This is a genomic window from Burkholderia sp. D-99, assembly GCF_011605345.1.
Lineage (GTDB): Bacteria > Pseudomonadota > Gammaproteobacteria > Burkholderiales > Burkholderiaceae > Burkholderia.
This window is the reverse complement of sequence record NZ_JAAOXM010000013.1, coordinates 57,672-111,778: the sequence shown is the minus strand read 5'-3', so window position 1 is coordinate 111,778 and position 54,107 is coordinate 57,672. Positions and strand designations below refer to the sequence as shown.

Below are 54,107 nucleotides of genomic sequence, written 5' to 3'. Positions count from 1 at the left end.
TGTCGGGCGTGTTCTTCCCGACCACGCAGCTGCCGCCGATCGCGCAGTACGCAGCGCAGGCGCTGCCGCTCGCGAATGCCGTCGAGTTGATCCGGCCCGCGATGCTCGGTCGGCCGGCGACCGACGTCGCGCTGCATGTCGCGGTACTCGCCGGCTACGCGGTCGGCGGATTCCTGCTGTCCGCGTGGCTGTTCCGGCGGCGGATGATGCGCTGACGGCCGGCGCATCGGGCGCCGGCTTCATGCGGCGACGTTACTCGTCGTCGTCGCTCCACGGGATCTCGACGTCGGTCAGGAACGCGACGGTCGCGAGCGGGCCCCCTTCCTGGCGGCCGAGCTTGCCGTCCGCGCGATGCCATTCGACGCGGAACTGCGTGCCCGGATCGTCGGCAACCAGGTAGACCGAGCGCAGTTCGTCCGCATCGGCTTCGTCCACCGGGCCGTCGAACGACACCAGCATCTTCTGCGGCCACAGGCCGTTGACCGGATCGTAAATGCGCTCACCTTGCGGAATGTCGATGCTGGCCTCGACGCCGATCGTCGCGGAGGCCTCGATGATCATCGTGCCCAGTGCGTTCAGCACGGCAGTCGCCCGCGCGGAATTGGCCTGGCGGATCGCGAGATCGCCGCGCGTCAGCGCCTTTTCGAGTCGAGGATGGATCTTCGGTTGGGTCATGCGTTTTCCTGTTTGCTTCTTGTAAATGGCGCCGCACGCGTGAAACGGCGGCGCCGGATGAATATGACGATTGCGCCCGGCCGGCGCACCGCTTGCGCGCGTCAGAACCCGAGCGCGACCGCGAGCAGGCCGCTCGCGATCCCGAACACGACGACGAGGATCGCGACGATCGCCAGCATGTACGGCTTGAACGAACGCGCGAGCATCGCGAGCGACGGCACGCTGATCGGCGGCAGCGTCATCAGCAGCGCGGCGGCCGGGCCGACGCCCATGCCGAGCGACAGCATCGCCTGGATGATCGGCACCTCGCCGGCCGTCGGGATCACGAACAGCATGCCCGCGACCGCGAAGGCGACGATCCAGCCGAGATGATTGCCGATGTCCGGGCCGATATGCGGGAACAGCCATGCGCGCGCGGCGCCGAGCAGCAGCACGAGCACGATGTATTCGGGCACGAGCCGCACGGCCATGCGCGCGAGCAGCTTCACCCAGCGGACGAACGGATTGCCGGCCGCGGCCTGCTCGGCCGCCAGCGCGGCGAGCTGCGCATCGTCGATGCTGCGGTCTTCAGGTCGTGCAATGCGGTTCAGCAGATAGCCGATGCCGAACACCATCGCGATGCCGAGCACGAGGCGCAACGCACTCCAGTGCCAGCCGAGCACGAAGCCCATGAACACCAGCGCGGCCGGATTCAGCACCGTGTTGCCGAGCCAGAACGCGACCGCGCCGCCCGGCGATGCATGGCGCGCACGCAGACCCGCGACGACCGGTGCCGCGCAGCACGTGCACATCATCCCGGGCAGCGACAGCAGGCCGCCCGCGGCGACGCTGCCGAAGCCGGTGCGGCCGAGCACGCGCGCGACCCAGTGCGCGGGCAGCAGCGCCTGCACGGCCGAACCGAGCAGCAGGCCGAGCACCATCGCCTGCCAGATCGCCTTGCCGTACGCCCATGCATAGTCGAGCGCGGCCTTCAGCGACGGCTCGGGGGCGGTCGCCGACGTGCCCATCAGGATCGACTGGCCGATCGAATGGTGCTCGGCGGCAACGAACGCCTTGTTGTAGTACGGGAACCATTTCACATAGAACAGTCCCGCGACCGCGATCAGCAGGAAGGTCATCCAGCCGAGGGCCGGACTGGGTTGGGTGCGTGTGGTCGTCATCGTGTGGTCGTCGATTGGTTTTTGTCGGTTGCGGATGTCGCGCCTGCGGCAAGCGCGGCCGATGCGGGCAACCCGGTTTGCGCGAGTTCGGCCAGCAGCGTGCGCGCCTGTTCGCGCACGTCGGCCGCGTTGGGTCGGAACGTGAACGTCAACGCCCGGTTCGGCTTGTTGTACGCCGCGCGGTAGGTCCGTGCGTAGGCGGGATCGTAATGCTTGTCGATCAGCTCGGTGAACAGCTCGGCCCGCGCGTTGCCATCGATCAGCGCCTTCCAGTGCGTCACCTGGTCGCGGCTATGCAGGCCGATCAGCCGATGGAGCTGCGCCTTGAACGCGTCCGGTTCGTCGAACAGGTGCGCGTAATCCTCGAGGAGGAACGCGATCCGCTCGTCGTGCGCCGCGTCGACATGCACCCACGGCCCGGCGTGAAACGCTTCGATCAGCGCGATCGGCAACTGCACGAGCCCGATCCTGCGGCTTTCCGACTCGACGAACACCGGCCATTCGGGGTCGAAACGTCCAAGCATTTCGACGAGCCCCGAATCGAACCCCTTCTGCGCCGGCTGCGGCTTGCCCGGCAGCGCGCCGAGCAGCGAGCCGCGATGGCACGCGAGCGCCTCGAGATCGAGCGTCTGCGCGCCCACGTCGTGCAGCGCGTTCAGCAGGCGCGTCTTGCCGCAGCCCGTATGGCCGACGAGCGCGATGTAGCGAAAGCGCGTCGGCAGCGAGTCGAGCGTCGCGCACACCGACTGGCGGTACGCCTTGTAGCCGCCGTCGAGTTGGCGCGCCTTCCAGCCGATCAGGTTGAACCAGGTCGTCATCGAGCCCGAACGCTTGCCGCCGCGCCAGCAGTAGATCAGCGGCCGCCAGTTGCGCGGCCGGTCGGCGAACGTCGTGTCGAGATGGCGTGCGATGTTGCGCGCGACGATCGCCGCGCCGACGCGCGTCGCCTCGTACGGCGACACCTGGCGGTACATCGTGCCGACGAGCACGCGCTCCTCGTTGCTGAGCACGGGCGCGTTCAGCGCGCCGGGAATATGGTCCTCGGCGAACTCGAGCGGCGTGCGCACGTCGATGATCTCGTCGAACTCGCCGGCGCGATCGAGGGTGACAATCAGGTTCTTCAATTTGGCGTCGAACAGGGGCAATGCGGCTCGATGAGTCGCATGGGCGCGGAAGGCGGATTGGCGATTATCTCACGGGCCGGCGCCTCGGGCCGCGCGCGGCGGCCGGCGGTGGCGATGCGGCCTGCATCGCGTCGATCAGATGGTCGCGAAACGCGCGAACCGACGCGGGCAGATCGCGCCCCGCCATCGTCTGCACCTGGATGCTGCGCTCGCGAAGCTGCGGGTTCGTCACGGGCACGACGACGAAGCCGTCCGCGTCGCAGCGGTCGCGCACCGACAGCAGCCCCGTGAACATCACCGCGCCCGTGCGGCGCGCGTAGCCGTACATCGCCGCCGTGTTGTTGCTCGTCAGTTCGGGCTCGAGCAGCAGCCCGTCGAGTGCGCACGCGATGTCGATCAACTGGCGCACCGTCGTGCCGGCCTCAGGCAGCACGTGCGGGTGACGCGCGACATCGGCGAGCGATACCGCTTCACGCGTCGCGAGCGGATGGTCGCGCCGCATCAGCGCGAAGATCGGCGCGCGCTCGGTATGCTCGACGCGCACGCCCTTCTCCGGCGCGAGGCTGAAGCTCAATGCGATGTCCACATCGCCGTCACGCACGCGCCGCGTCGCTTCCGCCGGCGACACGACCCACACGGAGAAATCGACACCCGGATGGCGCGCCTTGAAGCGCGCGAGCGTGCCGGGCAGGAAATCGATCGCGAACCCTTCCGAGCATGCGATCTTCAACAGGCTGCCGTGCAGCGCGTCGAGCCCGCCGATGTCCTTCATCACGTGCTCGGCTTCCAGCAGGCTGCGCTGCGCGAACGCCAGCAGCCGCTCGCCGGCCTCCGACAGCGCCATCCCGCGCGGCCGGCGCTCGAACAGCGGTGCGCCGAGCTCGCTCTCGAGTTTCGCGATCTGGCGGCTGATCGCCGATACGGCCACGTGCAGCCGCGCGGATGCATCGCTGATCGAGCCGGTGCGCGCCACTTCGACGAAATACCGCAACGCCAGGCCATGCAGGAATGCCGCCATCGTTCTGTCTCCACCCGGCTGCCGGCCGCGCTGCTTTGCCTTTTCGGCAAAGAAAGGTTCGAAATTCGATCATTGTGACAAAAAAAACGGCTTTCTAGAATCGATCGCACTTCACGTTGCATGCGCGATCCGCGCGCGTAGCGACCCCGTCAGAGGAGACACGACTTGAGCCGTACCGCCGCCATCCAGCACGCGCTGAACCAGTTCGAATCCGGTGCGTTCTTCACGACCCTGAGCCGCCGCGTCGGCCTGCGCACCGAAAGCCAGGACAGCGGCAACGAAGCCGCGCTGCGCGCGTACCTGACCGACGAGATCGCCCCCGAGGCTGCCCGCCTCGGCTTCACGTCGCGGATCGTCGACAACCCCGTCGACGGCGGCGGACCATTCCTGCTCGCGTCGCGCCATGAAGACGATGCACTGCCGACCGTACTGATCTACGGCCACGGCGACGTCGTGCGCGGCTACGACGCGCAGTGGCGCGCGCCGCTGTCGCCGTGGACGCTGACGGCCGACGGCGACCGCTGGTACGGCCGCGGCAGCGCCGACAACAAGGGCCAGCACACGATCAACCTGGCCGCGCTCGCCAGCGTGCTCGACGCACGCGGCGGCCGGCTCGGCTTCAACGCGAAGCTGCTGATCGAGATGGGTGAAGAAACGGGATCGCCGGGCCTCGACGCGCTGTGCCGCCAGGAACGCGATGCGCTCGCGGCCGACGTGCTGATCGCGTCCGACGGCCCGCGCATCGCCGCCGCGCGCCCCACGGTATTCCTCGGCTCGCGCGGCTCGGTCAACTTCAAGCTGAGCCTGCGCGCCCGCGACGGCGCGCATCACTCCGGCAACTGGGGCGGGCTGCTGCGCAATCCGGCGATCGTGCTCGCGCATGCGCTCGCGAGCCTCGTCGACGCGCGCGGCGCAATTCGCGTCGAAGGGCTGCGCCCGCCGCCGATCCCGGCCGCCGTGCGCGACGCACTTGCGGATCTGTCCGTCGGCGGCGGCCCCGGCGACCCGGCCCTCGACACCGACTGGGGCGAGCCCGGCCTCACCGCGCCCGAGCGCGTGTTCGGCTGGAACACGTTCGAGATCCTCGCGTTCAAGGCCGGCAATCCCGAGCACCCCGTCAATGCGATCCCGCCCGTCGCGTACGCACACTGCCAGTTGCGCTTCGTCGTCGGCACCGACTGGGAAGCGCTGCATGCACATCTGCGCACGCACCTCGATGCGCACGGCTTCCCCGACATCGAGATCGACGTCGAACGCGGCGCTCCGGCGACGCGCGTGCCGCCGGACGATCCGTGGGTCAGCTGGGCTGTCGCGTCGCTGGCGCGCACCACCGGCAAGAAGCCGGCGATCCTGCCGAATCTCGGCGGCACGCTGCCGAACGAAGTGTTCGCCGACACGCTCGGGCTGCCGACGCTGTGGGTGCCGCACTCGTACCCGGCATGCTCGCAGCACGCGCCCGACGAGCACCTGCTCGCGAGCGTCGTCAGCGAGGGGCTGCAGATGATGGCCGGCCTCTTCTGGGATCTCGGCGACGACGCGCCGACCGTCCGCCGCGCGGCACCCGCCGCGGCCGGCGCCGCCCTGTAACGCGCTTCGCCCCTTTCACGGGACCTGCACATACGATGAACACGACCACCCTGACCTCGCAGGACGCCGCACGCCCCAGCGCCGCGAAGATCCGGCGCCTCATCTTCGCGGCGTCGATCGGCAACGCGCTCGAATGGTTCGACCTGATCGTCTACGGCTTCTTCGCGGTGACGATCGCCAAGCTGTTCTTCCCCGCCACGAGCGAAGCGACGTCGCTGATGCTCACGCTCGGCACGTTCGGGCTGTCCTACCTGATCCGGCCGATCGGCGGCTTCGTCCTCGGCGCATACGCGGATCGCGCGGGCCGCAAGGCGTCGCTGCTGCTGTCGATCGCGATGATGATGGCCGGCACGCTGCTGATCGCGCTGATGCCGACCTACGCATCGATCGGCATTCTCGCGCCGCTCGGGATCATGCTGTCGCGGCTGATGCAGGGCTTTTCCGCCGGCGGCGAATTCGCGAGCTCGACCGCGTTCCTCGTCGAACACGCGCCGCAGCGACGCGGCTTCATGTCGAGCTGGCAGTTCGCGAGCCAGGGCCTCGCGACGCTGCTCGCATCGGGCTTCGGCGCGCTGCTGACGGCCACGCTGACCACCGCGCAACTCGAAAGCTGGGGGTGGCGCGTGCCGTTCCTGTTCGGGCTCGCGATCGGCCCGGTCGGGCTGTACATCCGCCGCTACGTCGACGAAGGCGTCGAGTTCAAGACGCAGGCGCGCTCCGAGGCGCCCGTGCGCGAGCTGTTCGCGGAACAAAAGATGCGGGTACTGTTGTCGATCGGCGCGCTCGTGATCTCGACCGCGATCAACTACATGATCCTGTACATGCCGACTTACGCGATCAAGCAGCTCGGGCTGCCTGCGTCGACGGGCTTCGCCGCGACGCTGGCGACCGGCTTCGTGCTGACGCTCGTCACGCCGGTCGTCGGCCATCTGTCCGACAGCACCGGGCGGATCCGCATGATGGCGGTCGCGGCACTGCTGATGCTCGTCACCGTGTGGCCGACGTTCGCGTGGCTCACGCGTCACGCGTCGTTCGCGACGATGCTCGTCGCACTGGTCTGGATCGGCATGCTGAAGGCGATGTACTGCGGCGCGCTGCCGGCGCTGATGGCCGAACTGTTCCCGTCGCAGACGCGCGCAACGGGGCTCGCGGTCAGCTACAACACGGGCGTCACGCTGTTCGGCGGCTTTGCGCCGTTCGTGATCACCTGGCTGATCAGCACGACCGGCAACCGACTGTCACCGGCGCTCTATCTGATGGGCTGTGCGGTGCTGAGCCTCGCCGCGCTGTTCGTCGCGCGCACGCGGCTCAAGATGCGATAACGGAAGAAACGACGGCGCAGCGATGCGCCGCCGGTGCGGCCCGTCACGGCATCGCTGCCGCGCGGGCCGCGCGCCATTTACGGCGCGGGGTTCGGCTGCAGCTCGTGCAACGCGTCGATTTCGGCGAGGATTTCGTCGGACAGCTTCACGTCGATGCTGCCGATGTTCTCCTTCAACTGCTCGAGCGACGTCGCACCGACCAGGTTGCTGCGCACGAACGGCCGGCTGTTGACGAACGCCAGCGCGAGCTGCGCGGGCGACAACCCGTGACGCCGCGCGAGCGCGACATAGCGCGACGTCGCCTCGACGGCCTGCGGCTTGCTGTAGCGCTGGAAGCGCTCGAACAGCGTGATGCGCGCGCCGGCCGGACGCGCACCGTTCTCGTACTTGCCGGACAGCCAGCCGAACGCGAGCGGCGAATACGCGAGCAGGCCAACGCCGTCACGATGCGTGAATTCGGACAGCCCGTTCTCGAACGTGCGGTTCAGCAGGCTGTACGGATTCTGGATGCTCGCGATGCGCGGCAGCCCGAGCTTCTCGGCCGCGCGCAGGAACTGTGCGACGCCCCACGGCGTTTCGTTCGACACGCCGATCGCGCGCACCTTGCCGGCCTTCACGAATTCCGCGAGCACGCCGAGGGTTTCCTCGATCGGCACCGTATAGGTGTCGTCGACCCACGGATAGGCCGGACGGCCGAACGTCGTCGTGCTGCGGTCGGGCCAGTGCAGCTGATAGAGGTCGACGTAGTCGGTCTGCAAGCGCTTGAGGCTGCCGTCGAGCGCTTCGGTCAGGTTCTTGCGGTCAAACTGGTTGCCTTCGCCGCGAATATGACGCGGATTGTGCGGCTGCCGCGCCGGCCCCGCGATTTTCGTCGCGAGCACGATGCGCTCGCGCTGCGCGCGATGCTGCGCGAGCCAGGTGCCGATGTACTGCTCGGTGCGCCCTTGCGTATCGGGCTTCGGCGGCACCGGATACATCTCCGCGGCATCGATCAGCGTCACGCCTTGCCCGATCGCGTAGTCGATCTGCTCGTGCGCATCGCGCTCCGAATTCTGCTCGCCCCACGTCATCGTGCCGAGGCCGATCAGGCTGACCTCGATGCCCGAATCGCCAAGTGTGCGGTATTCCATGCTGTTCCTGTCGCGTCGGTGGAAAGCAGGAACGTATCACATTGAAGCGGCCACTTCAGTCAGGCGCCACATCCGCTTACAGGCGGCCTTCGGTACCGGCGTGAAGGCGCATGCGCGGGACCGACCGATAGTGCTGCCGCCCCGCCTTCATTGCGGCCGCTGGATGAAACAGGTCGCCGATGCATGCGCGACGATCTTGTCGTCCGGGGTCTTCAGCGTGCCCTCGGCAACGCCCAGCGAACGCGACAGGTGAATCACACGTCCTTCCGCGACCAGGTCGACGTCGCGCGGCACGGGTCGCAGCATCTTCACATGCAGATCGACCGTGCCATAGCCAACGCCCGCATCAAGCATCGAATGCACCGCACACCCCGTGACCGAATCGAGCACCGTCGCCGCGAACCCGCCGTGCACGCCGCCGAGCGGATTCAGGTGCCGGCCGTCCGCCCGCGCCGAAAATTTCACATAACCGAGCTCGACGTCGAGCGGTCGCATCGGGATCGTCTCGGAAATCGACGCGAGCGGCGCATCGCCCGATACCGCAGCGCGCAGCAAATCGAGACCAGACAGGGAAAGCGGGTTCATCGGGTTGTCTCCGGGTTGAAAGCGCGTTGCCGCGCTAGTAAGTTCCAAATTGGAACTTATTATTGACAACGACGACGGCCGTTGTCAACGTGGCCGGGCCCGATGCAATCGAAGGCGGGTTCTATAATCGAGCCCGCTATTTCGCTGAACCGCCGCAAGAGACTCGACGATGAAATGGGATGATATCGGCACGCTGAACTGTTCGGTCGCGCGTACGCTCGCCGTGCTCGGCGACCGCTGGACCATGCTGATCCTCCGCAACGCGTTCCTCGGCTGCCGCCGCTTCGACGCGTTCCAGACCCAGCTCGGCCTCACGCGCCATGTGCTAGCCGAGCGGCTCGCGCGGCTCGTCGACGAAGGCGTGCTGGCCAAACGCGCGTATCAGGAGCGCCCGCCGCGGTTCGAATATCGGCTGACAGACAAGGGCGTCGACCTCTACCCGATCCTGCTCGCGCTGATGGCATGGGGAGACCGCTGGAAAGACGACGGCCAGGGGCCACCGGTGCAGTTGCGTCACCGTACCTGCGGCCATCTGATGCATGCGGTCACCGTATGCTCGGCGTGCGGCGAGCCACTCGACGCGCGCGACGTGCAGCCGGAGCGTGGCCCCGGATGGATCGCAACCGGGGCAGCCGGCACACCTGCGGCCGAGGATTGACGCTTCGCGCATACCCGAACGCGTGACGCATACGGATCGTTCGTTGCGCTCGCGCTGTTGTCGCGGGCCTCATCGGGCCCGCCCGGCGGCACTCGCGCACGGCTTGCACGCCGATATCCCGCCACCACCGCACGCGCATTCGCGCGCTGCCATCGCCCCCATCCGCTGATCAACCCGATCGCGCACACGGATCCCGCACAACGCAACTTTGCGTCACCGCCTCTGCCATCGCCAGTTATCGCGATGCGTCATCACGTTGCATCCGCACGTGACCGGGCCGCCACGTCTGCGTTACACTCACGGCCCGCTGTCTCGAAATTATTCGCTGTCCAAGATGTTGTCGCGCAATCGCCTCGCCGCCGCCTGTCTCGCTGCTTCCCTGCTCGCCACACCGTTCGCCGCCTTCGGCAAGACGCAAAGTGAATCGCTGCTTCAGCAAGCGATCGACCTGGTGTCGCGATGGCTGCCGGCCCCTACTCACGAAGCGCCCGCAACACAGGTCGTCGAATCGGCGTTTTCGCCCGATGGCGGTGCCGAAGCGCTCGTGCTGAAAGCGATCGGCGCCGCGCGCAGCTCGATCCGCGTCGCCGCCTATTCGTTCACGTCGCCGCCCGTCACACGCGCACTGCTCGCCGCCAAGCGACGCGGCGTGAATGTCGCGGTGGTCGTCGACGACAAGGGCAATCGCGCCAAGAGCAGCAAGCAGGCGTTGAACCTGCTCGTCAACGCAGGCATCCCGACGCGCACGATCGACGCGTATGCGATCCATCACGACAAGTACCTCGTGATCGATGCCGAGCACGTCGAAACGGGCTCGTTCAACTACAGCGCGTCAGCGGCCAGCCGCAATTCCGAGAACGTCGTCGTGGTGTGGAACAACCCGCAACTCGCGTCGCGCTATCTCACGCACTGGCAAAGCCGCTTCGACCAGGGCACGCCGTACCGCTCCAGCTACTGACGCACGCCGCGCTCCCCCGTGTTCGATTCGCCGTGTTGCAGATGATCAGCGAGCATGGCGCGAAGTTCAATTCGGCCGAATGGCCAGCGCGCCGCCTTGCTCAATGGATTTCAGCTATCCGCCCGGCCCCGGCACCACCGGCACCAACCCGTGCAGTCGGCGCGCAGCGAGTCGCATGCCCCTCCACGCCGCTTGCCGATGACGTCGACATGCCGCTGGCGCCGCCAGGCAGCGCGTTGCCCACACATACAACGCCAAATGCCAGCGTGTTCTGAACCATCGGGTAAAGAAGATACAGCGCAAACGCGAGATAGCCCGCGTACAGAATTCGAACCATGGTGCAATGAAAGGCGATGAACGATTGGACTCGCCCTGTTTACGGCACTGCGCCGGGCACCTTGAGGCATCGCGCATCGGATTGCGCATCGGGACGAAACGCGGGCCCATGGCACCCGCTTCTCACCGCATCTGCATCGATCCGGGGCGAGCCGAATCCGCCCCTGACCCGATTGCCGGCGTGGCGATGCGCCGAACAATGCGCGATACTGTCCGACATACGATTCCGTGACCGGCCTCGCAGCCGGGACAAAAGGCAAGGCCCATGCAAATCGCACCGAAACCGGCCGACGAGGCGGCCCGGCTCGATACGCTTCATTCGCTCTCGATCCTCGACACGCCGCCCGAAGAGCGCTTCGATCGCCTGACGCGTCTTGCACGCAGGCTGTTCGACGTACCGATCGCACTCGTCAGCCTCGTCGACGACGATCGCCAGTGGTTCAAGAGCCATGCCGGGCTCGACGTCACGCAAACGTCGCGCGACGTGTCGTTCTGCTCCCATGCGTTGCTCGCGGGCAATACGATGGTGATCCAGGATGCGCTGAACGATAATCGCTTCCACGACAATCCGCTCGTTACCGGCGCGCCCGGCATCCGCTTCTACGCCGGCCGGCCGCTCGCGGCGCCGAACGGCGCGCCCATCGGTACGCTGTGCCTGATCGACACGCGGCCGCGCTCGCTCGAACCCGACGAACTCGCGCTGCTCGGCGATCTTGCCCACATGACCGAGCGCGAGATCGCCGCGCTGCATTTCGCGACCACCGACGAACTCACCCAGTTGACGAACCGGCGCGGCTTCGAGATCCTGGCCCGCCACGTGCTGAGCCTGTGCGATCGCCTGGGTCGTCACGCGGTACTGCTGTTCTTCGACCTGAACGATTTCAAGTCGATCAACGACCGCTTCGGCCATGCCGAAGGCGACCGCGCGCTCAAGGCGTTTGCCGATACGCTGACGGGCGCGCTGCGCGGCAGCGACGTGATCGCACGGCTTGGCGGCGACGAGTTCGTCGTGCTGCTGAGCGCCACCGATCCGGGCGACGTTGCCGAGCCGGTCGAACGCGTGACGCAGGCGCTCGCGCTGCGCAACGCGGCCGACGCGCACGGCTATGAGATCCGGTTCAGCGTCGGGCACGTCGACTACGACCCCGCGCACCATCACGACGTGGCCGGCCTGCTCGCATCGGCCGATCAACGGATGTACGAGGACAAGCAGCGCGGCAAGACGGCCGGCGCGTGAGCGCAGGCGCATGCCGCCGCCCTGCCGATCAACCGCGATTGCGCGGCTGCGTCAGCTACCGCACGGCGGCGCGCTGGCCATTGCCGCCGCGATCTGCTCGGGCGTCAGGTCGCGCTGGTGCGTCGCGAGCGACCAGCGATGCCCGAACGGATCCTCGACCTGTCCGTAGCGATCGCCCCAGAACATGTCTGCGGCCGGAATCGTCACCGTCGCACCCGCTGCGACCGCCTTCGCGATCGCCGCATCGGTGTCCGGCACGTACAGGTGCAGGCAAACCGGCGTGCCTTTCAGGGCCTTCGGCCCGAGCGTGCCGTGATCGGGCATTTCATCCACCAGCATCAGTGTCGAATCGCCAATCACGAGGCACGCGTGCGCGAGCCGGCCGTCGGGCATCGCCAGGCGAAACTGTTCGCTCGCATTGAACGCGCGCTTGTAGAAGTCGATGGCTGCTGTTGCGCCGGCGCAGATCAGGTGCGGCGTCAGTGTGCGCATCCCTTCCGGGATCGGTTTGACGGACGTGGACATGGGTGTCGCTCCTTCGGTCGGTTGTCGTATCGCAATCGGGACGGACGCACGATGCGCACGCCTCCGATGCTACGACGGACGACCCCGGCGGAAATCGACACGCCCCCCTACATTTTTTTCTCGAGTATCGGGATGCGCGGGTTCGCCGCATCGGGCGTCATCGGCCCGTCCGGTCGGCCTCGTTGCCCGGCATGCCGAACTGCCGGCGGCATGCCTCCAGCAATCCGGCCACCGCATCGAGCGGAAGATCGGCAAACCGGGAGATCGGCAGCATCACGCCACCCGGCACCCTGGTGCGCGACGAATGCGCAGAGAACTGGTAGCCGATGTATCGATTACCGGCCACGCTGATGATCCGGAATTCGGTGACGTCACGCCATGGCGTGACGGGCTGTTCGCGTACGCCCCCGATCAACCTGAAACCCGTCTCGTCGACACGCAGCGCCATCCTGCGTCGCGACGACACGTAGAAGGCGGCACCCGCCAGCGCCAGCAACCCGGCCAGCGCCGCCACCGGCCAGAGCGCCGGGGCGGCCGCATAACCGCACAGGCTCGCCGCGGCCAGCACCATGCACGCGATCGCCCTTCTTTTCAGGCTCCGGCTGTCGACCGCCAGCGTCACCGGCAACTGTCCGGCGATCGTTCCCGCGACGGGATCGACGTGCCAGCCGGAATCGGTGGTTTCGCGTTCGTCGTTCATCGCGATCGCTCACATCGAAAGCAGCCGGGCCATCGAGGTTCGAGACCCTGTCGACGCGCCGAGACGGCCGGCTTGTCGACGGGAAATGATCGTGATCGTGGCAGGTACGCATCGACGCACGGCAACACACTTGCGCCCGCGCGGAACATACCGCGCTCTGTCGGCATCGATCATGTTCAGTTGCACACCTTGACGGTGCCGTTGGTCGTGCATTGACCGGTGGCCCAGTGACTCTGCCCTGCCAGACGAGGCGCCAGGCCGATGCCACGGATCGGCGCGGCCGGCGACGATGCCGGAACGGCTGCGGCGGCCGACGCGGTGTCGGGCGACGGCAGCGGAGGCGGCTCGGATGCGGTCTGGCAAGCCGACAGCGCCAGACAAAGCGCGGATGCCAACGGGGCGATGAGCGATCTGGACATGGTCTCGTACGCGTTTGCGATATTCGCTTCCGGTAACGGCTCGCCGAAGATCGCGTGGCCCGTCAAACCGCTCGGCACGACCGGCAATGCGGCATGACGGTCGTCCAATACTACTCCTCGCGATCGACGTCGTGCGAGTGGCCGTTCGGCCAGGTGTCGCCATCCATGCGGCGGCACCTGCTGGCACCGGCGCATGCCGCGTTGGTCAGATTTGCGGCAGATCGCGCAACGTGCGCGACTCGCTCGTTGCATCGATGTCGAGCTCGATGCCTTCCGACGCATCGCGATACAGCACGCGTTTCAGCCTGGGCCCGATCGCGGTGTCGTCCGATGCCGAAAAAATGGCGCGGACATCGCTGCCGGACGCGAGCGCGCGCGCCACGTCCGCCACCGGCGCCTCGCTCGGCGTCGCTGCCCACGACCGGTCGGACGGATTCACGGCCGCCCAGCGCACATGCGTCACGCGCGCGCTGAGGGGATCGATTCGCACACCATTCACCGCAAACGTCGACATCGGTATCTCCTTCGAATTTTTTTGCGACCCGCCGTACCGATGCGTGATCACGGGCGGCCCCAGATCTCGCAGACGTTTCCCGCCGGGTCAGCAACGGAAATCGCGACCGTGCCGTCGCCGTAGTCCCACTCGTTCAGGATGCTGACGCGACACGACTCGAGCCGCGCGACGGCTTCCGACACATGCGCCACTTCGATCGCCAGTGCGATGCCATGGCCGGTCGGTCGAAACTCCGGATACGGAAACTTGCCACCGCTGCCTGTATGAACGGTGAGTGTCGCCCCGTCCACGACAAAACGGTGCCACGGATTCCCCGCAGCCGACACGCCTTCGGCGTGAACCGGCAGCGCAAGCGCCCGACGGTAGAAATCCACCACCGCCCGAAAGCGATCGTCTTCGACCGGCACCAGGATGCCCAGACTCGCGATCATGTGCGCTTCTCCAGCCAACGCGATTTTCGATGATACATTGGGACGCTTTGCAACCGTCAACAGACAATCGTGTACGGGAGAAACACATGACCGACGCCTGGGGAACCTTCCCTGCCAGAATGGGCGACCATCAGGCTTTCATCAGCTTCAACCACGAATTTGCGGAAATCGCCGAAGGCGATCCGCGCACGTCGCTGCTCAGCGTGCGGGTCCCCTTCGCGCAGCCGACGCCGGAAGGCCTGCCGAGCGGCGACGAATTCGCCGACCTCGCGAAGATCGAGGATCTGCTGGACGCCGCGATCACCGCGAAAGGCGGTGTGCAGGTTGGCCGCATCACCGTCGATGGCCATCGGGATTTCCTTTTCTACGTGCCGCTCGACGAAGCGGCGACGGCGGAGATCGTCGACGCGCTGGCCGATCAGACGACCTACGCGCTGCAGTACGCGCACCAGGACGATCCGGACAAGGAAGCGTACTGGCAGACGCTCTACCCGACCGACGACGACTGGCAGATCATGCGCGACATGCGCGTGCTGGATGAATTGCGGAAGCAAGGCGACGCCAGCGACGTCAGCCGGCGCGTGATGCACTGGGCGTACTTCCCCGACCAGAGCGATGCGCATCAGTTCGCGGACTGGGCCGAAGCGAAAGGCTATCCGGTCGAATCGGTCGCCCCCACCGAGGACGGCAAGTCGGCCGTGCGGTTTTCGCACGAAGGCACCATGGCACTGGCCGACATCACGCGCCATACAGTCGCGATCAATCGCGAGGTACGTTCGTTCGGAGGGGAATACGGCGGGTGGGAAACCAGCGTCGAACAGGCGGGCTGAGCGGGTTGACCCACCCGCTGTGCACTACGTGATGCAACGCATCCGGCGCAAAAAACATCCCGGCGGCATTGATGCCCGCCGCCGGGACCAAGGCATCACCGGCCGAAACCGGCGATGGGCCTGAGGGTTCGCTCAGGCACGAGGAAAGCGATTCGTGCGGATCAGGCGAACGGATGTCGGAGCGCGCAACCGGTGCGATTACGCCGCCCGCCGAACGCCTGTCCGGTTCCGCCGACGCAGCCTTCCGGCGTCGGTCGGGCAAAAAGCCCCCGCTCCTGCGCGAGCGAGCGGGGAAACGGTTGACCGGGCCGGGGAAGAACGGTCAACCGGCCAGATTGTGAGCGCGGGCCGCGCAACGATCTGTGCGGCAACTCACCCTTTGGTGACAATGCCGCGGCAACCGGTACGCTCGCGGGCCGCGCGGATCGCATCACGGCTGGAGCGCGATACCCGCGATCATCACAACGGCGATGGGCGTCAGCACTACCGCCCCGACCATCATCACGCCATCGGCCGCGAGCGTGACGGGTGTCGCGAGCACGCGCACGGCCTTGCCCGCCGTCGTGATGCGGTCGGTGACGTCGATCTTGTACGAATGCGCAAACGACGACCACGTCTTGCCCTGCGCAAAACCATCGGCCCGATAGCGCGAACCGGCCAGCGCGCCCTTCATCTCCAGATCACTGCTTCCGCGCTTCGTGAAGCCGTCCTCCAGCGCGCGGTTCCAGTCGTCGTCGGTCATGTCGGCGCGACGGAGCTGGAGCCGGAACTTGCCCGAGATCTTGCTGCCCTCCGCGACGAACCCATCAAGCGACGCGTTGATCGATTTGCGGTATGGCGACGCCAGCACGGCACCAAGATGCTCGGGCATATCAAAGATGTAGTGATATTTCTCGCCGAGCACGACGAATTTCTTGCCATCCTCGCTGACAAGGAATCGGTCGACCGTCTCTTCGTATTTGCCGTCTTCGAACAGCATTGCAGTGCAGCCTGTCAGGCCGGCAGCGACAATGATCGCGCCCGCCGTCAGCAGCGTTCTTCTTTTCATGTCTGGAATTTTGTTTTGTTTTAATTCAAGCGGAAATTTTCAGGCCCGGGCCGAGTTTCCGGTAAGTCGCGGGTGTTGTCAAAGCAGGTTTATTCTATTTTTCCGAACGACACGATTCTCACTTCATTTTTCTGCACCGACTTCTTCGAAACATCGTTTCGCAAACACGAGAACTCGCGTCATGACAACCGGGTTTCGTCATCGTGACGGTCAGCTGAAAAGCCATTCCGCAACCATCTCGATCCAGTCGAGATCGCTGGCGATGTCGATGACGGTTTCGCCCACGATTTCGGCAGTCGATGTAGTCGGTGCGGTCGATGCGCCTGCCGCCACCGCCCCGGCAACAACCACATTCGCCTTCGCCATCTCGGCCGACGCACCAAATCTCGGATCGGCCAGCCGCTCCAGCCAGTCGACGATATTGGCACGCGCATCCTCTTCATCGGCGAAATCATTTCGCTCGAGATAGCGGTCGAACACGATCCACGCAAGCGTCTTGCTTCGCGAATCCGATTCGAGATGCCAATCGACAACGCTTGTCCGACCGGACTCCCTGATTTCGAGCGTCGCGGTGAAACAGTAATCGAGATACTCGATCTCAAGTTTCGACGACATGGTTTTCTCCGGTCAACCTGCCTTCCCTGTGCTTGTGATGATCCGCGCGTGCCGGGTTTCGCGACACAGTGTGAATCCTGGATGAAATTCGTGCGGCACGCCATTCCCGCCGGCAGTATCGCGATATTCTCGTGACCTGTCGATATCGATCGGCGACACATGACCGCACTCGATTTGCCCACCATTCCGTTCTGCGCTTTCGCTCGCGGTTCAGGTTCTGCTGCGATTCGATCAGCTTTCCTGTTCCGGGTATTGCCCTGCTTCGCCGTGGCAATCGCACTGCTAAACTCCTGCCAAGACGACCGCTTGCAACACCAGAGGAAATAATGGCACTCGCCCGCGCACAACAAAATGGCGTAGAAGTCTGGATTGTCCAGCTTCCCGGGCACACACCCTATGCGCATACGCACCTCAAGCGGGTATTCTCGTCCGACGATACGCGACACCGGGTCGTGACGATCGACCTGGCGAAACTGCTGGCATGTGCCGACCGGGACACGACGGATTACGTCTTGCCGTCTGTTCTGTACTGGGCCCCGGGAAAAGCCGCGGGCATTCGCGAATTCCTCGATCCCGAACAGGACAGGATTCCGGACATGCCGTACATCACGTTTCGCGAGACGAGAACACGAACGCTGCTCGGCATCCCCGGCCTGTCGAAGGTCGGCGTCGCGTCGTTCCGAAACGGCCAGCATCGCGCGCGCTATCTTGCTTATGCAGGCGCAACGACCCTGCCCGTCGAGGTGCACGAGACGGAAGTCGATTTGCTCGTGCGGTACTGCGGCGAGTAACGGTGAAGTACGTTCGACTTTCGCGCGGAGATGGCCGCACATCGTGCGGCCGTCGCCCCGAACGTCGTCAAACGGCTAGGCCCGTATCGCATAGATCCGGTCGGTGACGTCCGTCGGGCCGATGCGGCTCGTTTCGATACCCGCCAGCTGCCAGCCGTTGTGCTCGTAGAAACCGATCGCGCGTTCGTTGCCCTCCAGCACCTTCAGGTGGACCTTGTCCACACCGAGCGTTCGCGCCCATGCGCGGACGGCTTCGATCATGCGCTTGCCCGTGCCGCTTCCGTGATGCGATGGATGGACATGCAGGCAGTCGAGCAGCACGCCAAGCGCCGGATCGACGGGGCGCTCGGCACTGACGAAGCCCACGGGTTCACCGTCCGCCTCGGCGACCAGCACCAGGCCCCGCTCGTTTTCATTGCGACCGAGATATTGCCGCCACCGGGTCGCGTGTTCCGTCGGCACCTCGTCGGACAGGTAGGCCGCCGGCAAGATGTGGCTGTATGCGGTTTGCCAGCTCAGCGTGTGCAGGCGAGCGATGTGGTTTGCGTCTTGTGCTGTCGCGACACGCAGCGTGGCGCGGATTTCCGGCATCGGTGGTCACTCCTTCCGCAGGTTCTCTTGATCGGGATGTCTGACCGCAAAATATACCGCGTGTGGCGGCATGCAAAGCTCAACGTCGCCACGTGCGAACGATACTGTGTCGGCCAGACCCCGGACGACGGGAGCAGGTCCCTGGAGAAATCAAACGATGCGACGTCTCTTCGGAACGATCGGATTTGCGATCGCGGGCGTCGCCAGCGTGATCGCGTGGGCCATGATCGACAGTCGCCTGTGCGTCGCGTTCGATCGGTCATGCGTGCCGCCGGCCGGTTCCTGCGGTGGCGGCGTAGATGCTTGCGCAGCAACGACGCACGCCATCGTCGACCTGTTCGCGTACATGTTCGGTCCACCTGCCCTGTTTGCGATGCTCGGTGCCTATCTGTTTTCACGGCGTCGCCCCGCGCACGTCATCGTCGCGCACCTTGCATGCGCCGTCGCCGCACACTGGCTCGTGACGTTCGCAGGCGTTCGCGTCCTTCACGTCTGACGCGATCGCGTCACCACCTGCCTGCCGGACGCCGTGCCGGATTCGCGCACCGCTGCAACTCGTTGCCGGAGCAACGGGATGCAGGCAAAAAAAATCCCGACGCCGTCATGGGTTGTCGGGATCGAACGGCCCTGCAAAGCATGAGGGCACGAGGAAGTCGATACATTACACCAACGTAAGACTGTTGCGCTCTGTCGGTTCCTGCCAAGTCCCTGTCTTATTCCGCCATTCAGGCAGCAACGGGCCGCCATAAACGAAAAAAGCCTGCTCACGCGGAACGCGAGCAGGCAAGAACACGGATCAGCATTCGAGGCACGAGGGCTGTCCAGAGAAGATAACGGCACGGGAAGCGAGAACCTTAGTCGGGAGAGGAAACTGAGCACCATCACGTCGACTGGATACGGCCATACAATCTCGCGTCGACGTGGGTTTGACGAAAACCGGCTACACGGTGACGATGTCGTGTCGCTCCCAACGCTGGCTTTCCGTCAGTCGTTCGCAGTTCGACTGCGGCTCGCAAGTAGCGAAGCGCCAGTCCGGTTGATCGGCCATATATGGCAAACTTCGGCTCCGAATCGATGCAGCTCGCACTCTTTACTGCAGGGAAATCATGTACGTCTTGATCTATATCGCAGCGGTCGCTGTCGCCAACCTGATGGTCGCTCATTTCGGACCGGCTGCTACACCGATCATCGCGTTCCTGCTGATCGGACTCGATCTCGCGATTCGAGACCGGCTCCACCTGGACTGGCGCGGCCGCGCACTTTGGTCACGGATGTTTGCGTTGATCGCAGCCGCCGGCGTCGTCAGTTACGCGCTCAATCCCGCCGCCAAGGAAATCGCCCTCGCGTCTCTGGTGGCGTTCGGTTCGGCAGCCGTGGCGAGCGCAGTCGTGTTTCAACTCGCACGTCGCTTTCCGATACTGGCACGCGCAAACGGCGCGAACGTCGCGGGTGCGGCTGTCGACTCCATCATCTTTCCGCTGATTGCGTTCGGGGCAGTGTTTCCGACGATCGCCGCATTGCAGTTCGTCGCCAAGGTGGCCGGCGGCGCTTTGTGGTCGTGGGTGGTTTTTCGGAACACGCGAACGGTTCAGGCGGGAATCGCGAGCAACGCGGTCGATCGGTGAGGACGGGTTTGCTTTTTCGCCGCATTCACTACGTCCATATACGCAACTTTCCGGACACCAAAAGGCAAACAGCCCAATCCGTGGCACAGCGAACAGGGCAAGCGCGGCGCACGGCCTGATACGTCAAGCAGGAAGATCAGCGGATGCGGCCACAGGCCGAAGCCATCGAACGGTCGCGATGCTGCCTGGATCGAACTGCACCCGTCGGGCGGAGAAGATGGTCGTAGCGCCGTACTCGACCGCCATGCACCTGCCGACCAGATGTAGGTGACGACGGTTTACGCAGCATCTTGCGTCAGATTCAGTACCTGAGACACCTGCTCAAGAAAGGGAAACAGCGCGATGATTTTGCGAGGAGGACGCGGTATCAGAACCTATCGCAGACGATGCCTGGCCCAGCGTCTCACAAGCAGTGCCACAAATGCTTCCAGCACATAGACAATCACCACGACGTTGCAAGCGATGAGGGCATAATCACCGAAATCCACCGGGTGCAGGTGATAACCGATTCGGTGGTTATCGATGATTTTATCCACCGAGGCAATGGCCGACGGCAAGCTGACGACGCTCCCGCAGATCAAGAGAACGATGACTCCCGCAACGTGTTTGATGCGTGCCTTTTGAGGCAAAACGCACGTTGCGAGAAGCAAGCCGATGCTCCCTGCGTTGGAGAAAAGGAAAGACCACGCTGTAGGCCAATCCACGGCCAAATCCAGCAAAGAGAAGACAAACAAAAACCACGACAAGATCAGCAGGGGCATCGCCGGTGCAACTCCAGCGAGCAGATAAAACGACACCCTCACTACCCTGAAAGTCGTCATAACCATCACCTTGGGCCCCGTATCTTTTTACCGCTCCATTGCCTGTGCCACGGGCCTACTCTTTCACCGCATGGATTGCCCGAAAAGCCTCGGATTCAAAACCTGTGGGGCCCGTCAATTTACCGTAGAACGCTGCTCCGCCAATAGAGCGAGCGAAACGCGATCGAAAAATTGAGCGCCCGCTCCTCTCGCCGCATTGGCGCGGCAGCGTTTATTCACTCGGATTTCCAAGACCGAAATTTTCGACGGCCCGAGGTACGGCACGCGCCTGGAAGCTGAGCGCGTGTTCCGATGCAGTTTCCGGATACCCGTTCGAAGCCGCTCGAAATACGCGATCGCTGTCCGTACAACATGCAGCACGTCTACGCGATCGCGATCCCGTTGGCCGGAATGCCCCCGCCGCTGTGCGCGGTACGGCTCAAGCGCAACATCGAGATGTTCCTGACTACGTGCGTGAAATGGACGGATGGCGAGCAGAACGCTCTGGAGATGGCGAGGCTCGAATCGACGCTATTGCGCCAGATTCTCTCGCGCAAAGCAAAACAGACGCCTAAGCGCCTGTTTTGTTAATGCATTCGGTGGGGTGGCTGATGGGACTCGAACCCACGACGACAGGAATCACAATCCTGGACTCTACCAACTGAGCTACAGCCACCACTGTTACTGCTTTTTGTTCTTCGCTGCTTTTGTGTTTCAGCAGCGAAGAACAAGATTATACGAACACTTTTGAATCTTGCAAAGCTTTTTTTGCAAAAACTTCTTCGGCCTCGTTCAGATGCGCGCGCGCCTCGTCGAACACGGCCAGATCGCCGCGTGCGAGCTTCTTGTTGTCGGACAGCACGCGACGCCAGCCGCGTGCGCCGGGCATGCCACGATATAGTCCAAGCGCGTGCCGCACGATCGCGCCGAGGTAGGTCCCGCGCTTCAGTTCGGCCGCGCAGTATTCGATCAGCTTCGCCTCGGCCTCTTCGCGCGTCGGCGTCGCCGCGGTCGATCCATAGAAACGCGCATCGACCTCCGCAAGCACGTACGGGTTGTGATACGCCTCGCGGCCGAGCATCACGCCGTCGACATGCTCGAGATGCTGCGCAACCTCGTCGAGCGTCGTGATGCCGCCGTTGATGACGATCTCGAGCGACGGAAAATCGCGCTTCAACTGATACGCGTAGTCGTACTTGAGCGGCGGGATCTCGCGATTCTCTTTCGGCGACAATCCTTTCAGGATCGCATTGCGTGCATGCACGACGAACGTCTCGCAGCCAGCCTCGGCCACCGTGCCGACGAAGTCGCGCACGAATGCGTAGTCCTCGACAGCGTCGACACCGATCCGGTGCTTGACCGTGACCGGCACCGACACCGCATCGCGCATCGCCTTCACGCAGTCGGCGACAAGCTGCGGCTCGTTCATCAGGCACGCGCCGAACGCGCCGCGCTGCACGCGCTCTGACGGGCATCCGCAATTCAGGTTGATTTCGTCGTAGCCCCACTGCTCGCCGAGCTTCGCCGCGCGCGCGAGATCGTCGCGCTCGCTACCGCCCAACTGCAGCGCGACCGGCGATTCGTTCGGCGTGAACGCAAGATGCCGCTGGGCATCGCCGAACAGCAGCGCGCCCGTCGTGATCATCTCCGTATACAGCCACGTATCGCGCGTCAGCGTCCGGTGGAACGAACGGCAATGACGGTCGGTCCAGTCGAGCATGGGCGCGACGGATACGCGGCGGGGAGGAAGCGAGGACGGTACGGACATGGATTTCGGGCAACAGGCCAGGCGGCGCGGAAACAACCCGGCATTTTACCGCAACACCGGGCAAGCCTGCCCGCGCCATGCACGCTACCCCTCACCCAACTCGGCATCGACCGCCCGCCGCGCCTCGTCGAGCACGCGCTCGATCACGCGGCGTTCGATCAGCAGCATCCCGTCGACCTTGACGAGCCGCCAGTCGATCCGCACGGCATCGCCCTGCAGCACGCGGTAATGCGCATGCTCGCCGTCCCAGACCTGCTCGGTCTTCACCTCGATCTCGAAGCCGCGGTACGGCTCGCTGAAATCGCCGAGGTCGCTGCCTCTCGGTTCCATCGCACGCTCCGTGGCGACGCGGCGCCAGGCCGCCCGCGCGGCCGGCGCCGTGCGCTCAATCGTATTCGTCGGATAAAAAGGATTTGCCATCGGCAGTCAGGTCGACCCGGTCGGCCGCCGCCTGATAGATCAGCCCCTCGTTCAGCAACGCGTAGACGACGTCGTCGAACACAGCGGGAACCGGCCGGCTTTCACCGAACTGGTCGATCCACTTCAGCGCCTCGATGGCTTCGGGGGAAAGGATGGGGGTCATGCGTTGGCCTCCGGCATCGGTGTCGCTCCATCCTAGCACTTCGTCCGGACGCCGAATACCAAGGCAAACGCGCTGCGCAAATGCCGGGCGGCGCCAACGGGCAGGTTGCCCGTGGCGCCGCCCGGCGCGGGACACGCGCGCTCAGAGGCGTGCGATCGATACTTCGGTCGATTTCACGAGCGCGACGACTTCCGCGCCGACCTTCAGTTCGAGTTCGTCGACCGAACGGGTCGTGATCACCGACGTGACGATGCCGAACGGCGTCTCGACGTCGACCTCGGAGACCACGGATCCGCGAATGATCTCCTTCACCTTGCCCTTGAACTGGTTACGTACGTTGATTGCAGTGATGCTCATCAGGTTGATCGCTCCGAAGAAAAAGATCTCAGAACGGGCGGCCGCTGCCGCCCGGATTTAAACGGCCCAGCGGATCTGCCCGACCGGTCGAACGTTGTCTGCCTCATGCACCGCGCCCTGGTCGGCTGCCCCTGGGCCGCCGGCGAGCACGCGTTTCAGCACACGATCCTCCAGCGCCGCAAACGCAGCCGATGCGCGGGCGCGCGGCCGGTCGAGCGGCACCGGCTGATCCAGCGCCACACGCCCCTGCTCGATGAGCAGGATGCGGTCGCCGAGCGCAACGGCCTCCTGCACGTCGTGCGTGACGAGGAGCGCAGTGAACCGGTGTTCGCGCCACAACCGCTCGATCAGCGCATGCATCTCGATGCGGGTCAGCGCGTCAAGCGCGCCGAGCGGCTCGTCGAGCAACAGCAGTTGCGGCCGGTGAACGAGCGCGCGCGCCAGTGCCACACGCTGCCGCTGGCCGCCCGACAGTTGCGCCGGCCAGTCGTTCGCACGCTCCAGCAGGCCGACTTCATCGAGCACCGCGCGCGCATCGTCGCGCGCGCCGCGTCCGAGGCCCAGCATCACGTTCTGCAGCACGGTCTTCCATGGCAGCAGGCGCGCATCCTGGTACATGATCCGCGTGTCGAGCACGCCGCCGCCATCGCCGCGCGTCACGAGCGCGCCGCTGCTCGGCTGCTCGAGCCCGGCGACGAGACGCAGCAGGGTCGACTTGCCGCAGCCGCTGCGGCCGACAATCGCGACGAAACTGCCACGTGCGATGCCGAGCTCGACGTTGTCGAGCACCGTGCGTGCGCCGAAGCGCTTGCTGACGCCCGACAGCGTCACCGCGTCGTCGGGTGCCGGGCCGCCTGCCCGCCGCCGCGCGAGCGGAACGACGGATGCACTGCCGTCACGTTCGAGGATCGCCGCATCCCGCGCGTCGCCGTCAGCGATGCGCGCCTGTGCAAGTTCGGCCTCGAGGTCTGCGCCGGCGAGCAGGCCGTAGGCGGCCGCCGAAGTCGTCGCATTCATGCCTTTGCTCCTGATTGATAGGCGGGGTGCCAGCGCAGCGTCACGCGCTCGAGCCATTTCGCCAGCACGTCGGCCAGTTTGCCGAGCACCGCGTACAGCAGGATGCCGACCACCACCACGTCGGTCTGCAGGAATTCACGTGCGTTCATCGTCATGTAGCCGATACCCGACTGCGCGGAGATCGTTTCCGCGACAATCAACATCACCCACATCAGCCCGAGCGCAAAGCGCACGCCGACGAGAATCGACGGCAACGCTCCGGGCAGGATCACGTCGCGGTACAGCGCAAAGCCGCGCACGCCGTAGCTCTTCGCCATCTCGATGAGGTTGGCATCGACCGAGCGGATCCCGTGATACGTGTTGATGTAGACCGGAAAGAACACCCCGAGCGCAACGAGGAACAGCTTCGCCTTCTCGTCGATGCCGAACCACAGGATCACGAGCGGAATCATCGCGAGCGCGGGGATGTTGCGGATCATCTGGATCGTCGAATCGAGCGCGATCTCGGCCGCCTTCGACAAGCCGGTCGCGAGCCCCAACGCCAGGCCGACACCGCCGCCGATCGCGAAACCGAACAGCGCGCGCCATGTGCTGACTTTCACGTTCGCCCACATTTCACCCGAGGTCACGAGCGACCAGGCCGCTCGCACGACCGCGACGGGCTCGGGCAGCACGCGGGTCGACAGCCAGCCGATGCGCGCGCCGACTTCCCATGCCGCCAGCAGCGCGAGCGGCACGAGCCACGGCGCGACGCCGCGCCATGCGCGGGCGGCCACGGCCGCGCCCATCGTCGACGTTTTCGTTGTCATCGCAGGCCTCCTGTCACTCAGCTCTGCGCTGCTTTCGGCAGATAGCTGTTGCCGACGATCTCGCCGAACGGGCCGGACAGCGGGCCGGTCGCCTTCGCCGCGCCGTCGCCCTTGATCAGCGGGAACACGAGTTCCGCGAAACGGTACGACTCCTCCAGGTGCGGATAGCCGGACAGGATGAAGGTTTCGATGCCGAGATCCGCGTATTCGCGCATGCGCTCCGCGACCTGCTCCGGATTGCCGACGAGCGCGGTACCTGCGCCGCCGCGCACGAGGCCGACGCCGGCCCACAGGTTCGGATACACCTCGAGCGCCTCGCGGCCGCCGCGCTTGCCGCCGTGCAGCGCCGCCATCCGGCGCTGGCCTTCCGAATCCATGTTCGCGAACGCCTTCTGCGCGCGTGCGATGGTTTCGTCGTCGAGGCGGCTGATCAGGCGCTCTGCGTCGCGCCATGCTTCGTCCTCGGTCTCGCGCACGATCACGTGCAGACGAATACCGAACTTGATCTTGCGGCCGCGGGCTTCCGCGCGGGCACGAATATCGGCGATCTTCTTCGCGACAGCCTCGGGCGGCTCGCCCCAGGTCAGGTAGGTGTCGATGTGATCGGCCGCGATCGTATGCGCAGCCGGCGACGAACCGCCGAACCACAGCGGCGGATGCGGACGCTGCACGGGCGGATACAGCGCCTTGCCGCCCTTCGACTGCAGGTGCTTGCCGATGTAGTCGAACCCGCCGTTGTCGTGCGACGCGGACAGCAGCCCGCGCCAGATGTTCAGGAAGTCGTCGGTGATTTCGTAGCGCGTGTCGTGATCCGCGAACAGGCCGTCACCTTCGAGTTCGGCGGCATCGCCGCCCGTCACGACGTTGATCAGCAGGCGGCCGCCCGACAGGCGGTCGAACGTCGCGGCCATCCGCGCCGACAGGCCCGGCGACGCGATGCCGGGACGGATCGCGACCAGGAACTTCAGGCGCTGCGTCGCCGGGATCAGGCTCGACGCAACGACCCACGCATCCTCGCAGGAACGGCCGGTCGGCAGCAGCACGCCCTCGTAGCCGAGCGTGTCGGCCGCCACCGCGATCTGCTTGAAGTAATCGTAATCCGCGGCGCGCGCACCTTCGGCCGTGCCGAGATAGCGGCTGTCGCCATGCGTGGGGATAAACCAGAACACATTCATCTGCTGCTCCTGCTTGACTGTCCTTGCCGGAATTTGAAAAAACACCGCCCTGCTCGCGTCGCGGATCAGCGGCGCATGCATGGTGTGCGTTCGAATCGGGATGGTTCGCCGGTCAGGCCGTGCAGCGGGCGAGGACGCGATTGCACGGCTGTTTCTGGGAAATCAGTCTAGGGATCGGTGCAGGGCTTTGGAACGATTTTTTTGAGCTTAGGTTTTCCGCTTTCGTGATTAGCACGACGCTGGAGCGAATATCGCAGCGAGCGGGCCCTATAATGACGCACTTATCCGAATAACTCCGCGCGGACGGCCCCGGCCGTGCGCGCCTGCGGTGCACTCATCGATGCAGAAAGTCATCCTGCCATTCCTGTCCGGCTTCCTGGCCGCCCTGTTCTTCCGCGAAGCCACGCTCGCACTCCTACATACGGCCGACCTGATCGCCGCTACCGGCTTCTCCACGCAGCCGTTCGCGCCGCTCGGCATTCCTGAATTTGTCGCGAATGCGCTGATCAGCGCGTGCTGCGCGATCCCGATGGCGTGGCTGCTGCGTGTCTCGCCGGAACGCGAGGCATCGTGGATCGGCGCGCTGGTGTTCGGCGGCATCGTGCTGACGGCCGCCCGCGTGTTCGCGATCGATCCGCTGCGCGGCATCTGGCCGTCGGGCAACATGATGCCGGTGCTCGCGGCCGGCTTCGCGGCGAACGCGGTATGGGGCTTCGGCGCGCTCGTGTTCATGCGTGCGTTCATGTCGGACGACGCAGGCGACGAGTAACGCGGGCGCAAGCGCTACGCACTTCGACCGCGGGCCGGGTCATCCATGATAAAAAGGCCGCCTGCATGTGCAGGCGGCCTTTTCGTTTCCAGCTCGCGCGTCGGTCAGACTGACATCAGTCCTGCAGATTCCGCAGCGGATGCGTGTCAGGCGTCCACGGGCTGTCGAACATCGCGAGCACGTCTGCGCGATCGATATCGGCGGACGACTTGAAGCGCCAGGCCGGCTGGTGGTCCTTGTCGACGATCAGCGCGCGCACGCCTTCGATCACGTCGCCGCGCGCGAACGTCGAGCGCGTGAGATCGAGATCGCGCCGCAGGCAATCGGCCATCGTTGCGCCGCGTGCACGTTCGACGACTTCCAGCGACACGGCCATCGACAGCGGCGACAACTGTTCGCGCATCGCATGGGCCGCCTTCTCGACCCATCCGTCGACGGCCGCGCAATCCTGCTCGGCGTCGAGCGACGCGAGGATCGCGCCGATGTCCGGTTGCGCGAAATGCCGGTCGATCCCCGCGCGCGCGTCGGCCAGCGCCGACGTGTCGGGTGTCGGCACGACCTTGTGTGCGGCGGCCGCCTCGGCCACGCTCGCGACGGCCTGCGCACCGCTGTCGATGCGCGCGTGGCGCAGCGTGTCGAGCAGCACCGGCAGCGCGGCATCGGGCAGATAGACGTCGGCGAGCTGCGCGTACAGTGCGCCGGCCGCGTCGAGCGTCGCGCCGGTCACGGCGAGATAGCGGCCGAGCGCGCCGGGCGTGCGCGCGAGAAACCAGCTCATCCCGACGTCCGGGAACAGGCCGATACGCGTTTCCGGCATCGCCATCTTCGTCGAGTCGGTCACGACACGCAGGCCGCCCGTATGTCGCGCCGCCTGCGAAATACCCATGCCGCCGCCCATCACGACGCCGTGCATCAGCGCGATGTAAGGCTTCGGATACGTGAAGATCGTGTGGTTCAGCGTGTATTCGTCGATGAAGAACGTGTCGACCGCATCGCGGTCGCCGCGCTGCCACGCATCGTGGAAAAAGCGCACGTCGCCGCCCGCGCAGAACGCGCGCGGATGCGGGCTGTGCACGACGACCGCGACGACCTCGGGATCGTCGCGCCACGCGTCGAGCGCCTGCTGCATCAGCCGGATCATGCCGACCGACAGCGCGTTCAGCGCCTTCGGCCGGTTCAGTTCAAGAAAGCCGATGCGGTTCGCGACGTACGCGCGTACGTCGGGCTGGGCGGATTCGGTGGAAACGGCAGCGGAAGTGGAATCGGTCATGAGGGCCATCCGGCAAACGGCAGTCGCACGCTCAGTGCGCCTGCATCTTCGAAAACAGGTTCAGTACCACGACGCCGGCGATGATCAGGCCGAGGCCGATCACGGCCGGCAGGTCCGGCACCTGGCGATAGAGCAGCATGGCGACGAGCGTGATCAGCACGATGCCGGCGCCCGACCAGACTGCATAGATGATGCCGACGGGCATCGTGCGCAACGTGAGCGACAGGCAGTAGAACGCGATGCCGTAGCCGGCGACGACGAGCGCCGACGGCCAGAAACGCGTGAAGCCATCCGCCGCGCGCAACGCGGACGTGCCGACCACTTCCGCGACGATCGCGATCGCGAGCCATGCGTACCCGGGAAGCTGCATCGCTCAGCTCCTTGCGAGGGCCAGCACGGCGTAGTCCTGGCCGAGTTCGGCACAGAGCGCCTCGACGACGAATTCGTGGTCCGCGCGCTGCGGCAGCCCGGACGCGGTGATCGAGCCGATCACGCCGACGCCGGCGACGGTCAGCGGAAACGCGCCGCCGTGCGGCGAATACTCGCCGATCGGCAGCCCGTGCTTGTCCGCCAGCGTCGCGCCGGCCTGCTGCATGCGCAGGCCGATTGCATACGAGCTACGGCGGAAATGCGCGACGACGTTACGCTTGCGGCGCACCCAGTCGGCGTTGTCGGGCGTCGCGCCCGCGAGCGCCGCGTAGAACAGCGGCTGACCGAACGTGACGATGTCGATCGCGATCGCATGGCCGCGCGATGTCGCGAGGGCATGCATCCGGTTGCCGAGCGCCCACGCGCGGGCCGGGTCGAAATGGGGAAACACGAGCGCCTGTTCCTGCGCGCCGATCGATTGCAGATCGTGAGCGATGTCCATGAATCCGTCGATGCAATAAGGTGAGTCGCAACGGCGCCGATGCGATCGCGCGCGGTGCCGCTACCGAAGAGACGAAACAAACCGTTCGATTCTAGCGCACGTGCCCACCGTACCGTCCCTACAAGACGCGACACGCGATTGTCAGAAAGTGCTTGCACGCGTTCGGGTAACTCCTTATAATTCATTTCTTCGACGGACGCGGGGTGGAGCAGTCTGGCAGCTCGTCGGGCTCATAACCCGAAGGTCGTAGGTTCAAATCCTACCCCCGCAACCAACGTCCAGATTCAAGCAAAAAGCCCGGCCCAGTGCCGGGCTTTTTGTTTTTCCGTCGCATTTCCCGCCCCTCTTCGCGCGACACGCGGCCTGCACGCGCAGGCGTTCAAGAATGCCGCGCCCCGGTGATACACTCGCATTCACCTCGTCCCTCCCACTCGACATGAAATTCTGCTCCGTCTGCGGTCACGAAGTCATCGCACGCATTCCTCCGGGCGACAACCGCGAGCGCTTCGTCTGCGATCACTGCGGCACGATCCACTACCAGAATCCGCGCAACGTCGTCGGCACGGTCCCGGTCTGGGGCGATCAGATCCTGCTGTGCCGCCGCGCGATCGAGCCGCGCTACGGGTTCTGGACGCTGCCCGCAGGCTTCATGGAAATGGGCGAGACGACGGCCGAGGCCGCCGCACGCGAAACGCTCGAGGAAGCCGGTGCGCGCGTCGAGGTGCAGAACCTGTTCACGCTCCTCAACGTGCCGCACGTGCACCAGGTTCACCTGTTCTACCTCGCGCGGCTCACCGATCCGGGTTTCGAGGCCGGCGAGGAAAGCCTCGAAGTGAAGCTGTTCGACGAAGCCGACATCCCGTGGGACGAGATCGCGTTCCCGACCGTCAGCCAGACCCTCCGATTCTTCTTCGCCGATCGCGCCGCGGGCGACTACGGCGTGCACACCGGCGATATCTTCCGCTCGCTGCGCAACGGCTGAGCCCCCGCCCCATGGTCCCCTGGCTCGGCCCGGACGATCCGTTTCCGCCCATCGAACGCGCGCTCGGCCCCGCGACCGGCGCGCCGGGGCTGCTCGCCGCAAGCGCCGACCTGCTGCCGTCGCGCCTCATCGACGCGTACCTGCTCGGCATCTTCCCGTGGTATTCGGATGGCCAGCCCGTGCTGTGGTGGAGCCCCGACCCGCGCATGATCCTCGTGCCGGCCGAGTTCAAGGTATCGCCCTCGCTGCGCAAGACGCTGAAGCGCGTGCTGCGCGAGCCCGAATGGGAAGTGCGCGTCGACCACGATTTTCCGGGCGTGATGCGCGCCTGCGCGCAGGCGCCGCGCCGCGGTCAGCGCGGCACGTGGATCACGGCCGAGATCATCGACGCGTACACGTCGCTCTACCGCTCCGGCAATGCACACAGCATCGAGACGTGGCACGACGGGCGACGCGTCGGCGGCCTGTACGGCGTGTCGTTCGGGCGAATGTTTTTCGGCGAATCGATGTATGCGGACGCGACCGACGCATCGAAAATCGCGCTGGCTACGCTCGTCGCGCACCTTCGCGAGCAGGGGCTGGAGATGATAGACTGCCAGCAGAATACGTCGCATCTAGCGTCGCTCGGCGGCCGCGAGATCGCACGCAAGGCCTTTGTCGCTCACGTGCGCAGCGCGGTAGCCGAACCGCCGATTCCGTGGCAGTTCGACAAGCGCGTGCTCGCCGCGCTGACGGGCCGCGCCGAAACGGCGCCCCCCTCCGGGATCGAGCGCTAGCGCGGCACTCCCTCCCTGCAACGAGAGCTGCCCATGACTCACCCGACTGAGCTGCCGCTTTCACCGCTTTCGGCGCTGCAATTCTATGCAACGGCGCCCTATCCGTGCAGCTATCTGGACGGCCGCGTCGCGCGCTCGCAAGTCGCGACGCCGAGCCACCTGATCAACTCCGACATCTACACCGAGCTCGTCAAGGCCGGTTTCCGCCGCTCGGGCGTCTTCACGTATCGCCCGTACTGCGACGGCTGCCGCGCCTGCGTGCCGGTGCGCGTCCCCGTCGAAGCGTTCGCGCCGTCGCGCACGCAGCGCCGGATGTGGAAGCGGCACCGCACGCTCGTCGCGACGGTTTCGCCGCTGCACTACGACGAAGAGCACTACGCGCTCTACATGCGCTACCAGTCCGCACGCCACGCGGGCGGCGGCATGGATCGCGACAGCCGTGACCAGTACGAGCAATTCCTGCTGCAGAGCCGGATCAACTCGCGCCTCGTCGAATTCCGCGACCTCGACGCACCGGGCGGCGAGCCCGGCAAGCTGCGCATGGTCAGCATGATCGACATCCTCGGCGACGGGCTGTCGTCCGTTTACACGTTCTTCGAGCCCGACGACCAGCACACGAGCTACGGCACCTACAACATCCTGTGGCAGATCGAGCAGGCGAAGAGCCTCGGCCTGCCCTACGTGTACCTCGGCTACTGGATCCGCGAGAGCCCGAAGATGGCCTACAAGGCGAACTTCCACCCGCTCGAAGGGTTGCTCGACGGACGCTGGAAGACACTGGATCCGGAACGGATCGACCTGCCTCCCGTCGACGCGGCGCTGGCCCGCGCGCCGTTGCCGGGCGGACATTCCGGCTCGGGCTGACGCGCGCCGCGAGGGCGACGAAGCGAAGCGCGCCCCTGCCGCTCAACTCCCGGTAAAATAGCGGGTTGTCATTCATTCCGGCTGTCCGCCCTATTCCCGTGTTCAGTTCCCTTTATCCGCTGGCCCGCGCATCCCTGTTCAAGATGGATGCGGAAGACGCTCACCACCTCACGCTGCGCGCGCTCGGCGCGGCCGGCCGCACGGGCCTTGCCTGCGCGCTGTCGGCCCGCGTGCCCGACGCACCGCGCACCGTGATGGGGCTCACGTTCCGCAACCCGGTCGGCCTCGCGGCCGGCCTCGACAAGGACGGCGCGGCCATCGACGGCCTTGCGGCACTCGGTTTCGGCTTCATCGAGGTCGGTACGGTCACGCCGCGTCCGCAGCCCGGCAACCCGCGCCCGCGGATGTTCCGCCTGCCGCAGGCCGAAGCACTGATCAACCGGATGGGCTTCAACAACCACGGCGTCGACCAGTTCGTGAAGAACGTCCAGGCCGCCCGCTATCGCGGCATCCTCGGCCTGAACATCGGCAAGAACGCCGATACGCCGATCGAGCGCGCCGCGGAGGATTACCTGTACTGCCTCGAGCGCGTGTACCCGTTCGCGAGCTACGTGACGATCAACATCTCGTCGCCGAACACGAAGAACCTGCGCCAGCTGCAGGGCGCGGGCGAGCTCGACGCGCTGCTCGCGGCGCTGAAGGACAAGCAGCAACGCCTCGCCGACCTGCACGGCAAGCTCGTGCCGCTCGCGCTGAAGATCGCCCCCGATCTCGACGACGAACAGGTCAAGGAAATCGGCGACACGCTGCTGCGCCACAAGATCGAAGCGGTGATCGCCACCAACACGACGCTGTCGCGCGCGGCCGTCCAGGGCCTGCCGCATGCGGACGAAGCCGGTGGCCTGTCGGGCCGCCCCGTGTTCGACGCGTCGAACGAAGTGATCCGCAAGCTGCACGCCGAAGTCGGCAGCGAAGTGCCGATCATCGGCGTCGGCGGCATCTTCTCGGGCGAGGACGCCCGTGCGAAGCTCGCGGCCGGTGCCGCACTCGTGCAGCTCTATACGGGCTTCATCTACCGCGGCCCTGCGCTCGTCGCGGAATGCGTGAAGGCCGTCGCTGGCGAACGCGCCGCGTAATATAGGCATAAACAAACGGTATTTAGAGGTCGATTGCGTTTTTGCTATGATCGACCCCGTTATCAGAATCAATGACCCGGACAGGGCAAGGAAACACACGATGAAGATTGCGCTGCTGAAGAAACTGCTGGTTGCCGGCCTGATCGGCACGTCGTTCGCCGCCGCCACCGCGCATGCGGCCGACCTCCTCGACCAGGTGAAACAACGCGGCACGCTGCGGGTCGGGCTCGAAGGCACGTTCCCGCCGTTCAACTCGAAGAACCCGCAAGGCGAACTCGTCGGCTTCGACGTCGACATCGCGAAGGCCGTGGCCGCGAAGCTCGGCGTGAAGGCGGAATTCGTGACGACCGAATGGAGCGGCATCATCGCGGGCCTGCAGGCCGGCAAATTCGACGTGATCGCCAACCAGGTCGGCATCACCGACAAGCGCAAGGAAACGCTCGACTTCTCGCCGGCGTACACGTACTCGTCCGCGCAACTGATCCAGCGCAACGACGACACGCGCCAGTTCAAGTCGCTTGAAGACCTGAAAGGCAAGAAGCTCGGCGTCGCGCTCGGCACGAACTACATGGACATGGCGAAGTCGGTGCCCGGTATCGACGTGAAGACGTACCCGGGCGCGCCCGAGTACCTGCGCGATCTCGCGGCCGGCCGCCTCGACGCGGCGCTCAACGACCGCCTGATGCTCGCGTACCTGACGAAGAATTCGCAGCTGCCGCTGCGCCCGGGTGCGAACGTCGGCTCGGCGAACCCGTCGGGCATCCCGTTCAAGAAGGGCAACCCGAAGTTCCAGAAGGCGATCGACGACGCGATGGCGCAACTCGAGGCCGACGGCACCTTCACGAAGATCTCGGACAAGTGGTTCGGCATCGACGTGACGAAGCCGATCAAGTAAGCACGCCTGCATTTCCCGCCTGACGGCGGGCCGGAAAGGGCGGCATCCGTGACGATGCCGCCCTTTGTTTTATTCGTCCGGTTTATGATTGCGCTTTCGCGCACGCATTCGATTCGTATTCCATGTCGACAACGTCCCTGCTCGTCCAATCGCTGCCGGTGCTCGCCCAGGGCGCCGTGCTGACCGTCAAGTTCGCCGTGCTGTCGATGGTATTCGGCCTGCTTGGCGCCGTCGTGCTCGCGATGATGGGCATCCGGCAAAGCGAAGCACTCGACGGCTTCGAACGCATCTGGGTCAACGCACTCGCGTGGCTGGCACGCGCGTACGTAAGCCTGATGCGCGGCACGCCGCTGCTCGTGCAGATCTTCGTCATCTATTACGGGCTGCCGAGCCTCGGCATCTCGCTCGACCCGACGCCCGCCGGCGTCATCGCGCTGTCCGCGAACGTCGCCGCTTACATGTCGGAAAGCATGCGCGGCGCGATCAACGGGATCGCGCGCGGCCAATGGCTCGCCGCGTACAGCCTCGGGCTGTCATGGGGGCAGACGCTGCGCTACGTGATCGGTCCGCAGGCGCTGCGCATCGCGGTGCCGAGCCTGTCGAACAGCCTGATCAGCCTGATCAAGGACACGTCGCTCGTGTCCGTGATCACCGTGACCGAGCTGCTGCGCAGCGCGCAGGAAGTGATCGCGGCAACCTATCAGCCGTTGCCGCTCTATCTCGCCGCCGCGGCCGTGTACTGGATCCTGTGCCAGATCCTCGAGTGGGTGCAGCGCTGGTACGAAAAACGCCTGTCGCTGCCGTCGCGGCACTGAGCACGTACCATCCGCCGGGCCGCACACGTGTGCCCGGCGTCCTCCTTCCCGCTTACTCGCCCGAATAGCGCACGCCGAGCGCCGCTCGCGCGGCATCGGTCATCGCGATCATCTGCCGCGAATGGTCGTGCGTCATGATCGGGCTTTCGGTCTTGCCCGCGCGCAGCAGGTCGCAGAAATGCGCGGTCTCGTAGTTCAATCCGCCGCCATCGGCCGGTGCGTCGAGTTCGACGGTACGCCCGTCCGCGTAGCGGATCGTCGCACGCGCGGGGTTCCACCACTTCTCGTGAATCGTCACATGGCCGCCGGCCGCGGCGATCAGCGCGTCGCCGCGCCCCATCACGTCGAGCCCGCAAAAGAGCTGGGCGATCCCGCCGTTCGCATGCACGCTGTTCAGGCTCGCGAACAGGTCGACACCCGTCGCGCCGACGCGGCCGAGCGTCTGCACGTCGAGCGCCGCGCCGAGCCAGTCGACCGCGAGAAACGCCTCGTAGATCCCGATATCGAGCAGCGCACCGCCCGCACGATCGAGGCGATAGACGGAATGGTCGCCGGGCACCGACGAAGACGCGCACCCTGCCCGCACGAGCCGGATCTCGCCGATCGGATCGTCATGCAGGTGCGCGCGCAACTGACGGTACAGCGGAAAGAACGGCGGCTTCATCGCCTCCATGAAAAGCCGCCCGGCGCCGCGTGCCGCCTGCAGCACGGTGTCGAGCTGCGCCGCGTTCAGCGTGGCGGGCTTTTCGCACAGCACGGCCTTGCCGGCGGCAAGCGCGGCCAGCGTGTACTGCGCGTGACTGTCATGGAGCGTCGCGATGTAGACCGCGTCGATATCGCTCGCAAGGAGTGCTTCGAGGCTTGCGGCAGGCGTACCGCCGTACGCTCCGCAAAAGCTTGCCGCGGCATCGGCGCGGCGGGCCCAGGCACCGGCGAGCGCGGCACCCGGCACGTGTGCGAGGCTTTGCGCGAAGCGGCGCGCGATGCTGCCTGCGCCGACGATGCCGAAGCGCACCGGGCGATGGTCGTTGTCGTTCATCCTGATCTTCCGTGTCGGTCATATGACGGTGGCCGGCACGCTGCCGGCCGGCCGTCATGATAAACGGCCCGGCGGCACACAGATGAGCGACACGCGCACCGTCAGGCGCGCATGGGCACGTCGACCGAGAAATCGCGCGAGATTTCGTCGGCGCTGAAATCGATCAGCGCAAGCGAAGCGGCTTCGGCTTCGCGCGGATCGCGACGCTCGATTGCATCGACCACACGCGCGTGCGCCTTCACCACGATCTCGTGCGCCCCCTCCTTCTGCACGACACGCGGATTCACGAGACGCACCGCACCGCGCACGATCGCCGCCATCTGCTGAAAGAACTGGTTGCCGCTCGCCTGGACGATCCGCGTGTGCAGCAACTCGTCCGCCGTGTCGTAGCCGGGATCTCCCGGCTGCAGCACCTTGAACGCATCGAACGCTTCGCGGATGCCCGCGACGTCGGCTGCCGTTGCGCGCACCGCCGCCTGCGCGGTCGCGCGCGGTTCGATCAACATCCGGAATTCGATGACGTCGCGCATGAACTGCGGATCGGGTTTCGCCCGGAATCGCCAGCTCACCACGTCTTCGTCGATCATGCGCCAGTCGCGCATCGGCCGCACGCGCGTGCCGACTTTCGGACGCACGTCGAGCATGTCGCGCGCAAGCAACATCGACAACGCTTCCCGCATCACGGTGCGACTCACATCGAACTCTTTCGACAGCACGTCCTGCGGCGGCAAGATGCCGCCGTACTTGTCCTCGACGATACCCGAGACAAGCCCATCCATCACTTTAGCGACCAGTGACCGGTCTTTGCCCTGCTCCATGACACCTCCCCGTGCGTCGATTTGCGAACACCTGCTCCGCAGTTCCGCCGGCCCTGGTTACGACTGTTCTTATGATCTATAAGTTGATGAGTTCGAGGACATTTCGCTATCTGGTAAACACCTGACAGGGTTATCCCTCTTTTTGACGGGGTGATTTATACGGCTAAAAATAAGGCCCGGGAAGCGCATTGCGCCTACCGGGCCCCGATTTCCACAAGATTTAAACATTCAGTCCATTACGGTATGTGACACATCATTACGGACTGCTTGTCATATCTTTCAATTAGCAGAATAAACGATCGTTTCAACGCCGCTTTCCGTGCCGAGCAAGCACAGATTCGCGCCGCGCTCGGCGAACAGGCCGACCGTCACGACGCCCGGCCATGCGTTCACCTGCGCTTCGAAGCCGCGCGGATCGGCGATCTGCAGGCCCTTCACGTCGATGATCTCGTTACCGTTGTCGGTGATGTAGGGCGCACCGTCCTTCGTCACGCGCAGCACCGGCACACCGCCGAGTGCGGTCACACGCCGGCCGATCGCCGTGCGCGCCATCGGCACGACTTCGATCGGCAGCGGGAACGCGCCGAGCACCGGCACGCGCTTGCTGGCGTCAGCGATGCAGACGAACGTGTCGGCCACCGACGCGACGATCTTCTCGCGCGTCAGCGCGCCGCCGCCGCCCTTGATCATCGCGCCGCTCGCGTCGATCTCGTCGGCGCCATCGACGTACACCTGCAGAGAGTCGACCTCGTTCAGGTCGAACACCTTGATGCCGTGAGATTTCAGGCGTTCGGTCGTGGCGACGGAGCTCGACACGGCGCCGCGATAACGCACCTTGACGACGGCGAGCGCGTCGATGAAGCAGTTGGCGGTCGAGCCGGTGCCGACGCCGATCACGGCGCCTTCCGGCACGTTCTGGATCACGTAGTCAGCGGCGGCCTGGCCGACGAGGCGTTTGAGTTCGTCTTGAGTCATGGAGTGGTAACGCTGCGGGATTGCGGAAAACCGCCAGTTTACCGGACTCGGATGACGGCCCGCGTTTTTCGGCGTGCGGTGCGCCGCGGGTTCAGGGTGCGCCCGCCGCGGGCGCATTGTCCGCGGGTTGCGTGCCGGGGATGTACTTGTCGAGCAACGCCTGCGCGATCGCGTCGGATTCGGCGTCCGGGTTGCCCGCATAGTCCGACGGCCTGAAATGCATCTGGAATGCGGCGAACACGCGTCGCGTGCGTGCGTCGAGCACGCCATCGGTGGCCACGTCGTAGCCGTAGCGCACAAGCTTGAGCTGCAGTTCGCGCACGTCGACCGGCGCATGCGGATCACGGCCGCCGAGCCGCGCCGCCACCGTCGCATCGTCCGGCCACGCACCGACGCCGGCCTGGGCCAACGCATGCCACGGAAACAGCGGCCCCGGATCGATCTTGCGTTGTGGCGCGATGTCGCTGTGCCCGACCACGCGCGTCGGCGGAATCCCGTAGCGCGCGACGATGTCCTTCGACAGCCGGGTCAGCGCGGCGACCTGTTCGGGCGGATACGGCTGCCAGGTGCGGTTCTGCGGATCGAGCGGACCGCGGTTCACGTTCTCGATGCCGATCGACACCGCGTTCAGCTCGGTCGTGCCCTGCCACTCGCTGACACCCGCGTGCCATGCTCGCTCCGATTCCGGAACGAGCTGGTAGACGACAGGCATTCTGCGCTCGACGCGCGGCTGCGGCGGGACGACGTAGTGCACACTGACCGAATCGCCTGTCAGCGTACGCAGCGATTTCGCCTCGTCGCTTTCGGTGTAATGCATCACGAGAAAGCGGATCCGCGAATCGGCACCGCGCGCATGCAGGCTCGTGTCGGCATAGTACGTGCCGCGTTCGACGAGCGCCGGCGACGTGCAGGCAGCCAGCAGGCACAGCACGGCGCAGGATGTGCCGACGCGGAACAGGGTCATCGGTCGTGCTCCGGGGGGCCGCGTGCCGCATCGGATCGCGGCACGCGTCGTTCGGGTCATTCGAGGCCCGCGCAGGTCGCGCGGGACGGGCTGCGTCAGCCCTTCACGCGCCGCTGGCGCACGGCTTCGTACAGGCACACGCCACTTGCGACCGACACGTTCAGGCTTTCGACGCTGCCTGCCATCGGAATGCTCATCACTTCGTCGCAGGTGTCGCGCGTGAGCCGGCGCATGCCTTCGCCTTCCGCACCCATCACGAGCGCGACGGGGCCGTCGAGCTTCGTTTCGTAGAGCGTCGACGACGCCTCGTCCGACGTGCCGATGATCCACACGCCGGCCTCCTTCAGCTCGCGCAGCGCGCGGGCGAGGTTCGTCACCGTGATGTACGGCACCGTATCGGCCGCGCCGCTCGCCACCTTGGCAGCGGTCGCGTTCAGGCCGACCGCACGGTCGCGCGGCGCGATGACCGCGTGCGCACCGGCCGAATCGGCGACACGCAGGCATGCGCCGAGGTTGTGCGGATCGGTGACGCCGTCGAGCACCAGCAGCAGCGCGGGGCCCTGGATGCCGTCAAGCAGCTCGGACAGGTTTTGCGCGAGCGGGACGTCCTCGACGCGCGCGACGACACCTTGGTGACGCTCGGTATGGGCGAGGCCCCACAGGCGCGTTTCGTCGGCCGCGATCAGCCGCACGCCCGCTTCCTTCGCGGTGTGCAGGAAGTCCTGCATGCGGCGGTCGCGGCGCGTCTGGTCGTACAGCACCTCCGCAACCGTCGATGCATCGTGCCGCAAACGTGCGGTCACCGCATGAAAACCGTAAAGAACCTTCAGACGTGACATGACTGGAACAACCTTCGATCAAACGTGCGGCCGCGCGACGCGCGCAGCCACGATCCATGGAAAAGGAAAGCGCCGCGTTGCCGGCCGATGACCGGTAACGCGGCGTCTCTCGATACTGCAGGGCGTGCGCTTGGCGCCGCCCCGAACGCTCAATACTTCTTGCGGGCGCGTGTCTTCTTCGCGGTCGGCTTCGCCGCCGCACCGCCGCCGCTGCCGCCCTTCTTCTTCACGGCGGCACGCGCGGCGTGTGCCTCCTTCACCGCGACGCTCGGCGCGCTCGCGGCCTTCTTGCGGCGCGGCGCGGGTTCTTCCGCCTGCGGCAGCGCACGGACACGCGGGCCGTTGCGATCGACACCGCTGCCAACGGAAGCCGGCGCGGGCGACGGGCGCGGCGCCTTCACCGGCGTATCGCGCACGAGGCGGAAATCGATCTTGCGCGCGTCGAGATCGACGCGGCTCACCTGCACGCGCACGCGATCCGACAGGCGATAGCGGATGCCCGTCCGTTCGCCGCGCAGCTCGTTCTTGATTTCGTCGTACTGGAAGTAGTCCGAGCCGAGTTCCGTGACGTGCACGAGCCCTTCGATGAAGAGCGTGTCGAGCTGCACGAAGATGCCGAACGACGTGACGCCGTTCACCATCCCGCCGTACTCCTCGCCGAGCTTGTCGCGCATGAAGTAGCACTTGAGCCAGGCTTCGACGTCGCGCGATGCTTCGTCCGCGCGGCGCTCGTTCGCCGAGCAGTGCAGGCCGAGCTCTTCCCAGATCGCCGTGTTCGGATGCGGGCGGCCGCGCGTTTCGTCGTCGGCCTGCTGCATCGCACGGGCGCGCGGCGACAGCGCAGTGTTCAGCTCGAAACCGTCCGGCGCCTTCGGCACGTATTTCTTGCCGGACAGGATCGCGTAGATCGCGCGGTGCGTGAGCAGGTCCGGATAACGGCGGATCGGGCTCGTGAAGTGCGCGTATGCCTCGTAGGCCAGGCCAAAGTGACCGATGTTGTCCGGGCTGTAGACGGCCTGCTGCATCGAGCGCAACAGCATCGGCTGCAGCATCTGCGCATCGGGCCGGTCGCGGATCTGCGCCATCAGCGCCGCGTAGTCGCTCGCATGCGGCTTGTCGCCGCCGCCGAGCGACAGGCCCATGCCGCGCAGGAACGCGCGCAGGTTCTCGAGCTTCTCCGGCGTCGGCCCCGCGTGCACGCGGTACAGGCCCGGATGCTTGTTGCGCTTCAGGAAATCGGCCGCGCAGACGTTCGCGGCCAGCATGCATTCCTCGATCAGCTTGTGCGCATCGTTACGCTGGCGCGGCACGATCTGCTCGATCTTGCCCTGCGAGTTGCAGACGATGTAGGTCTCGGTCGTGTCGAAGTCGATCGCGCCGCGCTTCTGCCGTGCGGCGAACAGCGACTTGTAGACGCCGTACAGATCCTGCAGGTACGGCAGCAGGTCTGCGCGACGTGCGGCCTCCGGCCCCTTCGTGTTCGACAGTACGGCCGCGACTTCGGTGTACGTGAGGCGCGCAGCTGAATGGATGACGGCCGGGTAGAACTGGTACGCCTTGATCTCGCCGCGCGCGGTGATCACCATGTCGCACGCGAGCACGCAGCGGTCGACCTGCGGATTCAACGAGCACAGGCCGTTCGACAGCTTCTCCGGCAGCATCGGAATCACGCGGCGCGGGAAGTAGACCGACGTGCTGCGCTCGAGCGCGTCGGCATCGAGCCCGCTGCCCGGCTGTACGTAGTGCGATACGTCGGCGATCGCGACGATCAGCCGGTAGCCGTCGCCGCGGCCGACCTTGACCGGCTCGCAGTAGACGGCGTCGTCGAAGTCGCGTGCGTCCTCGCCGTCGATCGTCACGAGCGGCACGTCGCGCAGGTCGACGCGGAAACGCAGGTCGGTCGGCCGCACCTTGTCGGGCAGCGCGGCGGCTTCGTCGAGCGCCGGCTGGCTGAATTCGTGCGGCACGCCGTACTTGCGCACCGCGATTTCGATTTCCATGCCCGGATCGTCGATGTCGCCGAGCACCTCGACGACACGGCCGAGCGGCTGCGAATGGCGGCTCGGGAAATCGGTCAGCTCGACGACGACGACCTGCCCGACCTTCGCCTTCTTCACGTTCTGCGTGATCAGGATGTCGTGGCCGATGCGCTTGTCTTCCGGTGCGACGATCAGCGCACCGTTCTCGTTGAGCAGGCGGCCGATCACGCGCTTGTTCGCGCGCTCGGTGACTTCGACGACATGCCCTTCCGGGCGGCCGCGGCGATCGTAGCCGACGATCCGCGCGAGCACGCGATCGTTGTGCATCACCTTCTGCATTTCACCGTTCGGCAGGAACAGGTCGTCCTGGCCGTCGTCGCGGATCACGAACCCGTAGCCGTCGCGATGCCCTTGCACGCGCCCGGCAACGAAGTTCGACGGATGGGTCAACTGGTAATGGCCACGCTTGTCGAGGCGGATCTGGCCGTCGCGTTCCATCGCGGCGACACGCCGGAAGAACCCCTCGCGCTCCTGACGCTTGATCGACAGTGCCTCGGCGATGTCGTTGGCGGCCAGCGGCGCGTCGCTCGTACGCAGCACGCCGAGAATTTCTTCACGGCTCGGAATGGGGTACGGATATTTGCTCAAGGGTTTGTCGATGGTTGTTCTCGTTGCGTTGATTGATGGTGCACGGCATCAACATAGAGGTGTCCTTCAGACAGTTCTATATTGACGGCGGCGGGTCATTCTATCACCCGGCTGTGTCACCAAATGACGGGAATGCCGCCGGCGGGCGCGACGGAGCCCGGTTTGCGATGCATCGCAAAAAAGTGTTGACACGAATAATTGGGGCGCTATAATTTCGCTTCTTTGCAGCAAGCAGCTACTGCAAAACGTGCCCAGGTGGCGGAATTGGTAGACGCACTAGGTTCAGGTCCTAGCGGTGGCAACATCGTGGAGGTTCGAGTCCTCTCCTGGGCACCATCTGTTTCATAAAAAGGTCGGCTTCTAGCCGGCCTTTTTTCATTTCAAGCCCAGGAAGCAAAGCGCCTGCGCGCTTTGCGTGAGGACTCGAAAGGATGCGCTTGCAAGCGCAGCCGGGGTCGCGCATGTGTGACCGAGTCCTCTCCTGGGCACCATCTGTTTTTAAAAAGGTCGGCTTCTAGCCGGCCTTTTTTCATTTCCGGCGCCAGGAAACGGCGCCCGGCTTACTCGCCGATGAACTTGCGCAGCAGCCTGGACAGCTCGTCAAACTCGGCCTTCGAAAATTTCCGCAAGCGGGCGTTGAGCACCTTCGGCGCAATCTCCGGAATCTGCGCGGCGACCGCCTGCCCCGCTTCGGTCAGCGCGAGGTTCACCACCCGCCGATCGCTGACGCTGCGCGAACGCTCGACGAGCCCCTTGTCCTCCAGCTTGTCGAGCACACGCGTCATCAGCCCGGTGTCGACACCGAGCAGCTTCGACAATTCGAAAGGCGTCGCCGCGCTACCGATCCGCAGGGACAGCAGGACGCCCATCTGCTGCGCCGTGATATCGAGATCCTTCAACGCCGCATCCATCTCGGACGTGATCAGGTTGCGCGCCTTCGCGAGTACGAACCCCACGCTTTCGGTGTGCAGGAAATTCTTCGGCGTGTAGTGTTCCATCGTGCTCGCTGAGTCGCATATTGTTGACCGACACAATAATTGCGACATCACGATTTTTCAAGGCACGCGGCATCTCGCGTACGCGCCGCCCGCATCGGCTCAATGCCCGCCGGCTGCCGCGGCCCCGGCAGCCACGCCCTTGCCCGGCTTCGTCACCCAGACCAGCGGAATGATCAGCACGAAGATCACCGCCGACAGCCAGAACACGTCGTTCAGCCCGAGCATCGTCGCCTGCGCATTCAACGTCGCCTCAAGGTAGGTCAGCGCCTTCGGCGCACCGGCGTCGAGCGCGCTCTGCACGCTGGCGACCGCGCTCGCGAAGATCGGGTTGTTCACACTGCCCTGCTCGGCCAGTTGCGCGTGATGCAGGATCGTGCGGTCGTTCCAGGCGGTGCTCGCGAGCGACGTGCCGACCGCGCCCATGAACACGCGCGCGAAATTGGACAGGCCCGCGGCCGCCGGGATGCGCTCGGGCGGCAGCCCGGACAGGATGATCGACGTGAGCGGCGTCATGAAGAACGCCGTCGGGATGCCCTGCAGCAACGTGGGCACCACGAGCGTCCACGTGTCGACGCCCGTCGTATAGCGCGAGCGCATGAAAAATACGCCGGCAAAGCCGAGAAACGCAAACGTGACGAGCACACGCATGTCCGATTTCGGCATCACCTTGCCGACCACCGGCGCGAGGATCACCGCGAAGATGCCGAGCGGCGCGGTGACGAGGCCCGCATTGACGACCGGATAGCCAAGCGAGCCCTGTATCCATTGCGGCAGGATCACGAGATTCGCGAAAAATACCGCAAACGCAATCGAGATGGCCAACGTTCCACCGAGAAAATTTCGTTGTGCAAACAGCCTGAGATCGACGATCGGGCGCGCTTCGGTCAACTCCCAGATCAGGAAGAACACGAAGCCGACCACCGCCACGATGGTCAGGATCCAGATCGTCGACGAATTGAACCAGTCGAGATCCTTGCCCTTGTCGAGCATGACCTGCAGTGCGGCAACCCACACGACCAGCGCGATCAGCCCGACCTTGTCGACCGGCAGCTTGCGGGCCGGCGTTTCCCGGTTGCGATAGAGCGCCCAGATCACGGCCGCCGCGAACAACCCGACGGGCACGTTGATATAGAAGATCCACGACCAGCTGTAGTTGTCCGTGATCCAGCCGCCGAGCGCGGGGCCGGCAATCGGTCCGACGGTGGCCGTCATCCCCCACAGAGACAGCGCGCTCGAACTCTTCTCCTTCGGGAACGAAGCGAGCAGCAACGCCTGGGACAAGGGCACGAGCGGCCCGGCCACGGCACCCTGGACGATCCGCGCGGCGAGGAGCACGGTCAGGTTGGGCGCGAGCCCGCACGCAGCCGACGACAGCACGAACAGCAGGATGGCCCAGACGAACAGCTTTACCTGCCCGACCCGCTGCGTCAGCCAACCGGTCAGCGGGATCGACACCGCGTTGGCCGCCGAGAACAGCGTGATGACCCACGTACCCTCGTCGATGGACACGCCCAGATTGCCGGAAATGGTTGGAATCGCGACGTTGGCGATCGATGAATCGAGAACGTTCATGAACGTGGCGAGCGCCACCGCGAGCGTTCCCAGCGCGAAGCTGGCGCCGGTCAGCGGTGCCGGCGTGCCCGGACTTTCGGACGGTTTCATCGGATGTCCTTCTGATCGGGCGCCACGCGAACAACCGCCGCGGCACCGAGCAAAATTAACTGATATGTCAGATAAGTGATTGAAAAAAACGATCGGCGCGACGCGCGGGTGTTTCCCGCGACAACGCCAATCGCTGACTCTAAATTTTCTGCAATGACTATATTTGACTATGCAATCATATGCAAGCTCGAAACATCGATCGGCTGCACATGCATGGGTGCGCCGCGAGCATCGGCACCCCGCTCTTATGCCCGCCAGCCGGATCGATAGCAGAATTTATCGGTTATCGTCCGCTCGACCTGTTGGTACGTTAGCCGGCTCGCTTCAATGCAACGAACCAGACAAGGAGCACGACCCATGACGCCGATGAACCGCCGCGCATTCGCGCGCGCGATGCTGGCCGCAGGCCTCACTGCCGCCGGCGTCCGAGCGCACGCCGAGAACGCACCCGATGTGCTGCGTATCGGCTACCAGAAGTCGTCGACGCTCATCACGGTGCTCAAGACGCGCGGTGCACTCGAGCAGGCCCTGGCGCCGCTCGGCTTGCGCGTGTCGTGGCACGAATTCGCGAGCGGATTGCCGCTGACCGAAGCGCTCAACGTCGGCGCCGTCGATTTCAGCGCCGACGTGGCCGATACGGTCCCGGTCTTCGCTCAGGCCGCGCATGCACGTTTCGTGTACGTCGCACAGGAAGCGCCTTCACCGAAGGCGCAGGCGATCGTCGTCAGGCAGGACAGCGCACTGCGTACGCTCGCCGATCTCAAGGGCAAGCGCATCGCGGTCACGAAGGCGGCCGGCAGCCATTACCTGCTGCTTGCCGCGCTCGCACGCGCGAAGCTCGGGCCGGCCGATGCGGCGATCCACTACCTGACACCCGCGGACGGCCGCGCGGCGTTCGAGCGTGGCAGCGTGGACGCGTGGATCACGTGGGATCCCTATGTCGCGTCGGTCGACCGGAATCCCGACGTACGGATTCTCGCTGACGGCAGCGGACTCGCGTCGTACCAGCGCTACTACCTCGCGTCGACCGGTTTCGCGGCAGCGCGGCCCGACGTCGTCCAGGTCCTGTTCGACCAGTTGTCGCAGGCCGGCACGTGGCTGCGCGACCACCCGCAGGAGGCCGCGAATACACTCGCGCCGATCTGGGGGCTCGACGCGACGACGATCGCACGCGCGAATGCGCGGCGCAGTTATCTCGTTCGCGCGGTGGTCGCGCAAAACTTCGGCGAACAGCAGAAGATCGCCGACACGTTCCTCGCAGCCGGACTGCTGCCGGCCCGAGTCGACACGAGCCAGGCGCAGCGCTGGAATTTCGCCGCGAAACGCGCGAATCCGGTCGGCGCGTAAGGATCCGTCGCGCGAGGGGCAATATTTTTATCGCTTTGAATGAAATTGTGTTGACAGGCTCCGCCGACACGCTAGAATAGCGGTCTTCGCATCGCAGCAAGCGAAACGTGCCCAGGTGGCGGAATTGGTAGACGCACTAGGTTCAGGTCCTAGCGGTGGCAACATCGTGGAGGTTCGAGTCCTCTCCTGGGCACCACTTATTTAAAAAGGTCGGCTTCTAGCCGGCCTTTTTTCATTTCAAGCCCAGGAAACAAAGCGCCTGCGCGCTTTGCGTGAGGCCTCGAAAGGCTGCGCTTGCAAGCGCAGCCGGGGTCGCGCATGTGTGCCCCCCCTCCTGACCACCATCCGCTTTCTCAAACAGTCCGCTTCCAGCCGGCCATTTCTCATTCTCGGCATTCGGAATGGATGCACCCGCGTACATATCCGGAATCACAAGTTCGACGATGCACGCCTGCTGCCACGATGTTTGCGCACGCTGCCCGATGCCACGAACTCTTCCGCCCAATTATTTTCGTTCGCGACCTCAAATTCTGTTGACAGCCGCTCAAGGCACGCTATAATTTCACTTCTTTGCAGCAAGCAGCTACTGCAAAACGTGCCCAGGTGGCGGAATTGGTAGACGCACTAGGTTCAGGTCCTAGCGGTGGCAACATCGTGGAGGTTCGAGTCCTCTCCTGGGCACCATCTGTTTTTTAAAAAGGTCGGCTTCTAGCCGGCCTTTTTTCATTTCCGGCTCCGGAAACACATCCCCCCATATCCGCAAGCAGACCAGTCGCTCCGGTTAGCGTCGCCTGCGCAAACGTGCCGTGACGGCGCATTGCAAATCCGACGACAACCCCATTGCCCCGGATTCAGGCCACCACCCACGCCACCTTTGGCCTGAATGACTGGATTTCCGCTATTCGTCCCCGATTCCAGGCGCCCCACGCCGCCATCCCCGCCCCCACCCAAACCGGGATTTCCCTAAGCTGACATGCCGGCGCTCACGCGGTTAAATAAATCAACGTGATTTATTTAATGCGCCGCCCGACGGCGCACCATGGAAGGAGACGCCATGAGAAGCCCGCACTTCGGCCAGGGCAGCAATTCGGCCAACGTGCGCCGTTACAACGAGCGCCTGCTGCTGAAGACGCTGCGCCGCGCAGGCAGCGCGTCAAAGGCCGACCTCGCCCGCCTCGCAAACATGACGGGCACGGCGGTCGGCAGCATCATCGCGTCGCTCGCCGACGCGAAGCTGATCGAATTCGCAGGCCGCACGGAAGGCCACCGTGGTCAGCCAGCCTCGTTGATTCGCCTCGACCCGCGCGGCGCGTTCGGCATCGGCGTCCATCTCGACCGGATGCGCATCGAAACGGCACTCGTCAACTTCGCGGGCGACGTGCTCGGCCGCCGCTCGCACGACACGCTGCTGCCTCCCCCGGCCGACGTGCTCGAGATCGTCCGCCACGACATCGACGCGATGCAAGCCCTGCTCCCCGACCACGAACGCGCCCGCCTGACCGGCATCGGCGTCGCGCAGCCCTACAACCTCGGCGCGTGGATGCGCGAACTCGGCCTCGCACCCGATACGTTCCGCGCGTGGGAAGACGTCGATTTCGCAAGCGACCTCAGCCGCACGCTGTCGCTTCCGGTCTTCGGCGAAAACGACGGCAATGCGGCCGCGATCGCCGAGCTGTTCTACGGATACGGCCGGCAGTGCGACGACTTCGTCTACCTGTTCATCGGGCCGGCGATCGGCGGCGGCATCGCGATCGACGGCGACTGCCTGCGCGGCTTGACCGGCAATGCGGGCGACATCGCCGTGATTCCCGTGCCGCCGAGCCGGCTGGCTTCCGCGCCGCCGCCGCGCGGCCCGTGGGACATCCTGCTCGCGCGTGCGTCGCTGCATGCACTCGTGCGCCATCTGCGCCATCACGGCGAGACGGTCGACAACCGGGCCGATCTCGAAGCTTGCATCGCTCGCGGCCTGCCCGCGGTCGACGAATGGATCGACGATTGCGTCGACGCGCTCGCACCGGCGTTGCGCGCTGTGCTGTGTGTGGTCGATGCACCGGTGGTCGTGCTCGACGCCGACACCGATGCGGGCCTGCTCGACGCGGTCACGACGCGCCTGCGCGCAGCGCTCGTCGCCACCGCGCCCGAAGCGCGCGGCACGCCGATGCTCGTTCGAGGCACGTTCGGCGCCGACGCCGGCGCGATCGGCGCGGCCACGCTGCCGATGTATTTCAACTTCTCCCCGCGGGCCGGCATCCTCAAGGGCGCCCGCACCGACTCGCAGGAGGTCAACCATGTCGCGATCTGAGTCGCCCCGCCCGCTGCTCGAAATGCGCGGGATCAGCAAGACGTTCCCGGCTGTGCGTGCGCTCGACAACGTGAGCCTGACCGTCTATCCCGGCGAGATCCATTCGCTGATGGGCGAAAACGGCGCGGGCAAATCGACGCTGATGAAGATCCTGTCGGGTGCATACCGCGCTGATGCCGGCGGCGAGATCCTGATCGACGGCGAACGCATCGACATCGACGGCCCGCTAGCCGCACGCGATGCGGGCGTCGCGGTGATCTACCAGGAACTGTGCCTGTCGCCAAACCTGAGCGTCGCGGAAAACATCTACATCGGCCGCGAACTGAGGCGCGGCAACCGGCGCTGGGGCACGATCGACCGCGCGGCGATGGCGCGCGGCTGCGAAGACGTGCTCGCGCGCCTGGGCGCATCGTTCGGGCCCGACACGCTCGTCGACACGCTGTCGATCGCGGAGCAGCAGCTCGTCGAGATTGCGCGCGCCGTGCACACCCGCGCACGCATCCTCGTGATGGACGAACCGACCACGCCGCTGTCGTCGCGCGAGACCGAACACCTGTTCCGCCTGATCCGCCAGTTGCGCGAGGAAGGGCTCGCGATCATCTACATCAGCCACCGGATGGCGGAGATCTACGAGCTGTCCGACCGCGTGTCGGTGCTGCGTGACGGCACGTACGTCGGCACGCTCGAACGCGCATCGCTGTCGGCCGAGCGTCTCGTCGCGATGATGGTCGGCCGCGACATCTCCGGCTTTTACAAGAAGGAACACGCGCCGTACGACCCGGGCCACCTGCTGCTGTCGGTACGCGACATCGCCGACGGCGGGCGCGTGCGCGGCTGCAGCCTCGACCTGCATGCCGGCGAAGTGCTCGGTATCGCGGGGCTCGTCGGCGCAGGCCGCACCGAACTCGCACGGCTGATCTTCGGCGCCGAACCGCGCGTGCGCGGCGACGTGAAGGTGGGCGAACGCACGTTCGGCGCGCACTCGCCGCGCGACGCGATCGACGCAGGCCTCGTCTACCTGACCGAAGACCGCAAGCGCCAGGGCCTGTTCCTCGACATGAGCGTGCGCGACAACATCAACATCTCGGTCTGCAACCGCGATGCGCGGCTCGGTGCGCTCGACCTCGCGCGCGGCGCCGAGCGCGCACGCGACGCCATTGCGTCGCTGTCGATCCGCGTCCCCCACGCGAACGTCAACGTCGGCGCGCTGTCGGGCGGCAACCAGCAGAAAGTGCTGCTGTCGCGCCTGCTCGAGACGAAGCCGCGCGTGCTGATCCTCGACGAACCGACGCGCGGCGTCGACATCGGTGCCAAATCCGAGATCTACCGGATCATCAACGAACTGGCCCGGGCCGGCGTGGGTGTGATCGTGATCTCGAGCGAACTGCCGGAGATCATCGGCGTCGCCGACCGGGTGCTGGTGATGCGCGAAGGCGAGATCGCGGGCGAACTCGGCGGCCACACGCATACGTCCATCACGCAGGAAGCCATCATCGCGCTCGCCACCGGCTCGCAAGCCGAACTCGCCGACGCACACTGAGCCTCGACCTTTTCATTTCCTTCTTACATTCAGGTTACCGAAATGATCAACCCGACCAAGCAGCGGAACCTCGCTTCCGCGACGGCCCACCCGGTGGGCGATCGTACTCCCCGGTTGCGCGTCACCGATCACCGCGCCCGCATGCAATCGCTGATCCGCACGGCCGGCATGCTGCCGGTGCTACTGGTTCTTTGCATCGGCTTCGGCTTCCTGACCGACGGCTTCTTCACGCTGCAGAACCTATCGATCGTCACGCAGCAGGCATCGATCAACATCGTCCTCGCCGCCGGCATGACCTTCGTGATCCTGACGGGCGGCATCGACCTGTCGGTCGGCTCGGTGCTCGCCGCCGCGGCCGTCGCGGCACTGCTCGCGTCGACCATTCCGGGCTGGGGCTGGCTCGGCGTGCCGTTCGCGCTCATCGTCGGCCTCGTGTTCGGCGCGATCAACGGCGGCCTGATCTCGTTCCTGCGCCTGCCGCCGTTCATCGTCACGCTCGGCGCGATGACGGCCGTGCGCGGCGTCGCGCGCCTGATCGGCAACGACACGACCGTGTTCAATCCGCAGTTGCCGTTCGCGTTCATCGGCAACGGCACGATCCTCGGTGTGCCATGGCTCGTCGTGATCGCGTGCGCGGTGATCGCGATCTCGTGGTTCATCCTGCGCCGCACGGTGCTCGGGATGCGCATCTATTCGGTCGGCGGCAATCCGGAAGCCGCCCGCCTGTCGGGCATCAACGTGCGGGCCATCCAGCTGTTCGTGTATGCGGCGTCGGGCCTGCTCGCCGGCCTCGGCGCAGTGATGTCGGCCGCGCGGCTCTATGCGGCCAACGGCCTGCAGCTCGGCCAGTCGTACGAACTCGACGCGATCGCCGCGGTGATCCTCGGCGGCACGAGCTTCGTCGGCGGCGTCGGCTCGATCGTCGGCACGCTGATCGGTGCGTTGATCATTGCGGTATTGACGAACGGCCTCGTGCTGCTCGGCGTGTCCGACATCTGGCAGTACATCATCAAGGGGCTCGTGATCATCGGCGCCGTTGCGCTCGATCGCTATCGCCAGCGCGACTCGGCGCGCACCTGATCCCTTCCCGTCGATTCAACCTTGCGGCGCAGGCCGGTTCACCTGCACCCGTTCACAAACAAACCTCACGGAGACACAACGACATGTTCAAGCACAAAGCCGCCCTGACCGCCATCGCCTTCGCACTCGCCTTCGGCGCTTCCGCCGCACACGCGGCCGACAAGCCGCTCAAATCGATCGGCGTCACCGTCGGGTCGCTCGGCAACCCGTACTTCGTCACGATCGTCAAGGGCGCCGAGGCGCGCGCCAAGCAGATCAACCCGAATGCGAAGGTCACGGCCGTGTCGGCCGACTACGACCTGAACAAGCAATTCACGCAGATCGACAACTTCATCTCCGCGCACGTCGACATGATCCTGATCAACGCAACCGATCCGAAGGCGATCGAGCCGGCGGTGAAGAAGGCGCAGGCGGCCGGCATCACGGTCGTCGCGGTCGACGTCGCGGCAGCGGGCGCGAACGCGACCGTGCAGACCAACAACGTGAAGGCCGGCGAGCTGGCATGCGACTACATCGCGAAGAAGCTCAACGGCAAGGGCAACGTGATCATCGAGAACGGCCCGCAGGTGTCGGCCGTGATCGATCGCGTCAACGGCTGCAAGACCGTGCTCACGAAAAACGCGGGCATCAAGCTGCTGTCGAGCGACCAGGACGGCAAGGGCTCGCGCGAAGGCGGGATGAATGCGATGCAGGGCTACCTGACGCGTTTTCCGAAGCTCGACGCGGTGTTCACGATCAACGATCCGCAGGCGATCGGCAGCGATCTCGCCGCGAAACAGCTGAATCGTCCGGGCATCGTGATCACGTCGGTGGATGGTGCACCCGACATCGAAGTGGCGCTCAAATCCAACACGCTCGTGCAGGCGTCGTCGAGCCAGAATCCTTGGTCGATGGCACAGCAGGCCGTGAACGTCGGCTACGGCATCATGAACGGCCAGAAGCCGGCCAACCCGATGATCCTGATCGAGCCGATGCTCATCACGCGCGACAACGTGAAGACCTACAAGGGCTGGAGCACGCCGCGCTGATTGCGCCGTCCGCCCGCGCAACCGGGCAGTGCGGGGCCGTGTCGCCATGCGCGACGGCCCCGCACTGCTCGCCTTTTCGGATCAACCGCTGTACGGCCGCGCGCAACGCCGCGGCACAAGGTTTCGACATGACGACGTTTCCCCGCCTGATCGTATTCGGCGAAGCACTGACCGATTTCATTCGCGACGACGCGCAGCACTGGCACAGCGTCGCCGGCGGCTCATGCTGGAACGTCGCGCGCGTCGGGGCGCGACTCGGCGTGCCGACGGCCTTCGCCGGCACGGTCAGCCGCGACATCTTCGGCGACGAGCTGATGCGCAAGAGCGCCGACGCCGGGCTCGACTTGCGCTTCATCCGGCAGGTCGATCGCGCGCCGCTTCTCGCGATGGTCGTGTCGAAGCAGCCGCCCCACTATTTCTTCATCGGCGAGAACAGCGCCGATCTCGCGTTCGATCCGGCGGACCTGCCCGCCGGCGCACTCGATGCGGCCGAGATCGTGCACGTCGGTTCGCTCGGCGTCGTACGCGAGCCGCTCGCGGCGCGCCTGATCGAAGTCGCGCAGGCCGCGCGGGCGGCCGGCAAGCGGATCTCGTTCGACCCGAACTTCCGTGCGCCAATGGCCGCGCCGTCGTATCGCGACACGCTGCGCCGGCTGGCCGGGCTCGCCGACTGGATCAAGGTATCCGACGAGGATCTGCGCGGGCTGTTTCCCGAACTCGATGAAGCCGCCGCGCTCGCGCAACTGCGCACGTGGGCGCCCGACGCGACGATGCTCGTCACGCGCGGCGCATCCGGCATGCAGCTCCTGCATCGCGACACCGTGTTGTTCCAGCCCGCGTTCCCGACCGAAGTTGCCGACACCGTCGGCTGCGGCGATGCGAGCATCGGCGGCTGGCTCGCAAGCCAGCTTGCACGTCCCGATGCGTCAGCCGCCGAGCATCTGCGCTATGCAGCCGCGTGCGCGGCGGTCGCCTGTGCGCATGCAGGCGCCTATGCGCCGACGGCCGCGGAAGTGGCCGACGTGATCGACCGCGCAGCCGAAGCCGTGCCGTCGCGATAGGCCGCACCGCGCCGTCACGCGGCGGTCGTTCCGCCGCTGCCGTCCGGCGGCATGCCGGCCCGCAGCAGTTGCAGGCTCTCGTCGACGCTCAGTTCCGACATCGCGTCGTCGTGCAGCGTATCGTCCGCCGCGCGGCGCAACGCGTGCAGCGCATGCACCTTGAGCCGCACGATCGCGAGCCGCAATCCGCGCGCCGTGCATTCGGCCGCGAACGTGCGCAACGATTCGATCGTCGTGCCGTCGACGTCCGGCGTTTCCTCGAGGCTCAGCATCACGGTATGCGTGTCCGGCGCGGCCTTCATCAGCACCCGCACACGGTTCAGCATCCGGTCCGCATTCGCGAAGAACAGCTGCGCCTCGGGCCGCACGATCAGCACGCCCGGCACCGGCTTCGCATCGGCATGGCTCGCCATGTCGACGAAGTCGTGGCTGTCACGCAGCCTGCCGAGCACGCTGACGTTCGGCTCGGACAGCTTGCGCAGCGTCAGCAGCAGGCTCACGCCGATGGCCGCGAGCAGCCCGTGCAGCACGCCGAGCACGAGCACCGCGAGCAGCGCGGCGATCACGACGAGCCGGTCGCGATGCCAGGCCCAGTATGGCCGGAATACCGACGGATGCAGCGAGTGGCTGACCGCGAAGATCACGATCGCCGCGAGCACGGGCTCCGGCGTGCGCGCGAGCTGCGGCAGCAGCAGCCAGACGATCAGCGCGACCACGCCCGCCGCCCACAGGCCGGCAAAGCGCGACTGCGCGCCGGCCGCTTCGTTCGCCGAGGTCGCCGAATAGCCGGCACCGACCGGCATCCCGTGCAGCAGGCCCGACACGAGATTCGCGCAGCCGAGCGCGACGAGGTCGCGGTTCGGCGACACGCTGTCGCCATGCTTCAGCGCGAAGTTGCGGATCGACCCGTACGACTCCGCGTACAGGATCAGCATCAGCGCGAACGCAAGCTCGACGGTCTGCATCCACGCGTTGCGGTCGAGGGTCGGCAGGCCGAATTCGATATGCCGGAAGTCGATATGGCCGACGATCGCAATGCCGTATCGGTGCCAGTCGATCGC

General features: G+C 65.6%; 59 protein-coding genes and 5 tRNA genes (2 of these 64 cut by a window edge). 28 read left to right on the top strand and 36 right to left on the bottom strand.

Features of this window, described 5'->3' with window-relative positions; genetic code table 11:
- Positions 1-215 carry the end of an ABC transporter permease gene (locus HAV18_RS32635; RefSeq protein ID WP_166964203.1) on the top strand. The gene continues 619 nt to the left of window position 1, outside the view, so 215 of the gene's 834 nt are visible here — the last part of the coding sequence; its start codon lies off the left edge, out of view; the stop codon is at positions 213-215.
- Positions 216-252: 37 nt separating this feature from the next.
- On the opposite strand, the gene HAV18_RS32630 is transcribed toward HAV18_RS32635, so the two are convergent.
- From HAV18_RS32630 to HAV18_RS32615, 4 genes are all read right to left on the bottom strand, one after another.
- The gene (locus HAV18_RS32630) at positions 253-675 is read right to left on the bottom strand and encodes a hypothetical protein (protein WP_166964201.1); all 423 of its coding nucleotides are present in this window, start codon (positions 673-675) and stop codon (positions 253-255) included.
- A gap of 101 nt (positions 676-776) precedes the next feature.
- Positions 777-1,835, bottom strand: a complete 1,059-nt coding sequence (locus HAV18_RS32625; protein WP_166964200.1) for a permease — start codon at positions 1,833-1,835, stop codon at positions 777-779.
- A complete protein-coding gene (gene mnmH / locus HAV18_RS32620; protein ID WP_166964198.1) occupies positions 1,832-2,959 on the bottom strand; it encodes a tRNA 2-selenouridine(34) synthase MnmH in 1,128 nt (375 codons plus the stop codon). Before mnmH ends, HAV18_RS32625 begins: the two co-directional genes overlap by 4 nt.
- Before the next feature lie 64 nt (positions 2,960-3,023).
- Positions 3,024-3,977 carry a LysR family transcriptional regulator gene (locus HAV18_RS32615; protein ID WP_166964196.1) on the bottom strand — a complete coding sequence of 318 codons (954 nt, stop codon included), beginning with the start codon at positions 3,975-3,977 and terminating at the stop codon, positions 3,024-3,026.
- A gap of 165 nt (positions 3,978-4,142) precedes the next feature.
- On the opposite strand from HAV18_RS32615, the gene HAV18_RS32610 reads away from it, so the two are divergent.
- Positions 4,143-5,564, top strand: a complete 1,422-nt coding sequence (locus HAV18_RS32610; protein ID WP_166964194.1) for a M20 family metallopeptidase — start codon at positions 4,143-4,145, stop codon at positions 5,562-5,564.
- A 35-nt stretch (positions 5,565-5,599) separates the two neighbouring features.
- Positions 5,600-6,886, top strand: a complete 1,287-nt coding sequence (locus HAV18_RS32605) for an MFS transporter (RefSeq protein WP_166964192.1) — start codon at positions 5,600-5,602, stop codon at positions 6,884-6,886.
- 77 nt (positions 6,887-6,963) lie between these two features.
- Here the strand turns inward: HAV18_RS32605 and HAV18_RS32600 are convergent, their stop codons facing one another.
- Together HAV18_RS32600 and HAV18_RS32595 are read right to left on the bottom strand one after the other, a co-directional pair.
- On the bottom strand, positions 6,964-8,016 hold the full coding sequence (locus HAV18_RS32600) for an NADP(H)-dependent aldo-keto reductase (protein ID WP_085038954.1): 1,053 nt from the start codon (positions 8,014-8,016) through the stop codon (positions 6,964-6,966).
- Between the two features lie 147 nt (positions 8,017-8,163).
- On the bottom strand, positions 8,164-8,601 hold the full coding sequence (locus tag HAV18_RS32595) for a PaaI family thioesterase (protein WP_034186970.1): 438 nt from the start codon (positions 8,599-8,601) through the stop codon (positions 8,164-8,166).
- A gap of 169 nt (positions 8,602-8,770) precedes the next feature.
- On the opposite strand from HAV18_RS32595, the gene HAV18_RS32590 reads away from it, so the two are divergent.
- Together HAV18_RS32590 and HAV18_RS32585 are read left to right on the top strand one after the other, a co-directional pair.
- Complete coding sequence (locus HAV18_RS32590) at positions 8,771-9,259, top strand: helix-turn-helix domain-containing protein (protein WP_166964190.1); 489 nt, start codon at positions 8,771-8,773, stop codon at positions 9,257-9,259.
- A 334-nt stretch (positions 9,260-9,593) separates the two neighbouring features.
- Positions 9,594-10,217, top strand: coding sequence for a phospholipase D family protein (locus tag HAV18_RS32585; RefSeq protein ID WP_034201824.1), 624 nt, complete (start codon positions 9,594-9,596; stop codon positions 10,215-10,217).
- Between the two features lie 100 nt (positions 10,218-10,317).
- On the opposite strand, the gene HAV18_RS40080 is transcribed toward HAV18_RS32585, so the two are convergent.
- Positions 10,318-10,554 (bottom strand): hypothetical protein, encoded by a 237-nt coding sequence (locus HAV18_RS40080; protein WP_243771808.1) that lies wholly within the window; start codon positions 10,552-10,554, stop codon positions 10,318-10,320.
- A gap of 264 nt (positions 10,555-10,818) precedes the next feature.
- Here HAV18_RS40080 and HAV18_RS32580 point away from each other — a divergent pair, with 264 nt between their 5' ends.
- Entirely contained in the window at positions 10,819-11,790 is a 972-nt protein-coding gene (locus tag HAV18_RS32580; RefSeq protein ID WP_166964188.1) for a diguanylate cyclase, read from the top strand.
- 51 nt (positions 11,791-11,841) lie between these two features.
- Here HAV18_RS32580 and HAV18_RS32575 read toward each other — a convergent pair whose 3' ends face one another.
- From HAV18_RS32575 to HAV18_RS32555, 5 genes are all read right to left on the bottom strand, one after another.
- Positions 11,842-12,315, bottom strand: coding sequence for a VOC family protein (locus HAV18_RS32575; RefSeq protein WP_166964186.1), 474 nt, complete (start codon positions 12,313-12,315; stop codon positions 11,842-11,844).
- Between the two features lie 157 nt (positions 12,316-12,472).
- Complete coding sequence (locus tag HAV18_RS32570) at positions 12,473-13,015, bottom strand: aspartyl-tRNA synthetase (protein ID WP_166964184.1); 543 nt, start codon at positions 13,013-13,015, stop codon at positions 12,473-12,475.
- 176 nt (positions 13,016-13,191) lie between these two features.
- On the bottom strand, positions 13,192-13,434 hold the full coding sequence (locus tag HAV18_RS32565) for a hypothetical protein (protein ID WP_166964392.1): 243 nt from the start codon (positions 13,432-13,434) through the stop codon (positions 13,192-13,194).
- A 205-nt stretch (positions 13,435-13,639) separates the two neighbouring features.
- Positions 13,640-13,948 (bottom strand): phosphatidylserine/phosphatidylglycerophosphate/cardiolipin synthase, encoded by a 309-nt coding sequence (locus HAV18_RS32560; protein WP_166964183.1) that lies wholly within the window; start codon positions 13,946-13,948, stop codon positions 13,640-13,642.
- A gap of 47 nt (positions 13,949-13,995) precedes the next feature.
- Positions 13,996-14,379, bottom strand: a complete 384-nt coding sequence (locus HAV18_RS32555) for a VOC family protein (RefSeq protein WP_166964181.1) — start codon at positions 14,377-14,379, stop codon at positions 13,996-13,998.
- A gap of 86 nt (positions 14,380-14,465) precedes the next feature.
- Here HAV18_RS32555 and HAV18_RS32550 point away from each other — a divergent pair, with 86 nt between their 5' ends.
- Positions 14,466-15,209 (top strand): DUF695 domain-containing protein, encoded by a 744-nt coding sequence (locus tag HAV18_RS32550; protein WP_166964180.1) that lies wholly within the window; start codon positions 14,466-14,468, stop codon positions 15,207-15,209.
- Between the two features lie 430 nt (positions 15,210-15,639).
- Here HAV18_RS32550 and HAV18_RS32545 read toward each other — a convergent pair whose 3' ends face one another.
- The gene (locus HAV18_RS32545; RefSeq protein WP_166964179.1) at positions 15,640-16,257 is read right to left on the bottom strand and encodes a hypothetical protein; all 618 of its coding nucleotides are present in this window, start codon (positions 16,255-16,257) and stop codon (positions 15,640-15,642) included.
- A gap of 210 nt (positions 16,258-16,467) precedes the next feature.
- Entirely contained in the window at positions 16,468-16,872 is a 405-nt protein-coding gene (locus HAV18_RS32540) for a hypothetical protein (protein WP_166964178.1), read from the bottom strand.
- Positions 16,873-17,198: 326 nt separating this feature from the next.
- Here HAV18_RS32540 and HAV18_RS32535 point away from each other — a divergent pair, with 326 nt between their 5' ends.
- Positions 17,199-17,663 carry a plasmid fertility inhibition factor family protein gene (locus HAV18_RS32535; RefSeq protein WP_166964177.1) on the top strand — a complete coding sequence of 155 codons (465 nt, stop codon included), beginning with the start codon at positions 17,199-17,201 and terminating at the stop codon, positions 17,661-17,663.
- A gap of 75 nt (positions 17,664-17,738) precedes the next feature.
- On the opposite strand, the gene HAV18_RS32530 is transcribed toward HAV18_RS32535, so the two are convergent.
- On the bottom strand, positions 17,739-18,254 hold the full coding sequence (locus HAV18_RS32530) for a GNAT family N-acetyltransferase (protein ID WP_166964176.1): 516 nt from the start codon (positions 18,252-18,254) through the stop codon (positions 17,739-17,741).
- Positions 18,255-18,462: 208 nt separating this feature from the next.
- Between HAV18_RS32530 and HAV18_RS32525 the strand changes: the two genes are divergently transcribed.
- A complete protein-coding gene (locus HAV18_RS32525; protein WP_347814791.1) occupies positions 18,463-18,750 on the top strand; it encodes a hypothetical protein in 288 nt (95 codons plus the stop codon).
- 610 nt (positions 18,751-19,360) lie between these two features.
- Positions 19,361-19,879 (top strand): VUT family protein, encoded by a 519-nt coding sequence (locus HAV18_RS32520; protein ID WP_166964175.1) that lies wholly within the window; start codon positions 19,361-19,363, stop codon positions 19,877-19,879.
- 374 nt (positions 19,880-20,253) lie between these two features.
- Here HAV18_RS32520 and HAV18_RS32515 read toward each other — a convergent pair whose 3' ends face one another.
- Complete coding sequence (locus tag HAV18_RS32515; protein WP_166964174.1) at positions 20,254-20,700, bottom strand: hypothetical protein; 447 nt, start codon at positions 20,698-20,700, stop codon at positions 20,254-20,256.
- A 291-nt stretch (positions 20,701-20,991) separates the two neighbouring features.
- Between HAV18_RS32515 and HAV18_RS39735 the strand changes: the two genes are divergently transcribed.
- Positions 20,992-21,270, top strand: a complete 279-nt coding sequence (locus tag HAV18_RS39735) for a hypothetical protein (protein ID WP_208102207.1) — start codon at positions 20,992-20,994, stop codon at positions 21,268-21,270.
- Between the two features lie 9 nt (positions 21,271-21,279).
- On the opposite strand, the gene HAV18_RS32505 is transcribed toward HAV18_RS39735, so the two are convergent.
- From HAV18_RS32505 to ssuD, 8 genes are all read right to left on the bottom strand, one after another.
- Positions 21,280-21,355 (bottom strand) — tRNA-His (locus HAV18_RS32505).
- A 57-nt stretch (positions 21,356-21,412) separates the two neighbouring features.
- Positions 21,413-22,399 carry a tRNA dihydrouridine(20/20a) synthase DusA gene (gene dusA, locus HAV18_RS32500; RefSeq protein ID WP_243771815.1) on the bottom strand — a complete coding sequence of 329 codons (987 nt, stop codon included), beginning with the start codon at positions 22,397-22,399 and terminating at the stop codon, positions 21,413-21,415.
- 132 nt (positions 22,400-22,531) lie between these two features.
- Positions 22,532-22,777 (bottom strand): hypothetical protein, encoded by a 246-nt coding sequence (locus tag HAV18_RS32495; protein WP_166964172.1) that lies wholly within the window; start codon positions 22,775-22,777, stop codon positions 22,532-22,534.
- 55 nt (positions 22,778-22,832) lie between these two features.
- On the bottom strand, positions 22,833-23,030 hold the full coding sequence (locus HAV18_RS32490) for a hypothetical protein (protein ID WP_089425274.1): 198 nt from the start codon (positions 23,028-23,030) through the stop codon (positions 22,833-22,835).
- A 141-nt stretch (positions 23,031-23,171) separates the two neighbouring features.
- Positions 23,172-23,387 carry a molybdopterin-binding protein gene (locus HAV18_RS32485; protein WP_006476104.1) on the bottom strand — a complete coding sequence of 72 codons (216 nt, stop codon included), beginning with the start codon at positions 23,385-23,387 and terminating at the stop codon, positions 23,172-23,174.
- 57 nt (positions 23,388-23,444) lie between these two features.
- Positions 23,445-24,404: an ATP-binding cassette domain-containing protein gene (locus HAV18_RS32480; protein WP_166964171.1), complete on the bottom strand. Its 960-nt coding sequence runs from the start codon at positions 24,402-24,404 to the stop codon at positions 23,445-23,447.
- On the bottom strand, positions 24,401-25,213 hold the full coding sequence (gene ssuC / locus HAV18_RS32475) for an aliphatic sulfonate ABC transporter permease SsuC (RefSeq protein WP_166964169.1): 813 nt from the start codon (positions 25,211-25,213) through the stop codon (positions 24,401-24,403). The genes HAV18_RS32480 and ssuC overlap by 4 nt, the downstream gene beginning before the upstream one ends.
- 17 nt (positions 25,214-25,230) lie before the next feature.
- Entirely contained in the window at positions 25,231-26,388 is a 1,158-nt protein-coding gene (ssuD, locus tag HAV18_RS32470) for an FMNH2-dependent alkanesulfonate monooxygenase (RefSeq protein WP_166964168.1), read from the bottom strand.
- A 340-nt stretch (positions 26,389-26,728) separates the two neighbouring features.
- On the opposite strand from ssuD, the gene HAV18_RS32465 reads away from it, so the two are divergent.
- Complete coding sequence (locus tag HAV18_RS32465) at positions 26,729-27,157, top strand: hypothetical protein (protein ID WP_006484223.1); 429 nt, start codon at positions 26,729-26,731, stop codon at positions 27,155-27,157.
- A gap of 115 nt (positions 27,158-27,272) precedes the next feature.
- On the opposite strand, the gene HAV18_RS32460 is transcribed toward HAV18_RS32465, so the two are convergent.
- From HAV18_RS32460 to HAV18_RS32450, 3 genes are read right to left on the bottom strand one after another with little or no spacing between them, the layout of a single operon-like run.
- Positions 27,273-28,427: an enoyl-CoA hydratase/isomerase family protein gene (locus HAV18_RS32460; protein ID WP_166964166.1), complete on the bottom strand. Its 1,155-nt coding sequence runs from the start codon at positions 28,425-28,427 to the stop codon at positions 27,273-27,275.
- A 31-nt stretch (positions 28,428-28,458) separates the two neighbouring features.
- Positions 28,459-28,797: a multidrug efflux SMR transporter gene (locus HAV18_RS32455; protein ID WP_021161565.1), complete on the bottom strand. Its 339-nt coding sequence runs from the start codon at positions 28,795-28,797 to the stop codon at positions 28,459-28,461.
- Between the two features lie 3 nt (positions 28,798-28,800).
- Positions 28,801-29,298 carry a heme-degrading domain-containing protein gene (locus tag HAV18_RS32450; protein ID WP_166964165.1) on the bottom strand — a complete coding sequence of 166 codons (498 nt, stop codon included), beginning with the start codon at positions 29,296-29,298 and terminating at the stop codon, positions 28,801-28,803.
- Positions 29,299-29,495: 197 nt separating this feature from the next.
- Here HAV18_RS32450 and HAV18_RS32445 point away from each other — a divergent pair.
- The 7 genes from HAV18_RS32445 (at position 29,496) to HAV18_RS32415 (ending at position 34,766) form a co-directional block, all read left to right on the top strand.
- Positions 29,496-29,572: transfer RNA gene (locus HAV18_RS32445), tRNA-Met, on the top strand.
- 162 nt (positions 29,573-29,734) lie between these two features.
- Entirely contained in the window at positions 29,735-30,280 is a 546-nt protein-coding gene (locus HAV18_RS32440) for an NUDIX hydrolase (RefSeq protein WP_021161562.1), read from the top strand.
- Positions 30,281-30,291: 11 nt separating this feature from the next.
- Positions 30,292-31,056 (top strand): leucyl/phenylalanyl-tRNA--protein transferase, encoded by a 765-nt coding sequence (gene aat / locus HAV18_RS32435; protein WP_166964163.1) that lies wholly within the window; start codon positions 30,292-30,294, stop codon positions 31,054-31,056.
- Positions 31,057-31,089: 33 nt separating this feature from the next.
- Positions 31,090-31,920 carry an arginyltransferase gene (locus HAV18_RS32430; protein WP_166964162.1) on the top strand — a complete coding sequence of 277 codons (831 nt, stop codon included), beginning with the start codon at positions 31,090-31,092 and terminating at the stop codon, positions 31,918-31,920.
- Positions 31,921-32,018: 98 nt separating this feature from the next.
- Positions 32,019-33,056, top strand: coding sequence for a quinone-dependent dihydroorotate dehydrogenase (locus tag HAV18_RS32425; protein ID WP_166964160.1), 1,038 nt, complete (start codon positions 32,019-32,021; stop codon positions 33,054-33,056).
- 100 nt (positions 33,057-33,156) lie between these two features.
- Complete coding sequence (locus tag HAV18_RS32420; protein ID WP_011351851.1) at positions 33,157-33,951, top strand: cystine ABC transporter substrate-binding protein; 795 nt, start codon at positions 33,157-33,159, stop codon at positions 33,949-33,951.
- A gap of 122 nt (positions 33,952-34,073) precedes the next feature.
- Complete coding sequence (locus HAV18_RS32415) at positions 34,074-34,766, top strand: amino acid ABC transporter permease (RefSeq protein WP_006484207.1); 693 nt, start codon at positions 34,074-34,076, stop codon at positions 34,764-34,766.
- A 52-nt stretch (positions 34,767-34,818) separates the two neighbouring features.
- On the opposite strand, the gene HAV18_RS32410 is transcribed toward HAV18_RS32415, so the two are convergent.
- From HAV18_RS32410 to rnr, 6 genes are all read right to left on the bottom strand, one after another.
- A complete protein-coding gene (locus HAV18_RS32410) occupies positions 34,819-35,805 on the bottom strand; it encodes a Gfo/Idh/MocA family protein (RefSeq protein ID WP_166964159.1) in 987 nt (328 codons plus the stop codon).
- 101 nt (positions 35,806-35,906) lie between these two features.
- Complete coding sequence (locus tag HAV18_RS32405; protein WP_166964158.1) at positions 35,907-36,623, bottom strand: FadR/GntR family transcriptional regulator; 717 nt, start codon at positions 36,621-36,623, stop codon at positions 35,907-35,909.
- Between the two features lie 279 nt (positions 36,624-36,902).
- A complete protein-coding gene (rpiA, locus tag HAV18_RS32400) occupies positions 36,903-37,598 on the bottom strand; it encodes a ribose-5-phosphate isomerase RpiA (protein ID WP_166964156.1) in 696 nt (231 codons plus the stop codon).
- Positions 37,599-37,689: 91 nt separating this feature from the next.
- Entirely contained in the window at positions 37,690-38,562 is an 873-nt protein-coding gene (locus HAV18_RS32395; RefSeq protein ID WP_166964155.1) for an N-acetylmuramoyl-L-alanine amidase, read from the bottom strand.
- A 95-nt stretch (positions 38,563-38,657) separates the two neighbouring features.
- Positions 38,658-39,401: a 23S rRNA (guanosine(2251)-2'-O)-methyltransferase RlmB gene (rlmB, locus tag HAV18_RS32390; RefSeq protein WP_166964154.1), complete on the bottom strand. Its 744-nt coding sequence runs from the start codon at positions 39,399-39,401 to the stop codon at positions 38,658-38,660.
- Positions 39,402-39,550: 149 nt separating this feature from the next.
- On the bottom strand, positions 39,551-42,028 hold the full coding sequence (rnr, locus tag HAV18_RS32385; protein WP_166964152.1) for a ribonuclease R: 2,478 nt from the start codon (positions 42,026-42,028) through the stop codon (positions 39,551-39,553).
- Positions 42,029-42,277: 249 nt separating this feature from the next.
- On the opposite strand from rnr, the gene HAV18_RS32380 reads away from it, so the two are divergent.
- Positions 42,278-42,364: transfer RNA gene (locus HAV18_RS32380), tRNA-Leu, on the top strand.
- 224 nt (positions 42,365-42,588) lie between these two features.
- Here the strand turns inward: HAV18_RS32380 and HAV18_RS32375 are convergent.
- A complete protein-coding gene (locus HAV18_RS32375; RefSeq protein WP_166964151.1) occupies positions 42,589-43,026 on the bottom strand; it encodes a MarR family winged helix-turn-helix transcriptional regulator in 438 nt (145 codons plus the stop codon).
- 99 nt (positions 43,027-43,125) lie between these two features.
- Positions 43,126-44,688, bottom strand: coding sequence for a DHA2 family efflux MFS transporter permease subunit (locus HAV18_RS32370; RefSeq protein WP_166964149.1), 1,563 nt, complete (start codon positions 44,686-44,688; stop codon positions 43,126-43,128).
- A gap of 357 nt (positions 44,689-45,045) precedes the next feature.
- Here HAV18_RS32370 and HAV18_RS32365 point away from each other — a divergent pair, with 357 nt between their 5' ends.
- The 8 genes from HAV18_RS32365 to HAV18_RS32330 all read left to right on the top strand — a co-directional run bounded on the left by HAV18_RS32365 (position 45,046) and on the right by HAV18_RS32330 (position 53,046).
- On the top strand, positions 45,046-46,035 hold the full coding sequence (locus tag HAV18_RS32365) for an aliphatic sulfonate ABC transporter substrate-binding protein (RefSeq protein WP_166964148.1): 990 nt from the start codon (positions 45,046-45,048) through the stop codon (positions 46,033-46,035).
- Between the two features lie 109 nt (positions 46,036-46,144).
- Positions 46,145-46,231: transfer RNA gene (locus tag HAV18_RS32360), tRNA-Leu, on the top strand.
- 401 nt (positions 46,232-46,632) lie between these two features.
- Positions 46,633-46,719 (top strand) — tRNA-Leu (locus HAV18_RS32355).
- A 370-nt stretch (positions 46,720-47,089) separates the two neighbouring features.
- Complete coding sequence (locus tag HAV18_RS32350; protein ID WP_166964147.1) at positions 47,090-48,337, top strand: ROK family transcriptional regulator; 1,248 nt, start codon at positions 47,090-47,092, stop codon at positions 48,335-48,337.
- Positions 48,324-49,877 (top strand): sugar ABC transporter ATP-binding protein, encoded by a 1,554-nt coding sequence (locus HAV18_RS32345; protein ID WP_166964145.1) that lies wholly within the window; start codon positions 48,324-48,326, stop codon positions 49,875-49,877. Before HAV18_RS32350 ends, HAV18_RS32345 begins: the two co-directional genes overlap by 14 nt.
- Positions 49,878-49,919: 42 nt before the next feature.
- Positions 49,920-50,957, top strand: coding sequence for an ABC transporter permease subunit (locus tag HAV18_RS32340; RefSeq protein ID WP_166964143.1), 1,038 nt, complete (start codon positions 49,920-49,922; stop codon positions 50,955-50,957).
- Between the two features lie 83 nt (positions 50,958-51,040).
- A complete protein-coding gene (locus tag HAV18_RS32335; protein WP_166964141.1) occupies positions 51,041-51,985 on the top strand; it encodes an ABC transporter substrate-binding protein in 945 nt (314 codons plus the stop codon).
- Positions 51,986-52,113: 128 nt separating this feature from the next.
- Positions 52,114-53,046 (top strand): carbohydrate kinase, encoded by a 933-nt coding sequence (locus tag HAV18_RS32330; RefSeq protein ID WP_166964139.1) that lies wholly within the window; start codon positions 52,114-52,116, stop codon positions 53,044-53,046.
- Between the two features lie 14 nt (positions 53,047-53,060).
- On the opposite strand, the gene HAV18_RS32325 is transcribed toward HAV18_RS32330, so the two are convergent.
- Positions 53,061-54,107, bottom strand: partial view of a SulP family inorganic anion transporter gene (locus HAV18_RS32325; protein WP_166964136.1) — the 3' portion only. It continues 684 nt past the right edge of the window; 1,047 of the gene's 1,731 nt are visible here — the last part of the coding sequence; its start codon lies beyond the right edge, outside the window; its stop codon occupies positions 53,061-53,063.

Coding starts and splice junctions, on each gene's coding strand:
- HAV18_RS32630 (WP_166964201.1), bottom strand. CDS start 675: ATGACCCAACCGAAGATCCATCCTCGACTCGAAAAGGCGCTGACGCGC.
- HAV18_RS32625 (WP_166964200.1), bottom strand. CDS start 1,835: ATGACGACCACACGCACCCAACCCAGTCCGGCCCTCGGCTGGATGACC.
- HAV18_RS32615 (WP_166964196.1), bottom strand. CDS start 3,977: ATGGCGGCATTCCTGCATGGCCTGGCGTTGCGGTATTTCGTCGAAGTG.
- HAV18_RS32605 (WP_166964192.1), top strand. CDS start 5,600: ATGAACACGACCACCCTGACCTCGCAGGACGCCGCACGCCCCAGCGCC.
- HAV18_RS32600 (WP_085038954.1), bottom strand. CDS start 8,016: ATGGAATACCGCACACTTGGCGATTCGGGCATCGAGGTCAGCCTGATC.
- HAV18_RS32595 (WP_034186970.1), bottom strand. CDS start 8,601: ATGAACCCGCTTTCCCTGTCTGGTCTCGATTTGCTGCGCGCTGCGGTA.
- HAV18_RS32590 (WP_166964190.1), top strand. CDS start 8,771: ATGAAATGGGATGATATCGGCACGCTGAACTGTTCGGTCGCGCGTACG.
- HAV18_RS32585 (WP_034201824.1), top strand. CDS start 9,594: ATGTTGTCGCGCAATCGCCTCGCCGCCGCCTGTCTCGCTGCTTCCCTG.
- HAV18_RS40080 (WP_243771808.1), bottom strand. CDS start 10,554: ATGGTTCGAATTCTGTACGCGGGCTATCTCGCGTTTGCGCTGTATCTT.
- HAV18_RS32580 (WP_166964188.1), top strand. CDS start 10,819: ATGCAAATCGCACCGAAACCGGCCGACGAGGCGGCCCGGCTCGATACG.
- HAV18_RS32575 (WP_166964186.1), bottom strand. CDS start 12,315: ATGTCCACGTCCGTCAAACCGATCCCGGAAGGGATGCGCACACTGACG.
- HAV18_RS32570 (WP_166964184.1), bottom strand. CDS start 13,015: ATGAACGACGAACGCGAAACCACCGATTCCGGCTGGCACGTCGATCCC.
- HAV18_RS32565 (WP_166964392.1), bottom strand. CDS start 13,434: ATGTCCAGATCGCTCATCGCCCCGTTGGCATCCGCGCTTTGTCTGGCG.
- HAV18_RS32560 (WP_166964183.1), bottom strand. CDS start 13,948: ATGTCGACGTTTGCGGTGAATGGTGTGCGAATCGATCCCCTCAGCGCG.
- HAV18_RS32555 (WP_166964181.1), bottom strand. CDS start 14,379: ATGATCGCGAGTCTGGGCATCCTGGTGCCGGTCGAAGACGATCGCTTT.
- HAV18_RS32550 (WP_166964180.1), top strand. CDS start 14,466: ATGACCGACGCCTGGGGAACCTTCCCTGCCAGAATGGGCGACCATCAG.
- HAV18_RS32545 (WP_166964179.1), bottom strand. CDS start 16,257: ATGAAAAGAAGAACGCTGCTGACGGCGGGCGCGATCATTGTCGCTGCC.
- HAV18_RS32540 (WP_166964178.1), bottom strand. CDS start 16,872: ATGTCGTCGAAACTTGAGATCGAGTATCTCGATTACTGTTTCACCGCG.
- HAV18_RS32535 (WP_166964177.1), top strand. CDS start 17,199: ATGGCACTCGCCCGCGCACAACAAAATGGCGTAGAAGTCTGGATTGTC.
- HAV18_RS32530 (WP_166964176.1), bottom strand. CDS start 18,254: ATGCCGGAAATCCGCGCCACGCTGCGTGTCGCGACAGCACAAGACGCA.
- HAV18_RS32520 (WP_166964175.1), top strand. CDS start 19,361: ATGTACGTCTTGATCTATATCGCAGCGGTCGCTGTCGCCAACCTGATG.
- HAV18_RS32515 (WP_166964174.1), bottom strand. CDS start 20,700: ATGACGACTTTCAGGGTAGTGAGGGTGTCGTTTTATCTGCTCGCTGGA.
- HAV18_RS39735 (WP_208102207.1), top strand. CDS start 20,992: ATGCAGTTTCCGGATACCCGTTCGAAGCCGCTCGAAATACGCGATCGC.
- dusA (WP_243771815.1), bottom strand. CDS start 22,399: ATGCTCGACTGGACCGACCGTCATTGCCGTTCGTTCCACCGGACGCTG.
- HAV18_RS32495 (WP_166964172.1), bottom strand. CDS start 22,777: ATGGAACCGAGAGGCAGCGACCTCGGCGATTTCAGCGAGCCGTACCGC.
- HAV18_RS32490 (WP_089425274.1), bottom strand. CDS start 23,030: ATGACCCCCATCCTTTCCCCCGAAGCCATCGAGGCGCTGAAGTGGATC.
- HAV18_RS32485 (WP_006476104.1), bottom strand. CDS start 23,387: ATGAGCATCACTGCAATCAACGTACGTAACCAGTTCAAGGGCAAGGTG.
- HAV18_RS32480 (WP_166964171.1), bottom strand. CDS start 24,404: ATGAATGCGACGACTTCGGCGGCCGCCTACGGCCTGCTCGCCGGCGCA.
- ssuC (WP_166964169.1), bottom strand. CDS start 25,213: ATGACAACGAAAACGTCGACGATGGGCGCGGCCGTGGCCGCCCGCGCA.
- ssuD (WP_166964168.1), bottom strand. CDS start 26,388: ATGAATGTGTTCTGGTTTATCCCCACGCATGGCGACAGCCGCTATCTC.
- HAV18_RS32465 (WP_006484223.1), top strand. CDS start 26,729: ATGCAGAAAGTCATCCTGCCATTCCTGTCCGGCTTCCTGGCCGCCCTG.
- HAV18_RS32460 (WP_166964166.1), bottom strand. CDS start 28,427: ATGACCGATTCCACTTCCGCTGCCGTTTCCACCGAATCCGCCCAGCCC.
- HAV18_RS32455 (WP_021161565.1), bottom strand. CDS start 28,797: ATGCAGCTTCCCGGGTACGCATGGCTCGCGATCGCGATCGTCGCGGAA.
- HAV18_RS32450 (WP_166964165.1), bottom strand. CDS start 29,298: ATGGACATCGCTCACGATCTGCAATCGATCGGCGCGCAGGAACAGGCG.
- HAV18_RS32440 (WP_021161562.1), top strand. CDS start 29,735: ATGAAATTCTGCTCCGTCTGCGGTCACGAAGTCATCGCACGCATTCCT.
- aat (WP_166964163.1), top strand. CDS start 30,292: ATGGTCCCCTGGCTCGGCCCGGACGATCCGTTTCCGCCCATCGAACGC.
- HAV18_RS32430 (WP_166964162.1), top strand. CDS start 31,090: ATGACTCACCCGACTGAGCTGCCGCTTTCACCGCTTTCGGCGCTGCAA.
- HAV18_RS32420 (WP_011351851.1), top strand. CDS start 33,157: ATGAAGATTGCGCTGCTGAAGAAACTGCTGGTTGCCGGCCTGATCGGC.
- HAV18_RS32415 (WP_006484207.1), top strand. CDS start 34,074: ATGTCGACAACGTCCCTGCTCGTCCAATCGCTGCCGGTGCTCGCCCAG.
- HAV18_RS32410 (WP_166964159.1), bottom strand. CDS start 35,805: ATGAACGACAACGACCATCGCCCGGTGCGCTTCGGCATCGTCGGCGCA.
- HAV18_RS32405 (WP_166964158.1), bottom strand. CDS start 36,623: ATGGAGCAGGGCAAAGACCGGTCACTGGTCGCTAAAGTGATGGATGGG.
- rpiA (WP_166964156.1), bottom strand. CDS start 37,598: ATGACTCAAGACGAACTCAAACGCCTCGTCGGCCAGGCCGCCGCTGAC.
- HAV18_RS32395 (WP_166964155.1), bottom strand. CDS start 38,562: ATGACCCTGTTCCGCGTCGGCACATCCTGCGCCGTGCTGTGCCTGCTG.
- rlmB (WP_166964154.1), bottom strand. CDS start 39,401: ATGTCACGTCTGAAGGTTCTTTACGGTTTTCATGCGGTGACCGCACGT.
- HAV18_RS32375 (WP_166964151.1), bottom strand. CDS start 43,026: ATGGAACACTACACGCCGAAGAATTTCCTGCACACCGAAAGCGTGGGG.
- HAV18_RS32370 (WP_166964149.1), bottom strand. CDS start 44,688: ATGAAACCGTCCGAAAGTCCGGGCACGCCGGCACCGCTGACCGGCGCC.
- HAV18_RS32365 (WP_166964148.1), top strand. CDS start 45,046: ATGACGCCGATGAACCGCCGCGCATTCGCGCGCGCGATGCTGGCCGCA.
- HAV18_RS32350 (WP_166964147.1), top strand. CDS start 47,090: ATGAGAAGCCCGCACTTCGGCCAGGGCAGCAATTCGGCCAACGTGCGC.
- HAV18_RS32345 (WP_166964145.1), top strand. CDS start 48,324: ATGTCGCGATCTGAGTCGCCCCGCCCGCTGCTCGAAATGCGCGGGATC.
- HAV18_RS32340 (WP_166964143.1), top strand. CDS start 49,920: ATGATCAACCCGACCAAGCAGCGGAACCTCGCTTCCGCGACGGCCCAC.
- HAV18_RS32335 (WP_166964141.1), top strand. CDS start 51,041: ATGTTCAAGCACAAAGCCGCCCTGACCGCCATCGCCTTCGCACTCGCC.
- HAV18_RS32330 (WP_166964139.1), top strand. CDS start 52,114: ATGACGACGTTTCCCCGCCTGATCGTATTCGGCGAAGCACTGACCGAT.